The sequence below is a fragment of the Pseudomonas sp. MWU13-3659 genome (genome assembly GCF_023757525.1).
GTDB classification, from domain to species: domain Bacteria; phylum Pseudomonadota; class Gammaproteobacteria; order Pseudomonadales; family Pseudomonadaceae; genus Aquipseudomonas; species Aquipseudomonas entomophila_E.
The window spans coordinates 114,204-170,993 of sequence record NZ_JAMSHW010000011.1 but is presented as its reverse complement, the minus strand read 5'-3'; the positions used below and the strand labels follow the sequence as shown (position 1 = coordinate 170,993).

50 protein-coding genes (2 of these 50 running past the window's edge) are annotated in these 56,790 nt (G+C 64.6%); 21 read left to right on the top strand and 29 right to left on the bottom strand.

Going from position 1 to position 56,790, the window contains the following annotated elements; translation table 11 throughout:
• Positions 1–759, bottom strand: partial view of a putative 2-dehydropantoate 2-reductase gene (locus NGM28_RS16135; RefSeq protein WP_252090754.1) — the 5' portion only. It extends 159 nt beyond the left edge of the window; 759 of the gene's 918 nt are visible here — the first part of the coding sequence; its start codon is at positions 757–759; its stop codon lies beyond the left edge, outside the window.
• A 99-nt stretch (positions 760–858) separates the two neighbouring features.
• Between NGM28_RS16135 and NGM28_RS16130 the strand changes: the two genes are divergently transcribed.
• The 3 genes from NGM28_RS16130 to NGM28_RS16120 all read left to right on the top strand — a co-directional run bounded on the left by NGM28_RS16130 (position 859) and on the right by NGM28_RS16120 (position 3,740).
• Positions 859–1,344 carry a YajQ family cyclic di-GMP-binding protein gene (locus tag NGM28_RS16130; protein WP_252090753.1) on the top strand — a complete coding sequence of 162 codons (486 nt, stop codon included), beginning with the start codon at positions 859–861 and terminating at the stop codon, positions 1,342–1,344.
• A 164-nt stretch (positions 1,345–1,508) separates the two neighbouring features.
• Positions 1,509–2,297 (top strand): mechanosensitive ion channel family protein, encoded by a 789-nt coding sequence (locus NGM28_RS16125; protein ID WP_252090758.1) that lies wholly within the window; start codon positions 1,509–1,511, stop codon positions 2,295–2,297.
• A gap of 198 nt (positions 2,298–2,495) precedes the next feature.
• Positions 2,496–3,740, top strand: coding sequence for an MFS transporter (locus NGM28_RS16120; RefSeq protein ID WP_252090752.1), 1,245 nt, complete (start codon positions 2,496–2,498; stop codon positions 3,738–3,740).
• Positions 3,741–3,837: 97 nt separating this feature from the next.
• Here the strand turns inward: NGM28_RS16120 and NGM28_RS16115 are convergent, their stop codons facing one another.
• Together NGM28_RS16115 and NGM28_RS16110 are read right to left on the bottom strand one after the other, a co-directional pair.
• Complete coding sequence (locus NGM28_RS16115; RefSeq protein ID WP_240065491.1) at positions 3,838–5,385, bottom strand: AmpG family muropeptide MFS transporter; 1,548 nt, start codon at positions 5,383–5,385, stop codon at positions 3,838–3,840.
• A 43-nt stretch (positions 5,386–5,428) separates the two neighbouring features.
• Positions 5,429–5,782, bottom strand: a complete 354-nt coding sequence (locus NGM28_RS16110) for an MGMT family protein (RefSeq protein WP_252090751.1) — start codon at positions 5,780–5,782, stop codon at positions 5,429–5,431.
• A gap of 152 nt (positions 5,783–5,934) precedes the next feature.
• Here NGM28_RS16110 and NGM28_RS16105 point away from each other — a divergent pair, with 152 nt between their 5' ends.
• The 5 genes from NGM28_RS16105 to groL all read left to right on the top strand — a co-directional run bounded on the left by NGM28_RS16105 (position 5,935) and on the right by groL (position 10,563).
• On the top strand, positions 5,935–6,942 hold the full coding sequence (locus NGM28_RS16105; protein WP_240065493.1) for a DUF481 domain-containing protein: 1,008 nt from the start codon (positions 5,935–5,937) through the stop codon (positions 6,940–6,942).
• A 164-nt stretch (positions 6,943–7,106) separates the two neighbouring features.
• Entirely contained in the window at positions 7,107–7,838 is a 732-nt protein-coding gene (locus NGM28_RS16100; RefSeq protein ID WP_240065494.1) for a HugZ family pyridoxamine 5'-phosphate oxidase, read from the top strand.
• Positions 7,839–7,903: 65 nt separating this feature from the next.
• Positions 7,904–8,365, top strand: a complete 462-nt coding sequence (locus NGM28_RS16095) for an FxsA family protein (RefSeq protein WP_011535515.1) — start codon at positions 7,904–7,906, stop codon at positions 8,363–8,365.
• A 213-nt stretch (positions 8,366–8,578) separates the two neighbouring features.
• Positions 8,579–8,872 (top strand): co-chaperone GroES, encoded by a 294-nt coding sequence (locus NGM28_RS16090; protein WP_003260750.1) that lies wholly within the window; start codon positions 8,579–8,581, stop codon positions 8,870–8,872.
• 50 nt (positions 8,873–8,922) lie between these two features.
• Complete coding sequence (gene groL, locus NGM28_RS16085; protein WP_011535514.1) at positions 8,923–10,563, top strand: chaperonin GroEL; 1,641 nt, start codon at positions 8,923–8,925, stop codon at positions 10,561–10,563.
• Between the two features lie 109 nt (positions 10,564–10,672).
• On the opposite strand, the gene NGM28_RS16080 is transcribed toward groL, so the two are convergent.
• Positions 10,673–11,401: a phosphatase PAP2 family protein gene (locus tag NGM28_RS16080; RefSeq protein WP_252090750.1), complete on the bottom strand. Its 729-nt coding sequence runs from the start codon at positions 11,399–11,401 to the stop codon at positions 10,673–10,675.
• 181 nt (positions 11,402–11,582) lie between these two features.
• On the opposite strand from NGM28_RS16080, the gene colR reads away from it, so the two are divergent.
• The 9 genes from colR (at position 11,583) to NGM28_RS16035 (ending at position 18,340) form a co-directional block, all read left to right on the top strand.
• Positions 11,583–12,266 carry a two-component system response regulator ColR gene (gene colR, locus NGM28_RS16075; RefSeq protein ID WP_213658201.1) on the top strand — a complete coding sequence of 228 codons (684 nt, stop codon included), beginning with the start codon at positions 11,583–11,585 and terminating at the stop codon, positions 12,264–12,266.
• Positions 12,256–13,584 (top strand): sensor histidine kinase, encoded by a 1,329-nt coding sequence (locus NGM28_RS16070; RefSeq protein WP_252090749.1) that lies wholly within the window; start codon positions 12,256–12,258, stop codon positions 13,582–13,584. The genes colR and NGM28_RS16070 overlap by 11 nt, the downstream gene beginning before the upstream one ends.
• Positions 13,585–13,691: 107 nt before the next feature.
• Complete coding sequence (locus tag NGM28_RS16065) at positions 13,692–14,372, top strand: class I SAM-dependent methyltransferase (RefSeq protein WP_213658199.1); 681 nt, start codon at positions 13,692–13,694, stop codon at positions 14,370–14,372.
• A gap of 6 nt (positions 14,373–14,378) precedes the next feature.
• A complete protein-coding gene (locus tag NGM28_RS16060; RefSeq protein ID WP_252090748.1) occupies positions 14,379–15,080 on the top strand; it encodes a lipopolysaccharide kinase InaA family protein in 702 nt (233 codons plus the stop codon).
• Entirely contained in the window at positions 15,077–15,310 is a 234-nt protein-coding gene (locus NGM28_RS16055; RefSeq protein WP_213658197.1) for a hypothetical protein, read from the top strand. Before NGM28_RS16060 ends, NGM28_RS16055 begins: the two co-directional genes overlap by 4 nt.
• 201 nt (positions 15,311–15,511) lie before the next feature.
• A complete protein-coding gene (locus NGM28_RS16050) occupies positions 15,512–16,159 on the top strand; it encodes a FadR/GntR family transcriptional regulator (RefSeq protein WP_240065498.1) in 648 nt (215 codons plus the stop codon).
• 13 nt (positions 16,160–16,172) lie between these two features.
• On the top strand, positions 16,173–17,447 hold the full coding sequence (locus NGM28_RS16045; protein ID WP_240065499.1) for a CynX/NimT family MFS transporter: 1,275 nt from the start codon (positions 16,173–16,175) through the stop codon (positions 17,445–17,447).
• 94 nt (positions 17,448–17,541) lie between these two features.
• On the top strand, positions 17,542–18,000 hold the full coding sequence (locus NGM28_RS16040) for a nuclear transport factor 2 family protein (RefSeq protein ID WP_252090747.1): 459 nt from the start codon (positions 17,542–17,544) through the stop codon (positions 17,998–18,000).
• A gap of 43 nt (positions 18,001–18,043) precedes the next feature.
• Positions 18,044–18,340 (top strand): GIY-YIG nuclease family protein, encoded by a 297-nt coding sequence (locus NGM28_RS16035; protein ID WP_240065501.1) that lies wholly within the window; start codon positions 18,044–18,046, stop codon positions 18,338–18,340.
• 151 nt (positions 18,341–18,491) lie between these two features.
• On the opposite strand, the gene yejK is transcribed toward NGM28_RS16035, so the two are convergent.
• Positions 18,492–19,499 (bottom strand): nucleoid-associated protein YejK, encoded by a 1,008-nt coding sequence (yejK, locus tag NGM28_RS16030; RefSeq protein WP_240065502.1) that lies wholly within the window; start codon positions 19,497–19,499, stop codon positions 18,492–18,494.
• Positions 19,500–19,891: 392 nt separating this feature from the next.
• On the opposite strand from yejK, the gene NGM28_RS16025 reads away from it, so the two are divergent.
• Positions 19,892–20,173 carry an HU family DNA-binding protein gene (locus NGM28_RS16025; RefSeq protein WP_134691715.1) on the top strand — a complete coding sequence of 94 codons (282 nt, stop codon included), beginning with the start codon at positions 19,892–19,894 and terminating at the stop codon, positions 20,171–20,173.
• 50 nt (positions 20,174–20,223) lie between these two features.
• Here NGM28_RS16025 and rlmF read toward each other — a convergent pair whose 3' ends face one another.
• The 5 genes from rlmF to NGM28_RS16000 all read right to left on the bottom strand — a co-directional run bounded on the left by rlmF (position 20,224) and on the right by NGM28_RS16000 (position 26,696).
• Positions 20,224–21,174: a 23S rRNA (adenine(1618)-N(6))-methyltransferase RlmF gene (gene rlmF / locus NGM28_RS16020; RefSeq protein WP_252090746.1), complete on the bottom strand. Its 951-nt coding sequence runs from the start codon at positions 21,172–21,174 to the stop codon at positions 20,224–20,226.
• Positions 21,175–21,345: 171 nt separating this feature from the next.
• A complete protein-coding gene (locus tag NGM28_RS16015) occupies positions 21,346–24,192 on the bottom strand; it encodes a valine--tRNA ligase (protein WP_252090745.1) in 2,847 nt (948 codons plus the stop codon).
• Between the two features lie 156 nt (positions 24,193–24,348).
• Positions 24,349–24,720 (bottom strand): DNA polymerase III subunit chi, encoded by a 372-nt coding sequence (locus tag NGM28_RS16010; RefSeq protein ID WP_252090744.1) that lies wholly within the window; start codon positions 24,718–24,720, stop codon positions 24,349–24,351.
• Positions 24,721–24,725: 5 nt separating this feature from the next.
• Positions 24,726–25,154, bottom strand: coding sequence for a DNA polymerase III subunit chi (locus tag NGM28_RS16005; protein WP_240065506.1), 429 nt, complete (start codon positions 25,152–25,154; stop codon positions 24,726–24,728).
• A 48-nt stretch (positions 25,155–25,202) separates the two neighbouring features.
• On the bottom strand, positions 25,203–26,696 hold the full coding sequence (locus tag NGM28_RS16000; RefSeq protein ID WP_252090743.1) for a leucyl aminopeptidase: 1,494 nt from the start codon (positions 26,694–26,696) through the stop codon (positions 25,203–25,205).
• A gap of 290 nt (positions 26,697–26,986) precedes the next feature.
• On the opposite strand from NGM28_RS16000, the gene lptF reads away from it, so the two are divergent.
• Positions 26,987–28,102 (top strand): LPS export ABC transporter permease LptF, encoded by a 1,116-nt coding sequence (lptF, locus tag NGM28_RS15995; RefSeq protein ID WP_240065508.1) that lies wholly within the window; start codon positions 26,987–26,989, stop codon positions 28,100–28,102.
• Positions 28,095–29,156, top strand: a complete 1,062-nt coding sequence (gene lptG, locus NGM28_RS15990; protein WP_240065509.1) for an LPS export ABC transporter permease LptG — start codon at positions 28,095–28,097, stop codon at positions 29,154–29,156. Before lptF ends, lptG begins: the two co-directional genes overlap by 8 nt.
• Positions 29,157–29,282: 126 nt before the next feature.
• Here lptG and NGM28_RS15985 read toward each other — a convergent pair whose 3' ends face one another.
• From NGM28_RS15985 to arcD (NGM28_RS15920), 14 genes are all read right to left on the bottom strand, one after another.
• Positions 29,283–29,771: an RDD family protein gene (locus tag NGM28_RS15985; RefSeq protein ID WP_252090742.1), complete on the bottom strand. Its 489-nt coding sequence runs from the start codon at positions 29,769–29,771 to the stop codon at positions 29,283–29,285.
• Positions 29,772–29,868: 97 nt separating this feature from the next.
• Complete coding sequence (locus NGM28_RS15980; protein ID WP_011535493.1) at positions 29,869–30,078, bottom strand: cold-shock protein; 210 nt, start codon at positions 30,076–30,078, stop codon at positions 29,869–29,871.
• A gap of 348 nt (positions 30,079–30,426) precedes the next feature.
• Positions 30,427–31,548 (bottom strand): glycine cleavage system aminomethyltransferase GcvT, encoded by a 1,122-nt coding sequence (gene gcvT, locus NGM28_RS15975; RefSeq protein ID WP_252090741.1) that lies wholly within the window; start codon positions 31,546–31,548, stop codon positions 30,427–30,429.
• Positions 31,549–31,574: 26 nt separating this feature from the next.
• Positions 31,575–32,951 (bottom strand): L-serine ammonia-lyase, encoded by a 1,377-nt coding sequence (locus tag NGM28_RS15970; RefSeq protein ID WP_252090740.1) that lies wholly within the window; start codon positions 32,949–32,951, stop codon positions 31,575–31,577.
• A gap of 156 nt (positions 32,952–33,107) precedes the next feature.
• Complete coding sequence (gene gcvP / locus NGM28_RS15965; RefSeq protein WP_252090739.1) at positions 33,108–35,963, bottom strand: aminomethyl-transferring glycine dehydrogenase; 2,856 nt, start codon at positions 35,961–35,963, stop codon at positions 33,108–33,110.
• An 11-nt stretch (positions 35,964–35,974) separates the two neighbouring features.
• The gene (gene gcvH / locus NGM28_RS15960) at positions 35,975–36,358 is read right to left on the bottom strand and encodes a glycine cleavage system protein GcvH (protein ID WP_240065513.1); all 384 of its coding nucleotides are present in this window, start codon (positions 36,356–36,358) and stop codon (positions 35,975–35,977) included.
• A gap of 266 nt (positions 36,359–36,624) precedes the next feature.
• Positions 36,625–38,124 (bottom strand): MBL fold metallo-hydrolase, encoded by a 1,500-nt coding sequence (locus NGM28_RS15955; protein ID WP_252090738.1) that lies wholly within the window; start codon positions 38,122–38,124, stop codon positions 36,625–36,627.
• Positions 38,114–41,740 carry a S8 family serine peptidase gene (locus tag NGM28_RS15950; protein WP_252090737.1) on the bottom strand — a complete coding sequence of 1,209 codons (3,627 nt, stop codon included), beginning with the start codon at positions 41,738–41,740 and terminating at the stop codon, positions 38,114–38,116. The genes NGM28_RS15955 and NGM28_RS15950 overlap by 11 nt, the downstream gene beginning before the upstream one ends.
• A 203-nt stretch (positions 41,741–41,943) precedes the next feature.
• Complete coding sequence (gene gcsR, locus NGM28_RS15945; RefSeq protein ID WP_252090736.1) at positions 41,944–43,452, bottom strand: transcriptional regulator GcsR; 1,509 nt, start codon at positions 43,450–43,452, stop codon at positions 41,944–41,946.
• A 164-nt stretch (positions 43,453–43,616) separates the two neighbouring features.
• Complete coding sequence (locus NGM28_RS15940) at positions 43,617–43,985, bottom strand: DUF5064 family protein (RefSeq protein WP_011535485.1); 369 nt, start codon at positions 43,983–43,985, stop codon at positions 43,617–43,619.
• Positions 43,986–44,041: 56 nt separating this feature from the next.
• Positions 44,042–44,971, bottom strand: coding sequence for a carbamate kinase (gene arcC / locus NGM28_RS15935; protein ID WP_240065517.1), 930 nt, complete (start codon positions 44,969–44,971; stop codon positions 44,042–44,044).
• A gap of 115 nt (positions 44,972–45,086) precedes the next feature.
• Complete coding sequence (locus tag NGM28_RS15930) at positions 45,087–46,097, bottom strand: ornithine carbamoyltransferase (RefSeq protein ID WP_110738301.1); 1,011 nt, start codon at positions 46,095–46,097, stop codon at positions 45,087–45,089.
• Between the two features lie 68 nt (positions 46,098–46,165).
• Positions 46,166–47,419, bottom strand: a complete 1,254-nt coding sequence (gene arcA / locus NGM28_RS15925) for an arginine deiminase (protein ID WP_252090735.1) — start codon at positions 47,417–47,419, stop codon at positions 46,166–46,168.
• A gap of 31 nt (positions 47,420–47,450) precedes the next feature.
• Positions 47,451–48,878, bottom strand: coding sequence for an arginine-ornithine antiporter (gene arcD / locus NGM28_RS15920; RefSeq protein ID WP_252090734.1), 1,428 nt, complete (start codon positions 48,876–48,878; stop codon positions 47,451–47,453).
• A gap of 425 nt (positions 48,879–49,303) precedes the next feature.
• Here arcD (NGM28_RS15920) and arcD (NGM28_RS15915) point away from each other — a divergent pair, with 425 nt between their 5' ends.
• Positions 49,304–50,731, top strand: coding sequence for an arginine-ornithine antiporter (gene arcD, locus NGM28_RS15915; protein WP_252090733.1), 1,428 nt, complete (start codon positions 49,304–49,306; stop codon positions 50,729–50,731).
• An 89-nt stretch (positions 50,732–50,820) separates the two neighbouring features.
• On the opposite strand, the gene NGM28_RS15910 is transcribed toward arcD (NGM28_RS15915), so the two are convergent.
• The 5 genes from NGM28_RS15910 to NGM28_RS15890 all read right to left on the bottom strand — a co-directional run.
• Positions 50,821–52,167 carry a CoA transferase gene (locus NGM28_RS15910; protein WP_252090732.1) on the bottom strand — a complete coding sequence of 449 codons (1,347 nt, stop codon included), beginning with the start codon at positions 52,165–52,167 and terminating at the stop codon, positions 50,821–50,823.
• A 57-nt stretch (positions 52,168–52,224) separates the two neighbouring features.
• Positions 52,225–52,638: a YbaN family protein gene (locus NGM28_RS15905; RefSeq protein ID WP_252090731.1), complete on the bottom strand. Its 414-nt coding sequence runs from the start codon at positions 52,636–52,638 to the stop codon at positions 52,225–52,227.
• A gap of 49 nt (positions 52,639–52,687) precedes the next feature.
• Positions 52,688–53,293, bottom strand: a complete 606-nt coding sequence (locus NGM28_RS15900) for a biliverdin-producing heme oxygenase (RefSeq protein WP_240065523.1) — start codon at positions 53,291–53,293, stop codon at positions 52,688–52,690.
• Positions 53,294–53,535: 242 nt separating this feature from the next.
• Entirely contained in the window at positions 53,536–56,124 is a 2,589-nt protein-coding gene (locus NGM28_RS15895; protein ID WP_240065524.1) for a TonB-dependent receptor, read from the bottom strand.
• Positions 56,125–56,249: 125 nt separating this feature from the next.
• Positions 56,250–56,790: the 3' portion of a FecR family protein gene (locus NGM28_RS15890; RefSeq protein WP_252090730.1), read on the bottom strand. Its footprint extends 422 nt past the window's final position; the window shows 541 of its 963 coding nt (coding positions 423–963); its start codon lies off the right edge, out of view; it ends in the stop codon at positions 56,250–56,252.

Sequence of the window (56,790 nt, the reverse complement as noted above, 5' to 3'; positions counted from 1 at the left end):
CATGGAAGAGTAGTTGGCCGCGGTGGCGAGGATGACCCGTTGCACTTCCTCGTGCAGGTCGTCGGCGGCCTTGGGCTGGCCGCAGCGACGCAACAGCTCGGCCAGTTCGTCGCACAGCCCGGTGACTTCGACCAGGTGCTCCAGCAGGCCGCCGTTGTGGCAGTCGTGCAACACGGTGAGTGGGTTGATCGCGCAGTTGAGCGCCAGTTTGCGCCATAGGCGGGGAAGGATGTCGACGGTCCATTCGGCAGGAATGCCAGCCTCGCGCATGTCATCGAACCATGTGGGCGTGGCGGGGTTGCCGGGGTCGCCCAGCCAGTTGAAGCCATGGCCGGCGAAACGCACCTGCCAGTCGGTTTCGCGGAACGCCCCTTCGGTGCTCGAGGCAAAGATGCAGCGGGCGTGGGGGACCTGCTCGGCCACTTCGTCCTGGCTGCCCAGGCCGTTCTGCAACAGCACAAGTTCCGCGCCATCGGCCAGGCGCGGGGCGAGATGGGCCACGGCGGGCGCGGCATCATAGGCTTTGCAAGCGACCAACAGGCGATGGATCGGGCCATTGGCGTCGCCGGTTTCGGCGGGTATCGCGTAATGGCTGGCGTGGTCCTGTTCGACCAGGGTCAGCCCACCTGCTGCTTGATAGGCGGCCAGGCGCTGCGGATCGCGCAGGATCAGGCGGACCGCCTTGCCGGCGCGGGCCAGGCGGCAGGCCCAGAGGCTGCCAAGGCTACCGGCGCCGAGAATGTGCCAGGTGCTGCTCATCTGCGTTTCGCAACCCGTTATAATGAGTCCGCATTTTAACCATCAATCCCGACGCGCTCCATCTTCAGACGAGCGCGCTTTCTTTTCTGGAGAACACCCATGCCTTCGTTCGACGTGGTATCGGAACTGGACAAGCACGAAGTGCAGAACGCTGTCGACAACGCCATCAAGGACCTCGATCGCCGCTACGACCTCAAAGGCAAAGGCAGCTTCGAGTTCAAGGACAAAGAGCAGACCGTGCTGCTGACCGCCGAAGAGGAGTTCCAGCTCGAAGCGATGCTGGAAATCCTGCGCCTGGCGCTGGTCAAGCGCAAGATCGACGTCAAATGCCTGGAAACCAAGGACCCCTACGCCTCGGGCAAGGAAAAGAAACAGGAAGCCACGTTCCGCGAAGGCATCGACAAGGACCTGGCCAAGAAGATCGTCGCCACCATCAAGGATGGCAAGCTCAAGGTCCAGGCCGCCATCCAGGGCGAGCAGGTGCGCGTGACCGGCAAGAAGCGTGACGACCTGCAGGAAGCCATCGCCCTGCTGCGTACCAAGGAATTCGACATGCCGCTGCAGTTCAACAACTTCCGCGACTGATCGTGCGCCGGCCCGGAACCTTGATGGCGTAGTGATGTCCATCGGGTCCCGGGCCGCTTTCGTTTCGCGGCCTGCTTCACTGTGTACGTGCCGCTCGGCATCAGGAGAAAAACATGGATTTGAACGCTGAAGTCGATCAGCTGGTTCGTCAATCGTAGACCTGGATCCCCTTGATCATGGAATACGGCAGCCGCCTTCTGCTGGCGCTGCTGACACTGGCCATCGGCTGGTGGATCATCAACAAGCTCAGCACCCGCCTGGGCAAGCTGGTCGGCCTGCGTGCCGATGCGGCGTTGCAGGGCTTCATCAGCTCCCTGGCCAATATCGTGCTGAAGGTGCTGCTGATGGTCAGCGTGGCTTCGATGATCGGTATCGAGACCACCTCGTTCGTCGCCGCCATCGGTGCCGCGGGCCTTGCCATCGGCCTGGCCTTGCAGGGCAGCCTGGCGAACTTCGCGGGTGGGGTGCTGATCCTGATGTTCCGTCCGTTCCGTATCGGCGACTGGATCGAAGCCCAGGGTGTCGCGGGCACCGTGGACAGCATCCAGATCTTCCATACCGTGGTGCGTACCGGTGACAACAAGACCGTGATCATGCCCAACGGCAGCCTGTCCAACGGCATCATCACCAACACCAACCGCCAGCCGACCCGCAAGGTCGTGTTCGACGTGGGTGTGGATTATGACGCCGACCTGCAGAAGGCGCGCAACGTGCTGCTGGAATTGGCCCAGGACCCGCGGGTCCTGCAGGACCCGGCACCGCAGGCGGTGGTATCCACGCTGGGTGACAGCTCCATCACCGTGTCGCTGCGTATCTGGGTCAAGACCCCGGATTACTGGGACGTGCTGTTCATGCTCAACGAGCATGCGCGTGACCGGCTCAAGGCCGAAGGGATCGACATTCCGTTCCCACAGCGGGTGATTCGCGTGGTGCAGGAAGCAGCCGTGCAGTAACGGCATGGCATCGTCGGGGGCCGCCACGCGCCCCTTCGCCGGCAAGCCGGCTCCTACCGGTCTGTGTAGGAGCCGGCTTGCCGGCGAAGGGGCGCGTGGCGGCCTCGTTGTTTTCCATCCCATTACACTTGTTCACAGCCAACCGCCCGGCACATCTGGCATATACCCTGACTCCACTGTCCACACCCGATAGCCATCATGAAACCTCTGCTGTACATCACCCCCCTGCGCGCCTTGCTGTTCGGCCTGACCCTGGCGCTGTTCGAGTTGCTGACCTACCTGGCCAGCGACGCGGTCATGCCGGCCATGCCGGTGGTGGTCGACGACCTCAAGGCCAGCCCTCAATACATTCCCCATGCCCTGAACCTGTACCTGTTGGGCGGCGTGGTCCTGCAATGGCTGATCGGCCCGCTGTCCGACCGCTTCGGCCGGCGGCCCTTGCTGTTGTCGGGGTGCGTGCTCTTCGGCGTGGCCTGCCTGGCGACCTTCTGGGCGAACGATATTGGTTTGTTCAACGTGTTGCGCCTGCTGCAGGGCATCGGCCTGGGCTTCGTGGTCACGGTCAGCTACCCGGCGTTGAACGAAGCGTTCAGCGAGGCCGACGCGGTGCGCATGATGGCCCTGCTGGCCAACATCGCCCTGCTATCGCCACTGCTGGGGCCGTTGGTCGGTACCTTGCTGCTGGAGTGGCTGGACTGGCGCTGGCTGTTCGTCGCATTTGCCGCAGGCGCGGTGTTGTGTTGGGTGCTGCTGTACCGGCTGATGCCCGAAACCCTGGGGGTGGAGCGCCGCGACGGCTCGCGCCTGCCGTTCACGCCGATCCACCTGCTGCCCTTGCTCGCCGGTTACGGCCAACTGCTGAGCAACCGCCGCTTCGTCGCCGGCAGTGCGGCACTGGGGCTGGTGGGCCTGCCGCTGATCGGCTGGATCGGCCTGTCGCCAGTGCTGTTGATCACCGACGAGGGCCTGAGCAGGATGGAATACGCCTTGTGGCAGCTGCCGGTGTTTGGCGGGCTGATCCTGGGCAACCTGATCATCAACCGCATTGCCGATCGCTATCCGCTGCCTGCACTGGTGCGTGGGGCGCTCCTGCCTTACCTGGCGGGCCTCGGCCTGATGCTCCTGGCGACCTGGCTCTGGCCGACGGTGCCCAGCGTGGTGGCCGGGATGTCGCTGTATGCGCTTGGCCTGGGCGTGGCCAACGCGGTGCTGTACCGCATGACGCTGTTCTCCAGCGAGCAGAGCAAGGGGCTGGTGTCGGCGATGCTGGGGATGATCACCATCGCCTTGCTGGGGTTGGGCGGCGCGGTGCTGGCGATGCTGGGTGCGGGAGCGAGCTTGATGCACTTTGCCCTGGGCGCAAGCGTGGCGGGCGCCCTGGCGCTGTGGCCGCTGTGGTTCGTGGTGGGCCGGCGGGCAGGGGAAGAGGCTGTCGCACAATAAGCGAGTTGGCCTGGTTCGCCGGCAAGCCGGCTCCTACCGATAGGCGATACCTGCAGGAGCCGGCTTGCCGGCGAAAAGGGGGCATGGCCCCCTTCGGTCAGCTTTGTTCAGCCGCGGGGCTCTGGACCGGTGCCTGCTTTCCCCGCCCGATCTCCTGGCGCCAGTGCAAGGCGATCAGCACCAGCGTTGGTACGCCCAGCAGGGCGGTGATCAGGAAGAAATCGTGATAGCCGAACTTTTCCACCATCACCCCTGAATAGCCGCCGATCAGGCGCGGCAACAGCAGCATGATCGAGCTGAGCAGGGCGTATTGCGTGGCCGAGAACTTCAAGTTGGTCAGGCTCGACAGGTAGGCGACGAACGCCGAGGTGGCCAGCCCGGAACTGAAGTTGTCCAGCGAGATGGTCACCACCAGCATTTCCAGGTTCGGACCCATGTCGGCCAGCATCAGGAACAGGATGTTGGTGGCCGCCGAGGCTGCGCCGCCGATGAACAGGATTGGCAGGATGCCGAAGCGCACGATCAGCAGGCCACCGGCACCAGCGCCGACCAGGGTCATGATCAGGCCGAAGATCTTGCTGACGCTGGCGATCTGGTCCTTGGTGAAGCCCATGTCGATGTAGAACACATTGGCCATTACGCCCATCACCGTGTCCGACATGCGGTACGTGGCGATCAGCCCGAGCAGCAGCAGGGCCTGCCAGCGGTAGCGGGTGATGAAGTCGTTGACTGGCGTGAGCACCGGTGCCAGGCCGCGACGACCCATGGACGACAGGCACAGCCAAGTCAGCAGTGCATAGAGGATCAGGCGCAGGAAGGCACGGTCCTCGAGCAGCAGGTCGAGCAGGGTCGAGTCGCCGAACACCACGCTGGCCCAGTCGGTGTTGTACATCTGGGTGAAGCTGGCGGGCACCGAGACCAGCAGGATGATCAGCACGAACACCGAAGCCAACTGGTGCATCAGCCCGTAGCGCGCCGCCGACAGCTGGGTGCGCAGGGGAACCGGAGGTTCACGCATCACCAGGGTGGTGAACAACGCCGGCAGCATCAGTACGCCGAACAGCACGTAGGTGCCGGTCCAGGCCTGGTGAAGGTAGCTGAAGCCTGTGGAGCCGAACCATTCGGCGAAGAACAGCGCGCCAGCGGTGGCCAGCAGCGCGGCAACCCGGTAGCCGGCCATGTAGCTGGCGGCAAGGGCGGCCTGACGTTGGTCGTCGGCGATCTCCAGGCGGTAGGCGTCGACGGCGATGTCCTGGGTGGCCGAGGCGAAAGCCACCAGTACGGCGAGAGCGATCAGCCACGACAGGTGCTTTTGCGGGTCGCAGAAGCCCATGCCGATCAAGCCCACCACCACCAGCCCCTGCGACAGCAGCAGCCAGGAGCGACGACGGCCCATGCCGCCGAGCAGTGGCAGGCGCCACTGGTCGAGCAGGGGCGACCACACCCACTTGAACGCATAGGCCAGGCCGATCAGGCTGGCGTAGCCGATGGTCTCGCGGGCCACGCCCGCCTCGCGCAACCACACCGACAGCGTCGAGAACACCAGCATGTAAGGCAGGCCGGCGGCGAATCCGAGCAGCAAAAGCACCAAGGTTGACGGGCTGGCATAGGCAGCGAGCGCAGCGCGCCAGGTTTTACGGGGCATGGGCCAACATCTGCCTCAAGTTAGCGAAAACAAAGCGCGCACTCTAACCGCTGTGCTCCATCGGGCGCCAGCCATGGCGCGCCATATCCACACGATTATTGGTCAGGTTGACGCCTTCTGCGCGCAATCGGGCGCGTTGTTCGTCGCCCGATGGCGTGCCCAGGGCCAGGCTCAACCGCCCGCCAGCGCCAAGCACCCGATGCCAGGGCAGGCGGGTGTCGGCGGGCAGTTGTCCGAGGGTGCGGCCTACCCAGCGTGCCGCGCGGCCGAGCCCCGCCAGTTCGGCGAGTTGGCCATAGCTGACCACCTTGCCCGGTGGGACTTGCCCCAGCACCGAATACAGGGCCGTTCGTCGGGCCTTGGCATTTTCGTGGCTGAGGGATGTGTCGCTGGACATCAGACGACTCCTGACCTGTGGATGAAAACGGATGAACGGTGGTGGGTAATGAGAATTGAACTCGTCGGCATGACCTCGGTCTGTCCTTGCTCAAGCCGTGTCGATCCGGATAATGCCCGGCTTTTTCGCCAAATCGAACCAGTAGTCCGCTTATGCATTCTAGAACCCTGCTGTGCCTCATCGCTGCCTCACTCTGCGCCCCGGCGCTCGCCGACACCGTATGGATGAAGAACGGAGACCGGCTCAGCGGCAAGATCAAGGTCTTCGACGGCGGCAAGCTGTTGCTGGAGACGCCTTATGGCGGCTCGATCGCGCTGGACTGGAAGCAGGTCAAGACGCTGGAGAGCGACCAGGAACTGCTGGTCAAGCAGGACGCCTACAGCGGCGAGAAAGCCAAGTCGCTCAAGGCCGCGGAGCCTGGCAAGGTGACGCTGGCCAACGGTGAGGCGCCCAAGACCGTCGAGCTGGCCAGTATCGAGCAGATCATGAAACCCCGGCCACTGGTCGAGGATTTCCTGTGGAAAGGCAATGTCGACGTGGCGATGGACTACAAGCGCGCCGAAACCAACAGCGACGACTACGACGTCAGCTTCAAGACCACTGCCCGCCATGGCCGCTGGCGACACAATGCTGAAGGCGAGTACAACCGCGAGACGAAGGACGAGGTCACCACCACCAACAACTGGAGCGCCGAGTACGCCCTGGACCGCTTCATCACCGACAAGTGGTTCTGGCAGGGCCGCCTGGAGTACAAGCGTGACCAGATCGAGGACCTGGCCCGCCAGCGCACCGTCGGTACCGGCCCGGGCTACCAGTTCTGGGACGATGAACTGGGCGCGTTCTCCCTGGGGTCGCTGATCAACCGCACCGATTTCGAATACCGCGACGGTGGCAAGGACAACTTCTATTCCGCCGCCGTGAAGTGGGATTACAACCGCTACCTGATCGGCAAGCGGGTGGAATTCTTCACCAATGGCGAGTTCGGCAAGCCGCTGGGGGGCGTTGCCGACTTCTCGCTGGATGCCGAGATGGGCCTGCGCTACAAGGTTACCGAATGGGCCTCGCTCAACCTCAAGGCCGAGAAGGACCTGATCAAGGGCACGCGGGACAGTGACCTGGACAAGACGCGCTATACCGCTGGGTTTGGCGTTACCTGGTAGGTTGCCGGGGGCGCGGTGCGCCCCATCGCCGGCAAGCCGGCTCCTACAGGTCCAAGGTAGGAGCCGGCTTGCCGGCGAACCGCGACCTCTGCAGATCCTGTGGCAGGGGAGGGTGATAATGCTTATCTTGTCATCCATCGAATCGCTGCCAGGAGCCCACGCCAGTGAGTACCAACGCCCTCCGCCCCGCCCGGGAACTGCTGCTCAAGGAATACCGCGGCGTGCTCTCGACCCACTCCAAGTCCATGCCCGGCTACCCCTTCGGTTCGGTGGTCCCGTACTGCCTGGATGCCGAGGGGCATCCGCTGATCCTCATCAGCCGTATCGCCCAGCACACCCACAACCTGCAGAAAGACCCCAAGTGTTCGCTGCTGGTGGGGGAGCGTGACGCCGAGGATGTCCAGGCGGTCGGCCGGCTGACGGTCATGGCCGAAGCGCACAAGCTGACCGACGAGGCGGCCATCGAAGCGGCGGCGGCACGCTACTACCGGTACTTTCCCGAGTCGGCGAACTACCACAAGGCCCACGATTTCGATTTCTGGGTACTTGAGCCGGTACGCCACCGCTACATCGGCGGCTTCGGTGCGATCCACTGGCTCGACCAGGTCACCCTGGCCAACCCCTTCGTTGGCAAGGTCGAAGCCAGCATGATCGAGCACATGAACAGCGATCATGCCAATGCCATCGCTCATTACATCGAGCTGACCGGCTTGCCGCGTACTGCATCGGCGGAAATGGTCGGAATCGACAGCGAGGGCATGCACCTGCGCATTGGCCAGGGGGTTCACTGGCTGGCGTTTCCGAACATTTGCAACACGCCGACACAAGTCCGCGAAGCCTTGGTGCTGCTGGCTCGCGCCGACCAATGGCCGGTTGCGACAGAGGTCGAGGGTTGAAAATTCGAGCCGGCGCATCCATTTGAGGTCTTACGGGAAGATTCTCTTCCGTCGAGGAATTCTGGATGCGTGCTTTTCTGTTGCTGTTTTTGATTTTTCCGGTGCTGGAGCTGTTCGTCTTCGTCAAGGTCAGCGCCGCCATCGGTTTCTTCCCGGCGTTGCTGCTGATCATCGCCGGTTCCGCCCTGGGTGTGCTGGTGATGCGCGTGGCCGGCCTGGCCACCGCCCTGCGTGCCCGTGAAAGCCTGCAGCGCGGCGAACTGCCCGCCGAGGACATGTTCCAGGGCCTGATGCTGGCCGTCGGTGGTGGCCTGCTGCTGCTGCCGGGCTTCATCAGCGACGTGCTGGGTGTGCTGTGCTTGTTGCCTTTCACCCGCCGCCTGGTGGCCGGCAAGCTGCGCCGCCGTGCCGAAGAGCAAACCTTGCGCCAGCGCGCGTTCCAGGATGACCCGTTCCAGGCCCAGCCGCGCGATGGCGGCCATCGCCCGAATGTGATCGAGGGCGAGTACGAGCGTCGCGACAAGTAACCCGCTACCGCGCCTTCAAAAATTTTTCCATTCAAAGCCTTGTAATTGATTTCACTGGCCTCATGTAGTGGTCACCGCAAGGTTTCCGGTGAGTTCACCGGGCATGACACACAGGGTTCGCCGAAGGCGGGCCCTGACCGGCAACGCCGGACCGAATCAACCCGCCGGTGCTGACACCGGCCGATGAAAACCACAATTTGGGAGAGATCGACAATGAAGCTTCGTCCTCTGCATGACCGCGTCGTCATCCGTCGCAGCGAAGAAGAATCGAAAACCGCTGGCGGTATCGTCCTGCCGGGTTCGGCCGCTGAAAAACCAAACCGCGGCGAAGTCGTCGCCGTCGGCACCGGTCGCATCCTGGACAACGGCGAAGTACGCGCGCTGGCCGTGAAAGTGGGTGACAAAGTGGTTTTCGGCCCTTACTCGGGCAGCAACACCGTGAAAGTCGACGGCGAAGACCTGCTGGTCATGGCCGAGAACGAAATCCTGGCCGTCATCGAAGGCTGATTTCCCCCCGACTTCCCGTTATTCCAAAGAATTCCAAGGATTAAACGATCATGGCTGCTAAAGACGTAAAATTCGGCGATTCCGCCCGTAAGAAAATGCTGGTTGGTGTCAACGTTCTGGCTGACGCGGTAAAAGCGACCCTGGGCCCGAAAGGCCGTAACGTGGTCCTGGCCAAGAGCTTCGGCGCGCCGACCATCACCAAGGACGGCGTTTCCGTCGCCAAAGAAATCGAGCTGAAAGACGCCTTCGAGAACATGGGCGCCCAGCTGGTCAAGGAAGTTGCATCCAAGGCCAACGACGCTGCCGGCGACGGCACCACCACCGCTACCGTCCTGGCCCAGGCCATCGTCAACGAAGGCCTGAAAGCCGTCGCTGCCGGCATGAACCCGATGGACCTGAAGCGCGGCATCGACAAGGCCACCGCCGCCATCGTCGCCGAGCTGAAAAACCTGTCCAAGCCATGCGCCGACTCCAAGGCCATCGCCCAGGTAGGCACCATCTCCGCCAACTCCGACAACTCCATCGGTGAAATCATCGCCGAAGCCATGGAAAAAGTCGGTAAAGAAGGCGTGATCACCGTTGAAGAAGGCTCGGGCCTGGAAAACGAACTGTCCGTCGTAGAGGGCATGCAGTTCGATCGCGGCTACCTGTCGCCCTACTTCGTCAACAAGCCGGACACCATGGTTGCCGAGCTGGAAGGCCCGCTGCTGCTGCTGGTCGACAAGAAGATCTCCAACATCCGCGAACTGCTGCCAGTGCTGGAAGCCGTTGCCAAGGCCGGCCGTCCGCTGCTGATCGTTGCCGAAGACGTCGAAGGCGAAGCCCTGGCGACCCTGGTCGTCAACAACATGCGCGGCATCGTCAAGGTTGCAGCGGTCAAGGCACCTGGCTTCGGCGACCGCCGCAAGGCCATGCTGCAGGACATCGCCACCCTGACCGGCGGCCAGGTCATCTCCGAGGAAATCGGCCTGTCCCTGGAAACCGCCACCCTGGAGCACCTGGGTAACGCCAAGCGCGTCATCCTGTCCAAGGAAAACACCACCATCATCGACGGCGCTGGCGCCGACGGCGACATCGAAGCACGCGTCAAGCAGATCCGTGCCCAGATCGAAGAAACCTCTTCGGACTACGACCGTGAGAAGCTGCAAGAGCGCCTGGCCAAACTGGCTGGCGGTGTTGCCGTGATCAAGGTCGGTGCCGGCACCGAAGTCGAGATGAAAGAGAAGAAAGCCCGCGTTGAAGACGCCCTGCACGCTACCCGCGCAGCCGTCGAAGAAGGCGTGGTGCCTGGCGGTGGCGTGGCCCTGGTTCGCGCCCTGGCTGCCATTGCCGACCTCAAAGGCGACAACGAAGAGCAGAACGTCGGTATCGCCCTGCTGCGTCGCGCCGTCGAAGCGCCGCTGCGCCAGATCACTGCCAACGCCGGCGACGAGCCAAGCGTTGTTGCTGACAAGGTCAAGCAAGGTTCGGGCAACTTCGGTTACAACGCCGCTACCGGCGAGTACGGCGACATGATCGAGATGGGCATCCTGGACCCAGCCAAGGTCACTCGTTCGGCCCTGCAAGCCGCAGCTTCGATCGGCGGTCTGATGATCACCACCGAAGCCATGGTTGCCGACCTGCCGGAAGACAAGCCAGCTGCTGGCATGCCTGACATGGGCGGCATGGGTGGCATGGGCGGCATGATGTAAGCCAGCCTTACCCCCTGCTACAAAAAAGCCCCGCCTAGTGCGGGGCTTTTTGTTGGCGTCCAACCCCTCGCGGATGAATCCGCCCCTGTAGGAGCGGATTCATCCGCGATCAGGCGACGCTATTCTGCGGCGCTGCCGCAACCGCCACACCCCGGCGATACAACACCAGGTAATACGACCCCAACCCGATCAACCAGCAGAACACCGCCGTCCACACGTTGTGCGACAAGAAGTGCGCCCCCTGCATCATCCGCCCGACCGACAACACCGAGCCAGCCACGAACGCCAGCGCCAGGGCCGCCCGTGCCAGGCGCGGGCGCCGGTCACGCAGCATGAAGAACAGGCCGAACAGGCAGAACCCGGTTGCCGCATGGCCACCCGGCCAGCACAGCCCGGGTTTGTCGGTGGGCGGGCGCGGTTCCAGCAACTTGCTGTAGGTTTCCTTGCCACCATACTGGGTCAGGCTCCAGGGGCACTGTACCTGGGTCACCTTCTTCAAGGGCGTGACAAAGGCCGTCGACAGTCCCAGCGCCAGTACCAGGCAGCCCAGTTCGCGGCGCCAGCCGAACAGCCGCTTCCAGAAGAAGCTCGCGGCGAACCCGGCCACGGCGATCAGCCCAAAGGCAATCACCCCTTGCTTGACGCGGTCGTGCAGTACGGTCTCCAGCAGGTAGCTGTGACGGCCGATGAATTCACCGGCGGCCTGGTCGAAGAACAGGTCGGCCACGTCCAGGTCCAGCGAGGTCCATTCGAGCAGGATCAGGGCCACGGCCGTGATGAAAGGAATGCCCAGGTACAGCCACGGGTTGATCGGGCGAGGGCGGAGGGTTTCCGGCATGACAGCTCCAGAGGACTGAAAAAGACCGGGCATTGTCGGGCGCCCGCTATCCTGTGTCCGTGAAGGATCAGTGAAAAATCTGTCAAGTTCGGCGATTTCTCCGCAGGGCTGGTACGACGCGGGCGATGGCCTTAAGCTGCGCCTGCCGCGCCGCGAGCGAAGCGCCGCACAGGAGAACCCGATGCGCATTCTTTTGGTTGAAGACAACCGCGATATCCTGGCCAACCTGGCCGACTACCTCGGTATGAAGGGCTATACCGTCGACTGCGCCCAGGACGGTCTTTCCGGCCTGCACCTGGCCGCCACCGAACACTACGACCTGATCGTGCTCGACATCATGCTCCCCGGCATCGATGGCTACACGCTGTGCAAGCGCCTGCGCGAAGATGCGCGCCGCGATACCCCGGTGATCATGCTCACCGCCCGCGATCAGCTGGACGACCGCCTGCAAGGGTTCCGCTCCGGCGCCGACGACTACCTGCTCAAGCCGTTCGCCCTGTCCGAACTGGCCGCGCGCATCGAAGCGGTTTTGCGCCGCGCCCAGGGGGGCGGCCGTCGCACGCTGCAGGTCGCCGACCTGAGCTATGACCTCGACACGTTGGAAGTCACCCGCCAGGGCCGCCTGCTCAAGCTCAACCCGGTCGGTCTGAAGCTGTTGGCCGTGTTGATGCAGAAGAGCCCCCACGTGCTGCGCCGTGAAGTGCTGGAGGAAGCCCTGTGGGGCGATGACTGCCCGGACAGCGACAGCCTGCGCAGCCATGTCCACCAGTTGCGCCAAGTAATCGACAAACCGTTCGAGAAAGCCCTGCTGCATACCGTCCATGGCGTCGGCTATCGCCTCGCCGAGGGCCGCGATGGAGTTTAAGCAGAGCCTTGCCCAGCGCATCATCATCGCCTTTGCCTTGATGAGCGCGTTGGTGGCCGGGGCGTTCGCTTTCGGCATCGTCGCCACTGTCCATCTGGTCGAGGAGCGTTTGATCTCGTCGGTGCTCGGCGGTGACCTGCAGCGCCTGTTGCGAATGGACAGCGTCAGCGACTGGAGCCATCGCCCGCGCCCGGACCAGTTGTTCTACTTCAGTGGCGGGCGCGATGACTTCGAGCTGCCCAAGGACCTGCGTCACCTTGATGCGGGCTTCCACGAAGTGTTTCGCGACCAGCTGTCGTACCACGCCATGGTCGAAATCGTCGATGGTCGCCGTTATGTACTGCTGCAGGACCAGAGCGATTTCGAGGAACGCGAGCGGGTCCTGTTCGCGGTGGTGGTGGTCGGCTTCGTGCTCAGCCTGGCGCTGGCGGTGATCCTCGGTTGGCTGCTGGCCCGCCGGGTGATGGCACCGGTGATCCGCTTGGCCCGCCAGGTGCGCCATCGTGACCAGTTGCTCGGGTTGGCGCCACCCTTGGCGCCGGACTACGCCGCAGACGAGGTCGGCCAACTGGCGGTGGCGTTCGACGACACCCTGGGGCGCCTGCGCGATGCGTTGACCCGCGAACGACTGTTCACCAGTGATGTCAGCCACGAACTGCGTACACCGTTGATGGTGCTGGCCACCTCCTGTGAACTGTTGATGGAGAACCCGAACCTGGACAGCCGTTCGCGTAGCCAGGTCGAGCGAATCGCCCGGGCCACGGAAGAGATGCGCGAATTGGTTAAGACCTTCCTCATGCTTGCCCGTGCCCAGCGTGATGAAGGTGCGGTGGCGTCCCGTGCAACCCTGCGTGAAGTCGCCGATGACCTGACCGGCGTATGGCGCGACACCATCGAGCAGAAGGGCCTGGCACTGCACTACGATGGCCGCGCCGGTGCCAGCCAGGTGTTGTACAACGCCACGTTCCTGCAATCGGTGATGGGTAACCTGTTGCGCAATGCGGCCCACTACACCGACAGTGGCTACATTCGCTTGAGCCTCGAGCCTGCAGGTTTCAGCGTCGAGGATAGCGGCGTGGGGATCCCCGAGGAACAGCGCGAAGCGATGTTCCGGCCGTTCGTGCGTGGCGACGAGCGTCGTGGAGAGGGGCTGGGCTTGGGCCTGTCGCTGGTTCAACGTATCTGCGATGACCAGGGGTGGCGGGTCACCCTGACGACGACGCTGCCCCATGGCTGCCGTTTCCATGTGGACCTGAGCCAAGGAAAAACGGCGAATCTGGATGCAGATGGCAGCGAACAGGCATCGATCGCTGATTAACTTCTTGTAACATCTGTGTTTTGCACTGACAGATTTTTCACATCTGCATGACCTGACGCCAACGCTTGTCTACCTAAGGTGGGCGCATTGGAGTCAGGAGATGCCTTATGCGAAGCCCTATCAAACTCGAATTTTCCGACAAGTACGATCGGGATCATGCCCAGGAGTATTTCCGCAAGCACCAGGATGGCCTGGCCCGTCGCTTGTCGCACCAGCGTGATGAACAACTGGCCCGTCGTGCCTTGACCCTTGCCGGAGAGCCTGGACTGGTCCTGGACCTGCCTTGTGGTGCCGGGCGCTTCTGGCCTTTGCTGGCGGAAAAACCCAACCGCGTGATCATTGGCGCCGACAATTCTGCGGCGATGATCGAGACAGCTTGTGCGGCGCAACCGCCAGAGGTGGTGGCGCGGGTACGGCCTTTGCAAACTTCGGCTTTCGCTATTGATCTGCCGGACAATTCGGTGGACAGCATCTTCTGCATGCGCTTGTTCCACCACATCGGCGATCCTGCTCATCGACAAACTATTCTTTCGGAATTTCAACGAGTTAGTCGCGATAGCGTAATCTTGTCGCTGTGGGTGGATGGGAATTTCAAGGCATGGCGGCGTAGAAAGCTGGAAGCACGGCGTAGCCAGCGGGCGGAGCAGGACAGCTACCAGAACCGTTTTGTGTTACCAGCGGCTACAGTAGAAGAAGAATTTGTTTCAGCCGGATTCAGAATTCAGGAACGACTCGACTTCCTGCCGTTCTATGCCATGTGGCGAGTGTACGTATTGCGCAAAGGGTAGGTATTGATGGCAGTGGCCCAGAGAGAGACCAGGCAGTTCGATTATTACTGGCAGCAGCAAGGGGAGTGGGTCGAAGAGCCCAACCAGCGGCGTGGCGGCGAGAGTGGAGTGCAGCGGTTGTCCACGGACACTGGACAGACGCTTTATGCCAAGCGCCAGGTTGGGCATATCTATCGCAGCCTGCTGCATCCGTTTGGTCGGCCGACGGTCTTGCGCGAGCTTGATGCGCTGAACAGCTTCGAGCAACTGGGGGTAAGGGTACCGAGAATTGTCTTCGCGGGTGCCGAGCGTGACGCCGATCAGCAGTGGCGGGCCTTGCTGGTCAGCGAGGCGTTGGACGGTTTTGTCGAGCTCGACGCCTGGCATGCCGACGGCGCCCGTGAGCGGTATCCGCAAGCGGTGCACGAGCGCATGCTCAAGGATCTGGCCGACAACCTGGCGCGCATGCACCTGGGGCATTGGCAGCATGGCTGCCTGTACGGCAAACACGTGTTCGTGAAGGTGATCGGCGAGGGTGAACAGGCCCGTGTCGAGGTTGCGCTGCTCGACCTTGAGAAGTGCCGGCGGCGTATCCGTTGCCAGCGTGCGGCGTACAACGACTTGCGTCAGCTACGTCGCCATTCGTCGTTGAACGAGGCGGAGTGGCGCAGCCTGCTCTATTTTTACCAGATGGCGTTTGGCAGCGTTGTCAAAGGGTTAGAGCAATGAAACTAGAAATCGCTCGAGCTTTGTTTTTCATCGGGGCGCTGGGGGTCACCACGGTGGCCGCGGCTGCCTGGGAGCAACCCAGGCCGATGGTGTTCAGCAAGGCCGAGGTAGGTGGGGCTTGTCCGTTGCCGCGGGTGGTGGTCAAACCCGGGCAGGCGCGGGTCGAGCCGGACCACGATTTGCTGTTGTTTCTGTTTGGGATGAGGCAGGGGCTGCGGCCTTTCGGCTGAGGTCCTGTTGGATAGGAGGTTTCAGGTTGTTCGACGCAAGCATTGCAGCGCCTGTGAGATCGAGCGCCGCGCTCGATCTCTTGGGCAGCGTGCAACCCGCAATCAATACTCCCCCCTGAAACCCGAATCCTTGCGCCAACGCCCCAAAACCCGCTATCGTCCACCGTCGCGACAAATTCATCCGATGATTGGACGTAATAGATGTCCCCCCTGATCAAACGCTCCCTGGTGGAGCAAGCCGTCGACCAGCTCCGCGATCGCATCGCCAAGGGCACCTGGTCGGTAGGCCAGCGCCTGCCCACCGAGCCCGAGCTGGCCAGCGACCTCGGCATCAGCCGCAATACCGTCCGTGAAGCCATGCGCGTGCTGGCCTTCAGCGGGCTGGTGGAGATCCGCCAGGGCGATGGCAGCTACCTGCGCACGGCCCAGGACCCGCTGCAGGCCGTCCAGGCCATGTCCAACTGCACCCTGGAGCATGCCCGCGAGACCCGCCACATCCTTGAAGCCGAAGCCATTGCCCTGGCCGCCCTGCGTCGCAGTGACCAAGACCTGCGCGACCTGCGCCAGGCCCTGCAGCACAGCGCGGGCCATTTCCACGGCGACCTGGACACCTATGTCACCTGCGACCTGGTGTTCCATCAACGCCTGGTCGACGCCGCCCACAACCCCGCACTCAGCGAGTTGTACCGCTATTTCTCCGGCGTGGTGGCCGCAACCCTGCAACACAACATGGGTGACATCCCCCGCAGCCAGGCCGTGCTTGACCTGCACTGGGACATTCTCGACGCCATCGAGCAACGCGATCCGCAGCGGGCCAAGCGCCTGAGCCGGACCCTTATCGAATCCTGACAGGGAGAAGGTCATGCAACAGCCCCGGAACACTCACCCCCGCGAAGCGGAACTTGACGAGCTGCTGATCGACGCCGAAGCCGATGACGAGCAGGTCCAGCAGCAGCCGCCAGCGGTACACCGCCCCTGGCTGCTGTTGCTCGGGCTGGTGCTGGTGGCGCTGAACCTGCGCCCGGCGCTGTCGAGCATGGCGCCGGTGCTTGGCCAGGTCGCCGAAGGGCTGGGGCTCAATGCCTCCCAGGCCGGCCTGCTGACCACGCTGCCGGTGCTGTGCCTGGGGCTGTTCGCGCCGCTGGCGCCGATCCTTGCGCGCCGATTCGGCAGCGAGCGGGTGATCTTCGGCATTCTCCTCACCCTGGCGCTGGGCATCCTCGTGCGCAGCACACTCGGGGTGACCGGCGTCTTCCTCGGCAGCCTGATGGCGGGGGCGAGCATCGGCATCATCGGCGTCTTGCTGCCGGGCATCGTCAAACGCGATTTCCCACGGCATGCGGGCACCCTGACGGGGGTCTACACCATGGCCTTGTGCCTGGGGGCGGCCATGGCTGCGGGGGCGACCGTGCCCCTGGCGCAGCACTTTGACGGCAGTTGGGCCATGGGGCTGGGCGTCTGGATGTTGCCCGCGCTGCTGGCGATGCTGATGTGGCTGCCCCAGGCCCGACAGGGTCATGGTCTGCACAAGGTGGCCTATCGCGTGCGCGGCCTGTGGCGCGATCCGCTGGCCTGGCAGGTGACCCTGTACATGGGGCTGCAATCGTCACTGGCCTATATCGTGTTCGGCTGGTTGCCGTCGATCCTGATCGGGCGCGGCTTGAGCCCTACCGAAGCCGGGCTGGTGCTGTCCGGCTCGGTGATCGTGCAACTGGCGAGCTCCTTGAGCGCACCCTGGTTGGCAACCCGTGGCAGGGACCAGCGCCTGGCCATCGTGGTAGTGATGTTGGTAACCCTCGCCGGGTTGTTTGGCTGCCTGTACGCGCCCGTCGAAGGGCTGTGGGGCTGGGCGGTGGTACTCGGGCTGGGGCAAGGCGGTACCTTCGCCCTGGCGCTGACCCTGATCGTGCTGCGGTCGAAGGATGCCCACGTGGCTGCCAACCTGTCGAGCATGGCCCAAGGGGTGGGGTATACGCTGGCGTCGATGGGGCCATTCGCCGTGGGCCTGGTGCATGACTTCACGGGAGGCTGGAGCGCGGTAGGGTGGATCTTCGCGGTGCTGGGCGCCGGCGCGATCCTGTTCGGGCTTGGCGCTGGGCGGGCGCTGCATGTCGGGGCCGTCAGCGAGAAACTCTGAAGCGGGCTTGCCCACCATTCATGGCGCAAATGGAGATGGCGCGATGGCTGGGCAGGGATTATCGTGCGGCTTTCGACCCAGCACGGACCGGCCCATGAGCGACGCCAACAGCGCCCTGATCACCCGTTTCTACCAGGCCTTCCAGCGCCTGGATGCCGAGGCCATGGTGGCCTGCTACAGCGACGATATCGTCTTCAGCGATCCGGTCTTTGGTACCTTGCGTGGTCGGGACGCCGGAGACATGTGGCGCATGCTCACCTCCCGGGCCAAGGACTTCACCCTCACCTTCGACAACGTCCGCAGCGACGGCGCGCATTGGGTCGCGACCTATCTGTTCAGCCAGACGGGCCGTGTGGTGGTCAACGATATCCAGGCACGTTTCGTGATTCGCGACGGGCTGATCTGCCAGCATGACGACAGTTTCGACCTGTGGCGCTGGTCGCGGCAGGCACTGGGCATGCCCGGCGTGCTGCTTGGCTGGACGCCGATGCTGCAGAACAAGGTGCGTCAGCAAGCGTTCAAGGGCTTGCGTGCATTCCAGCAGGCCCGTTGAGCGGGTAAGCTGGCGGCCATCTTCAGCTGTATCGAATGAAACCGTGAGCGAGACACCCATCCCCCCCGAGTGCAAGCCTTGGTACGTGTACCTGGTGCGGGCTGCCAATGGATCGCTGTACTGCGGTATCAGTGACGATCCGCAGCGGCGTTTCATCAAGCATCAGAAGGGCCAGGGGGCGCGGTACTTCAAGACCAGCCCGGCGCAGGCGCTGGTGTATGTGGAGCAGTGGCCGGACAAGGGCGAGGCCTTGCGCCAGGAGCGGCTGGTGAAGAAGCTGCGCAAATCGGCGAAGGAGGCCTTGGTTGCCTCGTTCGCGCGCACGCCGGACACCTTGTAGGCGCCAGCCTTGCTGGCGAACGAGGCCGGCACTGTTGGCAAGGCTGCGCCTGCATTCGCTGTAGGAGTGGCTTCAGCCACGATGCAGGCGACGCGGTGGATGGCACCGGCGTTGCCGGTGTTCGCGGCTAAAGCCGCTCCTACGGGTGTAATCAGTCTTTTCGTCGTTTCAGTTGGTCGATCAGCTGGGTTGGCAGGCCCTTGATCACCAGCGTGCCAGCCTCTTCGTCATACTCCACCTTCGAGCCCAGCAAATGCGCTTCGAAGCTGATCGACAGGCCCTCGGCGCGCCCAGTGAAACGGCGGAACTGGTTGAGGGTGCGTTTGTCTGCCGGGATCTCCGGCGACAGCCCGTAGTCGCTGTTGCGGATGTGGTCGTAGAACGCCTCCGGGCGGTCCTCGTCGATCAGGCTGGACAGCTCCTCGAGCGTCACCGGCTCGCCCAGTTTGGTCTGGGTGGTGGCGTAGTCGACCAGGGTCTGGGTCTTCTCCCGGGCAGACTCTTCCGGAAGGTCCTCTTTTTCGACGAAGTCGCTGAACGCCTTGAGCAGGGTGCGGGTTTCGCCGGGGCCATCGACCCCTTCCTGGCAGCCGATGAAGTCGCGGAAGTAATCCGAGACCTTCTTGCCATTCTTGCCCTTGATGAACGAGATGTACTGCTTCGAGTTCTGGTTGTTCTTCCACTCGGACAGGTTGACCCGCGCTGCCAGGTGCAGCTGGCCGAGGTCAAGGTGGCGCGACGGGGTGACGTCGAGTTCTGCGTTCACCGCCACGCCTTCACTGTGGTGCAGCAGGGCGATGGCCAGGTATTCGGTCATGCCTTGCTGGTAGTGGGCGAACAGCACGTGGCCGCCGGTGGAGAGGTTGGATTCCTCCATCAGCTTCTGCAGGTGCTCGATGGCGACGCGGCTGAAGGTGGCGAAGTCCTTTTCCTCGTCCAGATACTGCTTGAGCCAGCCACTGAACGGGTAGGCGCCGGATTCGCCGTGGAAGAAGCCCCAGGCTTTGCCTTGCTTGGCGTTGTAGCTGTCGTTGAGGTCGGCCAGGAGGTTTTCGATGGCGTCGGACGCTGCCAGTTCGCTGTCGCGCGCATGGAGCACGGCGGGGCTGCCATCGGGCTTCTTGTCGATCAGGTGAACGATGCAATGACGGATTGGCATGGAAATCTCGGTGGTGTGGGCGGGGGAAAGCCGCGCTGCAAAAGTCGCTCAGTTTACCTCAGGGCAGGGGTGATGCAGTGGCCAGATGTTGGCGGAAATGCCGGTTGTTCGTTTTTTGTTCATTTTTTTGCGATTTTTCCGAAAACCCCCGAAAAACCTGCACAAAATCAATGTCGACAGCGGATATTTATCGATTCCTGTGGTAGCTTTGCGCGGTCTTGCGCCCCTTGTGTGGCGCATTGCTGGCAGCACGTTTGCGGGGTGTCGAACCAAACGCCGATTTGCGCATCTACATACGCGATCGACGCGGCCTCTGGATTGTCCCGGGCTGGCCCGACCACCGACCAAGCACGCTGCACAACCACTGAATTTGATAGGGAAGGAACATCAACATGGCACTGACCAAAGACCAACTGATTGCCGATATCGCCGAATCCATCGACGCGCCGAAAACCACCGCGCGCGCTGCCCTGGAGCAACTGGGCCAGATCGTCGCCGACCAACTGGAAAACGGCGCTGAAATCACCCTGCCAGGCATCGGCAAGCTGAAAGTCACCGAGCGTCCTGCCCGTACCGGCCGCAACCCTTCGACTGGCGCCGCCATCGAAATCGCTGCCAAGAAAGTCGTCAAGTTCGTTCCAGCCAAAGTGCTGACCGACTCGATCAACAAGTAATTGTTGATGCGTTGACGAAACCGCGCCCGGCTTGCCCGGGCGCGGTTTTTTCATGCCCGTGATTTACGCCGGGCGTGCCATGCCTGGCGGGCCGCGTCGTCGTGGAAGCTCCAGGCGACCATCCGGCTCTGTTTCTGGCCCTGGCCCATCTCGACGATGCGCAGGGCTTTCACCCCGGCCTTCTTCAAGGCAGCCTCTATGCCCGGTAGGTTGCTGGCCTTCGATACCAGGCTGGTGAACCACAGCACCTGTTCGGCGTACTGCACGCTTTCGCCGACCAGTTGGCTGACGAAGCGGATTTCGCCACCTTCGCACCACAGTTCGTTGTTCTGCCCGCCAAAATTCAGCACCGGCAACTTGCGCTTGGGGTCCTGCTTGCCGAGGTTCTTCCATTTGCGCTGGCTGCCGCGGGTGGCTTCTTCGCGCGAGGCGTGGAAGGGTGGATTGCACAAGGTCAGGTCGAAGCGCTCGTCTGCCTGCAGGAGCCCGGCGAGGATATGCCTGGGCTGGGGTTGCTGACGCAGGCCGATGGCCTTGTCGAGTTTGTTGGCCTGGACGATGGCCTTGGCCGAGGCCAGGGCGGTGGTGTCGATGTCCGAGCCGAGGAAACGCCAGCGGTAGTCGCTGTGGCCCAGCAGGGGGTAGATGCAGTTGGCGCCGACACCGATGTCCAGAACCCGCACCTGGGCGCCGCGAGGCACCTCGGCGGCGTTGTCCTCGGCCAGCAGGTCGGCCAGCACGTGGATGTAGTCGGCGCGGCCGGGGATCGGCGGGCACAGGTAGTCTGCCGGGATGTCCCAGTGCTGGATGCCGTACTGGGCCTTGAGCAGGGCACGGTTGAACACCCGCACGGCTTCGGGGTTGGCAAAGTCGATGCTGGGCTTGCCGTAGGGGTTGGTGATGGTGAAGCGGGCCAGGTCCGGGTGCGCCTTGATCAGCGCGGGGAAGTCGTAGCGGCCCTGGTGGCGGTTGCGCGGGTGCAGGGTGGGTTTGTCGGTCATGGTCGATCCGGTGTTGCTTTGTTGGCCGGGGACCGCTTTGCGGCCCTTTCGCGGCACAAGGCCGCTCCTACAGGAAAGCGCAGGCATGTGAGCCATGCAATTCCCTGTAGGAGCGGCCTTGTGCCGCGAACGAGGGCGAAGCCCTCGCCGGTCAGTCAGCGATGTAAATGATTACAGCGCAGCGATCCGCGCATGCTGCTCGGTGAAGTTGGCCAGGGCCTGCTCCGACTCGGCCAGCTTGGCACGTTCCTTCTCGATCACTGCAGGCGGGGCCTTGTCGACGAAGGCGGCGTTCGACAGCTTGCCACCGACGCGCTGGACTTCACCCTGCAGACGCTGGATCTCCTTGCTCAGGCGCGCCAGTTCCGCGTCCTTGTCGATCAGGCCGGCCATCGGTACCAGCACTTGCAGATCACCCACCAGCGCGGTGGCCGACAGCGGCGCTTCGTCCTGCTCGCCGAGCACGGTGAACGACTCGACCTTGGCCAGTTTCTTCAGCAGGGCTTCGTTTTCCTGCAGGCGACGCTGGTCGTCGGCGTTGGCGTTTTTCAGGAACAGCGGCAGCGGCTTGCCCGGGCCGATGTTCATCTCGGCGCGGATGTTGCGCAGGCCGACCATCAGCTCCTTGAGCCACTCGATGTCGCCTTCGGCGGCGGCGTCGATGCGGCTTTCGTTCGCTTCAGGCCACGGCTGCAGCATGATGGTCTTGCCTTCGATGCCGGCCAGCGGCGCGATGCGCTGCCAGATCTCTTCAGTGATGAACGGCATGAACGGGTGGGCCAGGCGCAGGGCGACTTCCAGCACGCGCACCAGGGTGCGGCGGGTGCCGCGGGCGCGCTCGACCGGGGCGTTCTCGTCCCACAGCACCGGCTTGGAGAGCTCCAGGTACCAGTCGCAGTACTGGTTCCAGATGAACTCGTACAGCGCCTGGCTGGCCAGGTCGAAGCGGAACTGCTCGAGCTGGCGGGTCACCTCGGCTTCGGTACGCTGCAGCTGCGAGATGATCCAGCGGTCGGCCAGCGACAGCTCGTAGGCCTCGCCGTTCTGGCCGCAGTCCTCGCCCTTGTCCAGCACGTAGCGGGCGGCGTTCCAGATCTTGTTGCAGAAGTTGCGGTAGCCTTCGACGCGGCCCATGTCGAACTTGATGTCGCGGCCGGTGGAGGCCAGCGAGCAGAAGGTGAAGCGCAGGGCGTCGGTGCCGTAGCTGGCGATGCCTTCCGGGAACTCGGCCTTGGTCTGCTTGGCGATCTTCTCGGCCAGCTTCGGTTGCATCATGCCGCTGGTGCGTTTTTCCAGCAGGGCGTCGAGGGTGATGCCGTCGACGATGTCCAGCGGGTCGAGGACGTTGCCCTTCGACTTGGACATCTTCTGGCCCTGGCCGTCGCGCACCAGGCCGTGCACGTAGACGGTCTTGAACGGTACCTGCGGGGTGCCGTCCTCGTTCTTGATCAGGTGCATCGTCAGCATGATCATCCGGGCGACCCAGAAGAAGATGATGTCGAAGCCAGTGACCAGCACGTCGGTGGAGTGGAACTTCTTCAGGAACTCGGTCTGCTCCGGCCAGCCCAGGGTGGAGAAGGTCCACAGGCCCGAGCTGAACCAGGTGTCGAGCACGTCGTCGTCCTGGCGCAGTTTCACGTCGGCACCCAGGTTGTGCTTGGCGCGCACCTCGGCTTCGTCACGGCCGACGTAGACCTGGCCGGCCTCGTCGTACCAGGCCGGGATGCGGTGGCCCCACCACAGCTGGCGGCTGATGCACCAGTCCTGGATGTCGCGCATCCAGGAGAAGTACATGTTCTCGTACTGTTTCGGTACGAACTGGATGCGGCCGTCTTCCACGGCGGCGATGGCAGGTTCGGCCAGCGGCTTGGTGGAGACGTACCACTGGTCGGTCAGCCACGGCTCGATGACGGTGCCGGAACGGTCGCCTTTCGGGACTTTCAGGGCGTGGTCGTCGATGCTGACCAGCAAGCCCTGGGCGTCCAGGTCCGCGACCATCTGCTTGCGCGCGACGAAGCGGTCGAGGCCGGCGTATTGGGCCGGCAGCGAAGTGTCGATACCTTCGTTGACGCTGCCGTCGAGGTTGAACGCCTGCACGGCGGCCAGCACGGTGGCGTTCTTGTCGAAGATATTGAGCAGCGGCAGGTTGTGGCGCTTGCCGACTTCATAGTCGTTGAAGTCGTGGGCCGGGGTGATCTTCACGCAGCCGGTGCCGAACTCGGGGTCGCAGTAGTCATCGGCGACGATTGGGATGCGACGGCCGACCAGCGGCAGTTCGACGAACTTGCCGATCAGTGCCTGGTAGCGCTCGTCGGTCGGGTTGACCGCGACGGCGACGTCACCCAGCAGGGTTTCCGGACGGGTGGTGGCGACCACCAGGTGGTCCTTGCCTTCGGCGGTCTTGGCGCCGTCGGCCAGCGGGTAGCGCAGGTTCCACAGGTGGCCCTTCTCATCGTGGTTTTCCACTTCGAGGTCGGAAATCGCCGTGTGCAGTTTGGTGTCCCAGTTGACCAGGCGCTTGCCGCGGTAGATCAGGCCGTCTTCGTGCAGGCGCACGAAGGCTTCCTTGACCGCTTCGGACAGGCCGTCGTCCATGGTGAAGCGCTCGCGGCTCCAATCCACCGACGAGCCCAGGCGGCGGATCTGGCGGCTGATGTTGCCACCGGACTGATCCTTCCACTCCCAGACCTTTTCCAGGAACTTGTCGCGGCCCAGGTCATGGCGGTTCTGGCCTTTCGCCTCGAGCTGGCGCTCCACCAGCATCTGGGTGGCGATGCCGGCGTGGTCGGTGCCCGGCTGCCACAGGGTGTCGCGACCCTGCATGCGGCGGAAGCGGATCAGCGCGTCCATGATCGCGTTGTTGAAACCGTGACCCATGTGCAGGCTGCCGGTCACGTTCGGCGGCGGGATCATGATGGTGTACGAGTCGCCAGCACCCTGTGGGGCGAAATAGTTCTCGGACTCCCAGGTGTTGTACCAGGAAGTTTCGATGGCGTGCGGCTGGTAGGTCTTATCCATGCGCGGCGGGACCCTTAGGCATTAATTCGGGAAAGCCGGGAAGTATAACCAACGTGGAGGCCGCAGGCGACAGGGGAGGGGGATGAGTGATTTCGCCAGCAAGGCTGGCTCCTACGGGGGATCCTGTGTAGGAGCCAGCCTTGCTGGCGAACGGGATCACTCGGAACGCTTGAGCAAGCGCTCCAGCCGCGCATCGAGGCGGCGCTTGATCTCGGTTTCGATGTGCGGGGTGAAGTCGTTGATCACGTCCTGCATGATCAGTTGCGCGGCGGCGCGCAGTTCGGCGTCCAGGTGCAGCAGGGTGTCCTGGCGGCGCGCCTGGGCATCTTCCTCGGGCGCAGGCGCTGGCGCGGCCTTGACGACTGGCGGCGCGGTCGCGGCGGGCTCGTCGAGCAACAGGGGGATCTGCTCTACCGTCTCGGTCAAGAGCGGTGGTTGCAGGTTGGCGTCTCCCAGCAGCTCGCGGATCGATTCGAGATCGTCGAGCAAATGGGCGGAATGGGTGAGGCTGGTCAGCTGCTTGTCCATCGTCGTCAAAGTCGCTGTAAGCGGTGGTCTTGCAGAGCATAGCCCTGTTCGCGGTAGAAACGGAATCGCTCGCGTGCGGCCAGGCGGATGGCCGGTTCCTCGACGACGATCTCGGCGACCCGTTCGAACTGGCCGACGAACCCGGGGACGTCGCCGCCCAGGTTGATCAGCAGGTCGCGGTGTTCACCGGCGTCGTTGCCGAGCCCAAGGGCCACGCTGGCATCCCGGTGCGCTTCGGCGTGGTCGTGGGGGATGAAGGCCTCGCCCTTGAACCGCCACAGGCGCTCATCCAGTTCGAGGCGCTGGGCCTCGTCCTGGCAGTGCAGGTAGACCCGGTGCCCGAGGCGCCAGGCTTTCTCGCAGAGTTTGCAGGCGAAATCCAGCCGCGCCGACAGCGAGTCGGTGGGCAGGATGTAGAAATCGACTTGGCTCATGGTTCGGTCTGCCGGCCGGTGGCGCCAGGGCGCCACCGGCGTGGGGCATCAGGCGCCAGCGCGGTCCAGCAGGTATTGAGTCAGCAGCGGGACCGGGCGGCCCGAGGCGCCCTTGTCCTTGCCGCCGCTGATCCAGGCGGTGCCGGCGATGTCCAGGTGGGCCCAGTTGTAGGCCTTGGCGAAGCGCGACAGGAAGCAGCCAGCGGTGATGGTGCCGGCCTTCGGGCCGCCGATGTTGGCGATATCGGCGAACGGGCTGTCCAGTTGCTCCTGGTATTCGTCGAACAGTGGCAGCTGCCAGGCGCGGTCGTCGGCGCGCTTGCCGGCGTCCAGCAGTTGGCCGACCAGCTCATCGTTGTTGCCCATCAGGCCGGAGGTGTGGCTGCCCAGGGCGACGATGCAGGCACCGGTCAGGGTGGCGATGTCGATCACCGCCTGTGGCTTGAAGCGCTCGGCGTAGGTGAGGGTGTCGCACAGCACCAGGCGGCCTTCGGCGTCGGTGTTGAGGATCTCGACGGTCTGCCCGCTCATGGTGGTGACGATATCGCCCGGGCGGGTGGCGCCGCCACTCGGCATGTTCTCGGCGCAGGCCAGCAGGCACACCAGGTTGATCGGCAGCTGCAGCTCGAGCACGGCGCGCAGGGTGCCGAACACGCTGGCGGCACCGCACATGTCGTACTTCATTTCGTCCATGCCGGCGCCGGGCTTGAGGCTGATGCCGCCGGTGTCGAAGGTGATGCCCTTGCCCACCAGCACGAACGGCTTCTCGCTCTTCTTGCCGCCCTGGTAGTTGAGCACGATCAGGCGTGGCGGCTGGTCACTGCCCTGGCCCACGGCATAGAACGCGCCCATGCCCAGTTCCTTGATCTTCTTCTCGTCCAGCACGTCGACCTTGAGGCCTTTGTGCGCCTTGCCCAGGCCCTTGGCCTGTTCAGCCAGGAAGCTCGGGTGGCAGACGTTCGGCGGCAGGTTGCCCAGGTCGCGGGTGAAGGCCATGCCGGTGGCGATGGCGCTGGCGTGCTTCACGGCGCGTTCGGCTTCGGCCAGGCCAGCCTTGTCAGCCAGCAGGGTGATCTTCTTCAGGGCGCGCGGTTCGGCTTTCTGGCTCTTGTAGCGGTCGAACACATAGTCGCTGTCGAGCAGGGTTTCGGCCAGCAGGCGGAACTTGCCGTAGTGGCCGTCACGGCCGGTCACGGCGATGTCGTCCAGGGCCAGCACCGCGTCGCTGCCGCCCAGGCCCTTGAGCACGCCGGCGACGCTGGCGGCCAGCTTGCGCCAGGCGCGGTCACCGAGTGCCTCGTCCTTGCCGCTGCCCACCAGCAGCACGCGCTCGGCTTTCAGGCCCGGCACGCTGTGCAGCAGCAGGGTCTGGCCCGGCTTGCCGGCCAGGTCGCCGCGCTTGAGCACGGCGCTGATGGCGCCCTCGCTGGCCAGGTCGACGGCCTTTGCAGTGGCGCCGAGCTTGCGCCCTTCACCGACCGGTACAACCAGTGTCGCGGTCTTGACGGATACAGCGGCTACGCTTTTTACAACCAATTCCATGTCTGGGGTCCCCGAATGATCTGTCAGTGGGCGCTGTCTTTCGCAGGCGCTCGGAAAACGCGGCCGGCGGCTAAAGCCCGCCAGCGGAAAAGCTGCCAGTTTGAGCCTGCCGCGACCTCGATGACAATCCCGTCATGCGGCGTCATGCGCGGCCAAGTGACAGGCGCCGTCAATCACAGGATAATGCGCGCACTTTACATGGAGGTTCGCCCCTGGCGAACCGGCATGGGTCTTGGCTGTCCGAATCGTTCGTTTGGCTTTCCGCCCCTGACAACCCAGGAGTGTCTGGTTTGATCGTCTTTCGTTATCTGTCCCGCGAGGTCCTGGTGACCTTGAGCGCCGTCAGCGCCGTGCTGCTGGTGATCATCATGAGCGGGCGCTTCATCAAATACCTGGCCCAGGCGGCTCAGGGCGTGCTCGATCCGGGCGTGCTGTTCATGATCATGGGCTTCCGCCTGCCGGGTTTCCTGCAGCTGATCCTGCCCCTGGGCCTGTTCCTCGGCATCTTGCTCGCCTATGGTCGGTTGTATCTCGAAAGCGAGATGACCGTGCTGTCGGCCACCGGCATGAGCCAGCAGCGCTTGCTGGCGATGACCCTGGCGCCAGCGGCGCTGGTCGCCCTGCTGGTAGCCTGGCTGAGCCTGAGCCTGGCGCCCCTGGGCGTTGCCCAGGTGCAGAAGATCATTGCCCAGCAGGACGCGCTCACCGAGTTCGACACCCTGGTGCCGGGCCGCTTCCAGACCCTGCGTGACGGCTCTCGGGTTACTTACACCGAGCAGCTGTCCGACGATCGCATCAACCTGGCGGGGGTGTTCATCTCCGAAAAGCGCTTCAACCAGGACAAGACAAAGGACCGTGCACCGTCGGTGCTGGTCGCCGAGAAAGGTCACCAGGAAGTGCAGGCCGACGGCAACCGCTACCTGGTGCTGCAGAACGGCTACCGCTATGACGGCAACCCGGGCCAGGCCGACTACCGGGCGATCAAGTACGACACCTACGGCGTGCTGCTGCCCAAGCCGGAGGTCGCCGAAGAGGTGACCGAGCGCGAGGCGATCCCGACCTCCGACCTGTTCGGCAACCCGGGCGTGCGCGAGCGCGCCGAGCTGCAGTGGCGTCTGTCGCTGCCGCTGCTGGTGTTCGTCGTGACGCTCCTGGCGGTGCCGCTGTCCCGCGTCAACCCGCGCCAGGGCCGCTTCCTCAAGCTGCTGCCGGCGATTCTCCTGTACATGGCCTATCTGACGATGCTGATTTCCGTGCGTGGCGCCCTGGAGAAGGGCAAGCTGCCTATCTCGCTGGGTATCTGGTGGGTCCATGGCCTGTTCCTGCTCATCGGCCTGGGGCTGATGTACTGGGAGCCGCTGCGCCTCAAGCGCGCCGCTCGCCGTGCGGAGGTGGCCCGTGGTTAAACTGGACCGCTACATCGGCCAGAGCGTGCTGCTGGCCATTCTCGCCGTGCTGGGCATCATCCTCGGCCTGGCCTCGCTGTTCGCCTTCATCGACGAGATGAGCGACCTGAGCGACACCTACACGGTGATGGATGCCGGCAGCTACGTGTTGCTGACCGCGCCGCGCCGGCTCTACGACATGCTGCCGATGGCCGCGCTGATCGGCTGCCTGATCGGCCTGGGCAGCCTGGCCAGCAGCAGCGAGCTGACCATCATGCGCGCCGCCGGCGTATCGATCGGTCGTATCGTCTGGGCGGTGATGAAACCGATGCTGGTGCTGATGCTGGTGGGTGTGCTGATCGGCGAGTACGTCGCCCCGGTGACCGAGAACAAGGCCCAGGCCGACCGTTCGCTGGCCCAGGGCGGTGGCGAGGCGCAGAGCTCCAAGCGCGGTATGTGGCACCGCCAGGGCGAGGAGTTCGTGCACATCAACTCGGTGCAGCCCAATGGTCTGCTGCTGGGCGTGACCCGCTATCGCTTCGACGAGCAGCGCAAGATCCAGACCTCGAGCTTTGCTCGCCGGGCGCAGTACCAGGACGGCAAGTGGGTGCTGAACGATGTGGCCACCACCTACTTCCGTGGCGACCACACCGAAGTGGTCAATGCGCCCGAAGAAGTCTGGGACGTGTCGGTGACCCCGGAACTGCTCAATACCGTGGTGCTGGCACCGGAGTCGCTGTCGATCACCGGGCTGTGGGACTACATCCACTACCTGTCCGACCAGGGCCTGAACAACTCCCGCTACTGGCTGGCGTTCTGGACCAAGGTCCTGCAGCCGGCGGTGACCGCGGCGCTGGTGCTGATGGCGATTTCCTTCATCTTCGGGCCGCTGCGTTCGGTGACCCTGGGCCAGCGGGTGTTCACCGGTGTGCTGGTGGGCTTCGTGTTCCGCATCGCCGGCGACCTGCTGGGGCCGTCGAGCCAGGTGTTCGGCTTCCCGCCGTTGCTGGCGGTGGTGATACCGGCGGGTATCTGTGCGTTGGCCGGTTTGTGGTTGATGCGCCGGGCGGGGTGATCCGCCAAACGAAGAAGCCGACCCTTGGGTCGGCTTTTTTGTGCCTGTAGGAGCCAGCCTTGCTGGCGAACCGGGGTGGCCAGGGTTCGCCAGCAAGGCTGGCTCCTACAGGGGGGGCTGTGGCGGCTACTTCTTGCGCTTGGGCAGGCGCACCAGCTGTGTTTCGGAATAGATGTCATGCCAGCTGCGCTGGCGCTTGTCGATCAACGACCAGAAGAACCCCAGCCCCAGGCACAGCCACGAGGCGATCGACACCACGAAGCGCAGCAGCGCCTGCCACAGGCTGATGGCGCTGCCGTCGGCATTCTGCACGCGCACGCCCCACACCTGCATGCCCAGGGTCTGGCCGCCGTGGGTCCAGAACTTGGCGAAGAAGCCGAACAGGGCGAACAGCAGGATCGTCGACAGCAGTGGGTCGCCATCCAACGCGCCCGCTTCGGTGAGTTCGCGCATGCGCGCTTCGCCGATGATCGTCATCTGGATCATCTTGTAAGCCCCGGCGGTGACGATCAGCAGGGCGGTGCACAGCAGGAAGTCATAGAACATGGCGGCCAGGCGCCGGCCCAGGCCGACCGGTGGGAAGTCACCCTGAGGGTTGAGCAGAGGCTTGGACATGCAGGACGGCTCCAGATGGCAAAGGCCCATTCTATGGAATTGCGCGCACAAAAAAGCCCCTGTGGGTCAACACAGGGGCTTTTTTGTGGAAGTCAGATCACTGAGGAATGACTTCGTCGGCTTGCATGCCCTTCTGGCCTTGCACAGCAACGAAGGTCACTTTCTGGCCTTCTTTCAGGCTCTTGAAGCCGTTGCCTTGGATAGCGCGGAAGTGGACGAACAGATCCGGACCGCTCTCTGGGGTGATGAAGCCGTAACCTTTCTCGTCATTGAACCACTTGACGGTACCGTTCTGACGCTCAGCCATTGTCTTATTTCCTATGAAACTTGAATTTTGATGACAGTTTCTTTCACGCTTTTTGTAAGTGAAAGATTACTGGGCTGGGTTGCAGGAAAGTAAGAGACGTCGAACGGGTTGTAGCGGATTGCGGCTACTGGCCCAGGTCACGAACTGTTGCGACCCATGCAAACACAGTGCAGTGACTCTACGCCAACTCCTGAGCGAAAAACAAGCCCTTCCGGCGGGTGAAAATCAGGCTTTTCCCGATAACCGAACGATTTGTCGGAAACGGCGTGGCGCCTGGCCTGGCGCTATGTTCAGAAGTTATTGGACAGGTTCGAAAACGAATATGTCGGACCTGTCCAAACCACTCATTCAGCCACGGTAGTAACGCTGTGCCACGAAAGGCATTTTGCTGACTTTAAGGGCAACTTGCTTGCCACGGACGACGGCAAACAATGCCGTGTCGAGGGCTGCATGTTCGGTATCGACATAGCCCATCGCGACAGGGGCGCCGAGCGTCGGGCCGAAGCCGCCGCTGCACACTTCGCCGACCACCTTGCCCGCCTGGTCGACGATTTGCGCGCCCTCACGCACAGGCGTGCGTTCCTGGGGCAGCAGGCCGACCCGCTTGCGTGCCACGCCAGCCTGTTGTTGAGTGAATACGGTGTCGGCGCCAGGGAAGCCGCCAGCGCGCGTGCCATCGGCGCGACGAACCTTGGAGATGGCCCACAACAGGCTGGCTTCGATCGGGGTGGTGGTGGTGTCCATGTCGTGGCCGTACAGGCACAGCCCGGCTTCCAGGCGCAGCGAGTCGCGGGCACCGAGGCCAATCGGCTGCACTTCAGGCTCGGCCAGCAGGCGACGGGCCAGGGCTTCGGCAGCGGCGGCCGGCACCGAGATTTCGTAGCCATCCTCGCCGGTGTAGCCCGAGCGGCTGACGAAGCAGTCGTTGCCCAGCAGGCTGACCGGGCGGAACTGCATGAAGGTCATGCCGGCCACTTCCGGCGCCAGGCGTTCCAGCACCTTGACCGCCGCCGGGCCTTGCAGGGCGAGCAGGGCGCGCGCTTCGAACAGCGGCTGGATTTCGCAGCGATCACCGATATGCTTGCGCAGGTGCGCCAGGTCCTGGTCCTTGCAGGCGGCGTTGACCACCAGGAACAGGGTGTCGTCACCGAGGTTGGCGACCATCAGGTCGTCGAGGATGCCACCCTCGGCATTGGTGAACATGGCGTAGCGCTGCATGCCCACCTGCAGGTCGATGATGTCCACCGGCACCAGGGTTTCCAGTGCCCGGGCGGCATCGCGGCCGCGCAGGAGGATCTGGCCCATGTGCGAGACATCGAACAGGCCGGCCTGTTCGCGGGTGTGCAGGTGCTCCTTGAGCACGCCCAGGGGGTACTGCACGGGCATGTCGTAGCCGGCGAACGGCACCATGCGCGCGCCCAGTTCCAGGTGCAGGGCGTGCAGCGGGGTCTTGTGCAGTGTTTCGGACATCGGTGACTCCTCGTTATTTATTCGGGTCAACATTCGATGATGTTGACGGCCAGACCGCCGCGGGCGGTCTCCTTGTATTTGCTTTTCATGTCGGCGCCGGTCTGGCGCATGGTGCGGATGACCTTGTCGAGGGAGACGTAGTGCTGCCCGTCGCCGCGCAGGGCCATGCGCACCGCGTTGATCGCTTTCACCGAGCCCATGGCGTTGCGTTCGATGCAAGGCACCTGGACCAGCCCGCCGATGGGGTCGCAGGTCAGGCCCAGGTTGTGCTCCATGCCGATCTCGGCAGCGTTCTCCACTTGCTGCGGGGTGCCACCCATGACTTCGCACAGGGCGCCGGCAGCCATCGAGCAGGCCACACCCACTTCACCCTGGCAGCCGACCTCGGCGCCGGAGATCGAGGCGTTTTCCTTGTAGAGGATGCCGATGGCCGCCGCCGTGAGCAGGAAGCGCACCACGCCGTCCTCGTTGGCGCCGGGGACGAAGCGCATGTAGTAGTGCAGCACCGCCGGGACGATGCCGGCCGCGCCGTTGGTCGGCGCGGTGACCACGCGGCCGCCGTTGGCGTTTTCCTCGTTCACCGCCAGGGCGTAGAGGTTGACCCAGTCGAGCACCGACAGCGCATCGCGCAGGCTCGCCTCCGGATGACGGCTGAGCTGGCGATACAACGCCGGGGCCCGGCGCTTGACCTTGAGCCCGCCGGGCAGGATGCCCTCGTGACGGCACCCGGCCTCGACGCAGTCCTGCATCACCTGCCAGATGCGCAGCAGGCCGGCGCGGGTCTCGGCCTCCGCGCGCCAGGCGGCTTCGTTGGCCAGCATCACCTGGCTGAACGACAGGTGCTGCGCGGTGCAGTGGCCGAGCAGTTCCTTGCCGGTCTTGAACGGGTAGGGCAGCACGGTGCTGTCCTCGACGATGCGGTCATGGCCCGCCGCGTCCTCGTCGACCACGAAGCCGCCGCCCACCGAGTAGTATTCGCGGCTGCGGATCTGCAGCCCGGCCTGGTCGAAGGCGCGGAAGATCATGCCGTTGGGGTGGTAGTCCAGTGGCTTGCGGATCATCACCAGGTGCTGCTTCTCGACGAAGACGATGTCGTGCTCGCCGAGCAGGCGCAGGTGGCCGCTGTCGCGGATCGCCTGCAGGCGGGCGGGGATGGATTCGGTATCGACGGTGTCGGGGTGTTCGCCTTCGAGGCCCAGCAACACGGCCTTGTCGCTGCCGTGGCCCTTGCCGGTGGCGCCCAGCGAGCCGTACAGCTCGGCCTTGACGCTGACCGTGCTGGCCAGCAGGCCGTCACGGCGCAGCCCTTCGGCGAAGCGCGCGGCGGCGCGCATCGGGCCGACCGTGTGCGAGCTGGAGGGGCCGATGCCGATCTTGAACAGGTCGAAGACGCTCAGGGACATGGTACTTCTCCTGAAGAATCCGGGGCCGCTTTGCGGCCCTTTCGCGGCACAAGGCCGCTCCTACAGAGGCCAGCGCCGTCCTGTAGGAGCGGCCTTGCCGAGGCGTCGGACCGGCCGGAAAGGGGCGCAAAGCGCCCCTGATGACGACACTCGCTATCAGACGTCCTGATAGCTCTCGATCGACGGGCAGGCGCACACCAGGTTGCGGTCGCCGTACACGTTGTCGACCCGGCCTACCGGTGGCCAGTACTTGCCTTCCACCAGGCTTGGCAGCGGATAGACCGCCTGCTCGCGGCTGTAGCCATGGGTCCACTCGCCAGCCAGCTCCGCCGCGGTGTGCGGGGCGTTTTTCAGCGGGTTGTCGTCCTTGTCCAGGCTGCCATTCTCGACGGCGCGAATCTCTTCGCGGATCTGGATCATGGCGTCGCAGAAGCGGTCCAGTTCTTCTTTGGACTCGCTTTCGGTCGGTTCGATCATCAGCGTGCCGGCCACCGGGAAGGACATGGTCGGGGCGTGGAAACCGAAATCGATCAGGCGCTTGGCCACGTCGTCGACGCTGATGCCGCTGGTGTCCTTGAGCGGGCGCAGGTCGAGGATGCACTCATGCGCCACCAGGCCGTTGCCACCGGTGTACAGCACAGGATAGTGCTCTTCCAGGCGGCGGGCGATGTAGTTGGCGTTGAGGATTGCCATCTGCGAGGCGCGTTTCAAGCCAGCACCCCCCATCATGCGAATGTACATCCAGGTGATCGGCAGGATGCTGGCGCTGCCGAACGGTGCGGCACAGACCGCGCCCTGAGTGTTTTCCAGCGTGGCGTGGCCGGGCAGGAACGGCGCCAGGTGCGATTTGACGCCGATCGGGCCGACGCCCGGGCCGCCACCGCCGTGGGGAATGCAGAAGGTCTTGTGCAGGTTCAGGTGCGAGACGTCGCCGCCGAATTTGCCCGGGGCGCACAGGCCGACCATGGCGTTCATGTTGGCGCCGTCGATGTACACCTGGCCGCCGTTGTCGTGGATGATCGTGCAGATCTCGCCGATGGCTTCCTCGAACACGCCATGGGTCGACGGGTAGGTGATCATGATCGCCGCCAGGCGCTCACGGTGTTCGATGGCCTTGGCGCGCAGGTCGTCGATGTCGACGTTGCCGCGGGCGTCGCAGGCGGTGACCACCACGCGCATGCCGGCCATGTGCGCGGTGGCGGGGTTGGTGCCGTGGGCCGAGGACGGGATCAGGCAGATGTCGCGGTGGCTGTCGCCGCGGCTGCGGTGGTAGGCGCGGATCGCCAAGAGGCCTGCGTACTCGCCCTGGGAACCGGCGTTCGGTTGCAGCGACACGGCGTCATAGCCGGTGGCGGCGCAGAGCATGGCTTCCAGCTCGGTGGTCATCTGCAGGTAGCCCTGGCTCTGCTCGGCCGGGGCGAACGGGTGCAGGTTGCCGAACTCGGCCCAGGTCACCGGGATCATCTCGCTGGCGGCGTTGAGCTTCATGGTGCACGAGCCCAGCGGGATCATGGTGCGGTCCAGCGCCAGGTCCTTGTCGGCGAGGCGGCGCAGGTAGCGCATCAGCTCGGTTTCGCTGTGGTAGCGGTTGAACACCGGGTGTTCGAGGATGGCCGACTGGCGCAGCAGGGCGGCCGGCAGGCGCGCGGCGACGGTCGCGGCCAGGGCGTCGAAGTCCGGGGTGGCCTGGCCGTCGGCGAACAGCTGCCACAGGGCCTCGACATCGGCCTGGCTGCTGGTCTCGTCCAGCGACAGGCCCAGGTGGGCGGCGTCGACCTGGCGCAGGTTGATGCCTTGGGTACGGGCCTTGTCGTGCAAGGTGCTGGTAGCGTTGCCGGTGGCCAGGGTCAGGGTGTCGAAGAAGTCACCTGTGACCACTTTCATGCCCAGCTTGGTCAGGCCGGTGGCCAGGATCGCGGTCAGCGCGTGGGTGCGTTCGGCGATGCGCTTGAGGCCGGCCGGGCCGTGGTACACGGCGTACATGCTGGCGATGTTGGCCAGCAGCACCTGGGCGGTGCAGATGTTGCTGGTGGCCTTCTCGCGGCGGATGTGCTGCTCACGGGTCTGCATGGCCAGGCGCAGGGCGCTCTTGCCGAAGCGGTCGATCGACACACCGACCAGGCGGCCCGGCATGTCGCGCTTGAACGCGTCGCGGGTGGCGAAGTAGGCCGCGTGCGGGCCACCGAAGCCCAGCGGCACACCAAAGCGCTGGGCGCTGCCGATGGCCACGTCGGCGTCGAATTCGCCCGGCGGGGTGAGCAGGGTCAGGGCCAGCAGGTCGGCGGCCACGGCCACCAGGGCGCCGGCGGCGTGCAAGCGCTGCACCACCTCGCGGTAGTCGAACACGTCGCCGTTGCTGGCCGGGTATTGCAGCAGGGCGCCGAAGTAGGCGCTGACATCGCCCAGTTCACGCTCGTCGCCCACCACCACCTCGATGCCCAGCGGTTCGGCGCGGGTGCGCAGCACATCGAGGGTCTGCGGGTGGCAGTGCACGGAGGCGAAGAAGGCGTGGCTGGCCTTGTTCTTCGACAGGCGCTTGCAGAAGGTCATGGCTTCTGCGGCAGCGGTGGCTTCGTCGAGCAGCGAGGCGTTGGCGATCGGCAGGCCGGTGAGGTCGCTGATCAGGGTCTGGAAGTTCAGCAGTGCTTCCAGGCGGCCTTGGGAGATCTCGGGCTGGTACGGGGTGTAGGCGGTGTACCAGGCCGGGTTTTCCAAGAGGTTGCGCAGGATCGGCGCCGGGGTGTGGGTGTTGTAGTAACCCTGGCCGATGTAGCTCTTGAACAGCTGGTTCTTGCCGGCGATTGCTTTCAGCGCGGCGAGGGCGTCGGCCTCGCTCTGGCCGTCTTCGCTGCCGAGCACGCTGGTGCCCTTGATGCTGTCGGGGATGACGGCGGCGGTCATCGCTTCCAGCGAGTCGAAGCCCAGCGCGTTGAGCATGGCCTGCTCGTCAGCGGCGCGCGGGCCGATGTGACGGGCGATGAATTCGTTGGCGGTGCCGAGGTTGATGGTCATGGTGCGGTACCTCAGGCGTCGTCGTTGGCTTTGATCAGGCGGTCGTAGGCGTCCTGGTCGAGCAGGGCGCTTACTTCGTTCATGTCGGCGGGGATGAAACGGAAGAACCAGCCTTCGCCCAGCGGGTCTTCGTTGACCAGCTCGGGGCTGTCGTTCAAGCCATCGTTGACGGCGACCACTTCACCGGTCAGTGGCATGTACACGCCGCTTGCGGCTTTTACCGATTCCACGGTCGAGGCTTCGGCGCCCTTTTCGTACTGCTGCAGTTCCGGCAGTTGCACATAGACCACGTCGCCGAGGGCGTTCTGGGCGTAGGCGGTGATGCCTACGGTGACGCTGCCGTCGGCTTCGACGCGCAGCCATTCGTGATCTTCGGTGAAACGCAACTCGCTCATGGGAATTCCTCGGGAAGCAGGGGGCGTTGGGCGTGGTTGGGCCACGCTCTTAAGGTTGGAATTCCCTTAGCAATAATGCGGCCAGACTATAAATACCTTTATAAATCAAATAGTTAAGTTGATCGTTCGAAATGTGGCCTATCTGTGTGGAACGAAATCGATACGCATGGATAACGATTCGAAAGCGCTGGAGGATCAAACCCTTGCGTAGACGCACCGGAATCCTTGTGGAATGTTTTTATTACACTGGATTGAAAACAATACAGCTAGGCCACGTCGAACTCGATCCAGGTGCGACGCTGGTCGTTGCCCTGCCCGACGCTGCCCACCCGCAGTGCCTGGATTGAACCGGACGGCGCCTGGAAAGGCGCTGTTCCATTCAGGAGTTGCGCGTCGTCGGCACGCACGACCCGCTGGTGGCACTGGGTATCGAGGGCCGCCAGCAAGGAAGGGAACGGCATCCGGCCCCAGCGCACCGTGCCCGCATCCTGCGCGTTGGTGGGGATGAAGGCCGCCAGGTCCTCGCTGGTCATCAGTTCGAGCCCCTTGGCCTTGGCGGTCGCGTTCTCGCTGCCGTGGTGGCCCACTTTGTAGTAGACCGTACGCTTAAGCAGGTCGGGGCCGGTCACGGTCGTCCCGTCGGGCATCTTCCAGGCCGCATCCTGCCAGCTCAGCCAGTTGCCGATCTGCGCGTCGGCGGCGAACAGCACCACGCGCCCGGTCGCCACGATCTCGAAGGCGAGGACCAGGCTGGTGTTGTTGATCTTGTTGTCGAGTTGCATCGCCAGCGTGCCCGCGCCGCCCAGCCAGTCGAGGTCGATCCGGCGCCAGGCCTGGTCGGTCGCGCTCGCATCGACGGTCTTCGCGGATTTGCCCGTGTCCAGCAGGTCGGAGCGGTCGCTCGGGCCGTAGTAGTGCGCATAGGCGAAACGGCCGATGGGGTCTGCCGCGAACGTCTTGCCTGGGCGCGTCAGTTCGCTCAGCGGGGTGCCCTGGCTGGCGTCGAAGGGCGCCGTCGGGTCGGTGAAGGCGCTGCCCGATGCCGCCGCGCGGAACGCATTCGAGAGCGATTCGGCGGTGCGCAAGCCTTGCAGGCTGTTGGCCATCGGGTAGCGCTCGCCGACACGGTCGATGATGTCGAGGTAATCGGCGTTTCGCGAGGGGGCCAGGACATACACCCGGACCGCCGGTACGCCGGTGATGTCGAGGGGAGCGAGCGCGGGCTCCAGGTACTTGACGCCGGCCTTGCCCAGCCTGGCGGCGGTATCGCGCATGGCGCGCACCGTCTCGCCCTGGGCGCCGAAGCTGAAGGCCAGGAGCTGGTCGAGGCCGTCGCGGAACGCGCTGGTGCCTGCCGCGTTCGCGCCATGCAACTGCCGGCTGGCGCCGGACAGCGCGCTCAGGGCCTGCTGCTTGAACCTGTCCAGTTGCCGGGCCTGGGGATCGGTGGGGGATTCGGTCCAGGCCATCCACACCTCGCCGACGCTGAAGCGCGAAAACCGGTTCGAGGACTCGCGGAAGGCGCTGATGTGATCGGTGTGCTCGTGGGTCAGCACCAGGATGTCGAGCTTGCCGCCGGTTTGCTGGTAGATGTCGTCGACGATGTCGTCGATGATCTGCGAGCCCCCCTTGATGGCCGTGTGGATCCCGCAATCGATGAGCATCCAGCAGGTGCCGCCATCTGTTTTGCCGAAGCGCAGCAGGTGGCAGTCGCCAATGCCCTGGCAGTAGTGGCGGATGGTGAAGCCTGGCTGGTCAGTGGGCATGGCCGAACTCCCCGTTGTGGGTGTGCAGGAGCGCGAACGGTTCGCTCGGGGTGTTCGCGAAATAGAGGGCTTGCAGCGCACCGAAACCGCCGCCTGAGGCGCTCTGCCGCTGTCGGGTGAGGCGGCTCTCGCTGCCGCAGTTCTTGACGATGGCGTAGCGGATTTCGCAGTGGTTGCGGCGTGGGTCGATGATCAGCGTGACACCGCCGCGGAACCAGATCTGTGGCCCCTGCGGGTTCTTCGGGTCTAGCGGAACACGCCGGCGCTGCATGACCGTCGCCACCACCTCGGTGAAAAAGCTGCCATCAGGGGCGACACGACGCGCCGGACGCACGCTGGCAACCGAGAAGTTGGTCCGGCCGGGGCTCGCCGGCTCCGCGATCTCTCCGTCCTCCGTGTACTTGGGTATATCAGGCAGCAGGCCGAATGCCGGGTACAGGTCAGGGTGGCGTTCGAGGAGCCTGGAGAGACGATCCCACAGGGTCTTGCGGTTGGTTTCATTGAGCGTGTGGATCGCTTGCCGATCGAGCTTGAGGTCCCAGCCGAAGTCGAGGTCCTTGACCAGCGCGTTCAACCACTTCGGCTGCGTATCGGCCAGCGTGCCCCAGGCCAGGGATTCTTCCGAGACCGTGCGCACATCCGCTGGCAGCAGGTTGCGCTTGCGGAACGCGTCCATGAAGGCGACGCGGTAGTGGAACCGGTCGACGGCCACCAGGTCGATATCGGCGGTGATCAGCGCGCGCAGGTACTCGCCGAAAGTGATGTCGACGGCGGGGCAGTAGTCCAGCGCGCGGATGCAGATGCGCAGCACATGCCGGGCGGTCTTGCAGGTTTCTTCGGTCAGGCGCTCGACCAAGTCGGGGAGCAGGGCGCCCCTGGGCAGCAGCCCGCTGCCGTTGGTGGCGATGCGGACCAGGTCCGCCGTGCGCCGGTCGACGATGCTGAGGAACGCTTCATAGACCGCCGAGACGAGGATCGAGCCCCGTGCGTGCACCTCCAGCTCATCGGGGTAGCTGGGCTTGTCGCCCTTGGCGAGATAGTCGCGCAGTGGCCCGCCACGGTTGGTCCCTTCGCCGAACTGCTGGGCCAGGGAGCCGAGCAGTTTCGCCGCATCCAGTCGGCCCCGGGCCTGGCGCACCTGGAAGCGCACCAGCTCGGGGATCGAGAAGTGCTGGAACAGCGCGACGATATCGGCGAAGGCCTCGTGAAATGCCGGAACGTCTGGGTTCGAGGCGTCCTGGAAGCTGCGATGCAGGCCGTCGAGCAGAGCGTGGGACATCTCATGGGCGATGATGTCGCTGGACAGGCAGGCAAACACCATGCTGCCGCCAGGGGTGGCGGCGGTCGCCGTCGAGGTGGACTGGAAGTAGCCGAACAGCAGCGCCACCTTGTCGGGGCTGTAGTAGGCGTTCTCGGTGCGCAGTGCGTGGGGGTAGATCCGCAGCCTGCGCACGCTGTGGTACTCGTAGTGCGGCTGGCCTTGCCCGCCGGTGCCCGTGACCTTGCGCGAGGCCCAGAGCACGCGCCGGCCCAGGGCTTCCTCGAAGTTCCTGATGGTCTTCATCGCCACCGCGTAGACCATTTGCTGGTGGAAGGCCGGGTTGCCTTCCGAGGGTGGCCAGCCATCCTGGGCCAGCAGCTTCGGCTCGTTCAGGTCCACCGGGTCGTAGAGGCGGTCGGAGGCGGGGTCGATGTCGACGATCTCGAGGTACTCGCCCACCGGTCCGGGTTCGAGTTTTTCCCAGGGGACGTTGATGACGGTCTCGTTGATCTCGACGGAGTCCAGCTGCTTGGCGATGGACGGGTCAAGCGCATAGACGCGCAGGCGCCGTGGCGGGGTGGGGAGTTGCTTGGTCTTGCGCGCGATGCGTGGACCCTCGGCTACCGTGATGGGGCCCGTGGCTGGGGCGCCTTGGGCCCGGCCAAGGTGCTTTTCAAGGAAGGCTTTCAGAGGCGCTGAAGGACTGCCGGAATCGAGTGCTGCCTCGAGGTAGCGATTGAGCAAGGCCGCTGGCACATCAGCGCCGCTTTCGCTATCGGGTAGCGCCTCGTCCACTGCGCGATGGCGCTGCGCCATTTGCGTCAATTCGAGCGCAAGCATCTGCTCGACCGCCGACGCCTGGTCCGGGGCAAGCGAGACGCCGCCCGCGCCGGTGATCAGGTTGAGCCAGCTCCAGCTGGGCTCTGCCGGTGAGGTCTTCACGAGCACGTCCATAGCCGGTGGAGCAATGCCAAGTGCCGCGTTCGCCTGCAGCACGCCCCGTCCGATCTTCTCGAGGGTTTCCTCCGCGTCCATGGCGCCGGTGGTGGTCATGGCCGATCCGAACAGGGCTGCGCGAGTCGCTTCGACGCGCATCCAGGGCTCTGGGTACCTGGCAAGTTCCGTTTGGTGGCTGGCCATCCACAACGCGGCGGCGGCTGCCAGCTGCGGCGTGGCCGAGGAGGTGCCCGCGCCATCCATGCTGACCAGGTTGCCGCAACCGAACTCGGCCCAGGGTACGTTGGGGGTGAAGGCGCCCATTGCCGTCTGCATCTTTGACGCGGGCCCATAGTTGCCTTGCATGGTGCGTGGGCTGAGGCCGGCGTAGGCGCGCCCGTTGGCCATCACCCCGCAGGCCGCGAGCACGCGCTTGAAGCGGGCGGGGAACACGATCGAGCCGGGCGTCGGTGTCCAGGCATAGTTGTTGCCCGCCGCGGTGACCATGAACACACCGTGCTCGTAGGCCAGGTTGACCGCATCGGCGAGGGCGCGGGAGGACAGGCCGCCCATGCTCATCGACAGGATGTGCACCTTCTGTTGCACCGCGTACTGGAAGCCCTGGACCATGCTGCCGGTCGAGAAGCGCACGACCCAGTCGGCGATGCGGATGGGAATGACGGTGGCGTATGGTGCGCCGCCGACGAAACCGGAAAAGCCCTGCGCGATGGCGGGGTTGTTGATTTCGTTGCCGGCCAGGAGGCTCAGCGTGGCATGGCCATGGCCCTGGTTGCGCACGGCCGTCCAGCCGTCCGGTGTGCGATCGGTGGCGTCGTTGGGGTGATCACTATCGCGGAAATTCCGTTGGTTCTGTTTGTCGAGGTGCAGGGGCAGGGAGGCGTGGTTCGGGTCGTAGCCGGTGTCCAGGTGGGCGATCCTGATGGCCTGCTGCTGGTCCCTGGCGACCTTGCTCCGTGCAGTGCCCAGCTGCGAGAAGCGGTCTTCGAGGTGCCACTGGTTGTCATCCTTTACCACGGCCTTCTGGCCTGACTTGTCCTGAGGGTGAAAGGTGCAGGCCGTTGCGGCCAGTGCGGTCGCTGGCGCTGGCGACTCGGTGAACCAGGCTTGCTCGATGTCTGGTTCGACGAACTCGATCTGCGTGCTGCCGGTGGCGGCAAAACCCGCCCCGTGGGCCAGCATGGCATGGGCGGCGTTCCAGGGGTTGGTCGTGGGCGGCAAGGGGGCACGGTACCAGGTCGAGCCCTGTGCGCCCGCCACGCCTGCCGCGCCGGTGATCCCGGGTTGGGCGGGAAGCGTCAGGATCGCTTCCATGTCCGGCGCGCCGACCGCAGCGGCCAGCCCCTGCCTGTGTCCGTCGCTCAAGCTCCCGCGAATCTTGACCAGCAGCGCCTGTGCCATGGTGTCCCTCCCTGTCCGTGCCGAGTCCCCCTGCGCAGGTTGATGGCAGGGTGCCTTCAGCGTAGCCGGTCCTGGCCATAGCGCCCTTTGTAGGAGCGGTTTCAGCCGCGATGCAGGCACCACGGTGTGTGGCACCCGCTTCGCGGGTGATCGCGGCTGAAGCCGCTCCTACAGAGGTCGCGTCAAGTCGGGAAGTTCCAGTGTCAGGCCTTGCCGGGGATGCCGTACTTGCGCAGGCGCTGGGCAATCGCCGTATGTGAGGTCTGCAATCGCCCGGCCAACTGCCGCGTCGAGGGGTAGCTGGCATACAAGCGCTGCAGCAACTCCCGCTCGAAATCCCCCACCGCCTGCTCCAGGCTCGCCACTTCGCCATCCTGCCCACGGGCCACCGAGGTGCCGGCGATGTCCAGGTCGCCGATGTCCACCACGTTGCTTTCGCAGATGGCCGCCGCGCGAAAGATCACGTTCTGCAACTGGCGCACGTTGCCCGGCCAGGGGTTGCCCAGCAGCGCCGGGTGGGTGGCGGGGGCCAGGCGGCAGGGCGGGCGCTGGATCTGGGTGCAGGCCTGCTGCATGAAGTACTGCGCCAGGGACAGGATGTCCTGGCCGCGATCGCGCAGCGGCGGCACTTGCAGGTTGAGCACGTTGAGGCGGTAGAACAGGTCTTCGCGGAACGTGCCCTCGGCAACCATGCGCTCCAGGTCGCGGTGGGTGGCGCTGATGATGCGCACGTCCACCTTCACCTCGCGGTCGCCACCCACGCGGCGGAAGCTGCCGTCGCTGAGAAAGCGCAGGAGCTTGGCTTGCAGGTAGGGCGACATCTCGCCGATCTCGTCGAGGAACACCGTGCCCTGGTTGGCCAGCTCCATCAGCCCGGGCTTGCCGCCGCGTTGCGCGCCGGTGAACGCACCGGGGGCATAGCCGAACAGCTCGCTCTCGGCCAGGCTCTCGGGCAGCGCCGCGCAGTTGAGCGCCAGGAACGGCGCGGCGTGGCGGCTGCTGATGGCGTGGCAGGCGCGGGCCACCAGCTCCTTGCCGGTGCCGGTCTCGCCGTGCACCAAGAGCGGTGCGTCGAGGGTGGCCACGCGCAGGGCGCGGGCCTTGAGGGTGCGGATGGCCGGGGAGTCGCCGAGCATGGCGTCGAAACCTTCGGCGTGGTCGTGGTGCAGGGCCGACAGCCGTTCGCCCATGCGGTTGGGCGGGTACAGCGTCAGCAGGCCGCCGGCGTGGGTGATCGGCGAGGCATCGAGCAGCAGGCTCTGGCCGTTGAGCTGCATCTCGCGCATGGGCAGGTGGAAGTTGTTGTCCAGCAATGCTTGCAGCAGGTCGGGGTCGCCGAACAGCTCGCCCACCGAGCGCCCGGCCGATTCGCGGCCGCACAGGGCGATCAGCGCGGGGTTGGCCAGCAGCACCTTGCCGGCGCTGTCCACGGCCAGCACCGGGTCGCTCATGGCGGCGAGCAGGGCGTCGAGCTGCAGGTGGCGGCGTTGGCCGGGGAGGATGTCGACCACTTCCACCGACTGCACGCCGCGCACCTCGAACAGGGCATCGTGCAGTTCCTCCAGCACGGCGGGGCTGAGGGTGGGGGCGTCGATATAGACGTTCGGCGGGACCATCTCCACGGCATCGAGGTTCAGGTTGCGGGCGCCGAGCAGGGCCAGGACTTCCTGGGTGATGCCGACGCGGTCGATGAAGCTGACGTGGATGCGCATGATGAGCGAGGCTTTGGCCGGAATAGGCGTCAGTATGCCTTGCGATGTCGTTCTAGCCCACTATTGCCGGGGCTGCTGCGCAGCCCTTTCGCGGCACAAGGCCGCTCCTACAGGGATCGCACGTACCTGTAGGAGCGGCCTTGTGCCGCGAAGGGGCCCGAGGATCACTCCAGGTGTTCAGGCTTGATCGGGTCGCCCGATTTCACATCCAACTTGGTGCGAATGTCTTCGAACATATAGTCATACAGCTTGTGCGGCGAGCCGAGGTTCTCGAACTTCTTCGGTGGCGGCAGGTACGACTGGGCCTTGCGGCTCAACTGCATCAGAAAGCTCGGCAGCACCTGGTCCTTGGCCAGGAAGAATTTCTCATCGACGGTCTTGCCCTCGATGTGGCCGTGCATGCGGAACTGGATACCTCTGCCTTCCTTGGGGTCGGTCGCCGCCTCGTATTCGATATTGAGGTCGTAGCTGTGGTCGTTCGTGTTCAGCGCCGTGCGCTCGATATGCACGTGACCGGGTTGATACTGGGCCATGGCGGAATCCTCCGGAAGGTTGAAAACGGCGGGCGCCAGGCACCCGCCAACTGCATTCAACGGTAGCTGATACCGGGCTTCTGCGTGGAAACCCGGGTGCCGGCGGTGCCCTTGACGATGTCCTCGATATTCTCCAGCGAGCTGATCACCGCCACCTTGCCGGTGTGGCGGGCGAAATCGCAGGCCGCCTGGACCTTCGGCCCCATGGAGCCGGCGGCGAAGCCCAGCCGTTCAAGCTCGTCAGGGTGCGCCTGGGCAATGGCTTTCTGGGTCGGCTTACCCCAGTCGATGTACGCCGCGTCGACGTCGGTGGCGATGATCAGCAGGTCGGCGTCCAGCTGTTCGGCCAGCAGCGCCGAGCACAGGTCCTTGTCGATCACCGCCTCGATGCCCTTGAGCTTGCGATTCTCGTCATACATGGTGGGGATGCCGCCGCCGCCGGCGCAGATCACGATGCTGCTTTTTTCCAGCAGCCACTTGATCGGGCGGATCTCGAAGATGCGCTTGGGTTTCGGGCTGGCCACCACGCGGCGGTACTTGTCGCCGTCGGGCTTGACCACCCAGCCTTTCTCCTTGGCCAGGCGCTCGGCTTCGTCCTTGGCGTAGACGGGGCCGATGAACTTGGTCGGGTCCTTGAACGCCGGGTCGTTGGCGTCCACTTCGACTTGCGTGAGCAGGGTGGCGAAGGGCACCTCGAAGGCCAGCAGGTTGCCCAGTTCCTGTTCGATCATGTAGCCGATCATGCCTTCGGTCTCGGCACCGAGCACGTCCAGCGGATAGGCTTCGTCCGGCTTGTACGACAGCCCCTGCAATGACAGCAGGCCGACCTGCGGGCCGTTGCCGTGGGCGATGACCAGCTCGTTGCCGGGGTGGATCTTGGCGATCTGCTCGGTGGCGGTGCGGATATTGGCGCGCTGGTTGTCGGCGGTCATCGGCTCGCCGCGGCGCAGCAGGGCGTTGCCGCCCAATGCAACAACGATACGCATGGGGAATGTCCTTCTGATGGGTGACGCGGTCCTTTGTAGGAGCCGGCTTGCCGGCGAATGCGGTGGCCCGTTCGCCGGCAAGCCGGCTCCTACGCGGGGGTGCGTTGCGACCGGGTTACAGGTCGGCCAGTGTCGACACCAGGATCGCCTTGATCGTGTGCATGCGGTTTTCCGCCTGCTCGAAGGCGATGCAGGCTGGCGACTCGAACACGTCATCGGTCACTTCGATGCCGTTGGCCAGGTCCGGGTACTGCTCGGCGATCTGCTTGCCGACCTTGGTCTCGGAGTTGTGGAACGCCGGCAGGCAGTGCATGAACTTGGTGCGCGGGTTGCCGGTGGCCTTCATCAGTTCCTTGTTCACCTGGTAGGGCTTGAGCTGTTTGATGCGCTCGCCCCAGGCTTCGATCGGCTCGCCCATCGACACCCAGACGTCGGTGTGGACGAAGTCCACGCCTTTGACCGCGGCTTTCGGGTCTTCGGTCAGGGTGATGCGCGCGCCGCTTTCCTCGGCATATTTATGGCAGCGCTCGACCAGGTCGTCGTGGGGCCACAGGGCCTTGGGCGCGGCGATTCGCACATCCATGCCGAGCTTGGCGCCGATCAGCAGCAGCGAGTTGCCCATGTTGTTGCGGGCGTCGCCCAGGTAGGCGTAGCTGATGTCGTGCAGCGGCTTGTCGCTATGCTCGCGCATGGTCAGCACGTCGGCGATCATCTGGGTCGGGTGGTATTCGTCGGTCAGGCCGTTGAACACCGGCACGCCGGCGAACTTGGCCAGCTCCTCGACGATTTCCTGCTTGAAGCCGCGGTACTCGATGGCGTCGTACATGCGCCCGAGCACGCGGGCGGTGTCCTTCATGCTCTCCTTGTGGCCGATCTGCGAGGAGTTGGGGTCGATGTAGGTGACGTTGGCGCCCTGGTCATAGGCGGCGACTTCGAAGGCGCAGCGGGTGCGGGTGGAGGTCTTCTCGAAGATCAGGGCGATGTTGTTGCCCTTCAGGTGCTGCTGTTCGGTACCGGTGTACTTGGCGCGCTTGAGATCGCGGGACAGGTCCAGCAGGTAGCGCAGCTCGCGGGTGCTGTGGTGTTCGAGGCTGAGCAGGTTGCGGTTGTGGATGTTGAACGCCATGACGGTTCTCCTTGGATTCGGTGATCAGCCCGGCCGGCACCGGGTAGGTGCGGCCGGGGGATGGGCGTTTAGTAATCGATGGGGTCGCGGATGATCGGGCAGGTCATGCAGTGGCCGCCGCCGCGGCCCCGGCCCAGTTCGCCGGCGCTGATGGTGATGACCTCGACCCCGGCCTTGCGCAGCAGGGTGTTGGTGTAGGTGTTACGGTCGTAGCCGATGACCACGCCGGGCTCGACGGCCACCACGTTGTTGCCGTCATCCCATTGTTCGCGCTCGGCGGCGAAGCTGTTGCCGCCAGTCTCGACCACACGCAGCTTGACCCCCAACTGTTCGCCGACCACCTCGATGAACGACTTGTTCTCGCGGCGCACGTCCATGCCGTAAGGCTTGCTTTCGTCCGGGCGGATGATGAACGGCACGATCTCTCTCACCACTTCCGGGAAGACCGTGACCAGGTCGCGGTCGCAGAAGCTGAATACGGTGTCCAGGTGCATCGCGGCGCGGGATTTCGGCAGGCCGGCGACGATGACTTTCTCCACCGCGCCCTTGGCGAACAGGTTCTGTGCCAACTGGCCGATGGCCTGGCGCGAGGTGCGCTCGCCCATGCCGATCAGCACGATGCCATTGCCGATCGGCATCACGTCGCCGCCTTCGAGGGTGGCCTTGCCATGGTCCTTGTCGGGGTCGCCGTACCAGACCTGGAAGTCGGCGCCGGTGAATTCCTTGTGGAATTTGTAGATGGCGGTGGTCAGCAGGGTTTCCTGGCGTCGCGCCGGCCAGTACATCGGGTTGAGCGTGACGCCGCCGTAGATCCAGCAGGTGGTGTCGCGGGTGAACTGGGTGTTGGGCAGCGGGTCGAGCAGGAAGCTGGAGTGGCCCAGGTAGTCGCGGTACATCTTGATCACGCTGGCGCCTTCGCTGTCGGGCAGGTCTTCACCGGCCACGCCGCCGATCAGGAACTCGGCCAGTTTGCGTGGCTCCAGGCTTTCGAGCCAGCTGCGCACTTCGTTGGTGAGGCCGACGCCGACGGAGTCGGAGGTAATCTTGCGGTCGAGAATCCACTTCAGCGCTTCAGGTTGCTGGACGATGTCGGTCAGCAGGTTGTGCATTTCCAGCACGTCGACGCCGCGCTCGCGCATCTTGGTGACGAAGTCGAAGTGGTCGCGTTTGGCCTGGTCGACCCAGATCACGTCGTCGAACAGCAGTTCGTCGCAGTTGCTCGGGGTCAGGCGCTTGTGCGCCAGGCCCGGGCTGCAGACCATCACTTTGCGCAGTTTGCCGGCTTCGGAATGAACGCCGTATTTCTGTTTCTCAGTGGACATGGTGAATCCTCCTGTAAAGCGAAGTCGTGGTTCAGAGCGTCAGGAAGCCGTCGTACAGGCCGTAGGCCGCCACCAGGGCGCCCGCGACCACGGCGGCGAAGATCAGTTTTTCCACGTTGGTGAAGATCGGTTGGCCGACCTCGCGCTTGGCCTTGGCGAACAGGATCGCGCCAGGGGCATAGAGCAGGGCCGAGAGCAGCAGGTATTTCACGCCGCCGGCGTACAGCAGCCAGATGGCATACACCAGGGCGATGCCGCCGATGATCAGGTCTTTCTGGCGTTCGGCCAGGGCCTGTTCGTAGGTCTCGCTGCGCCAGGCCAGCAGGAAGGCGTAGGCCGCCGACCACAGGTAGGGCACCAGGATCATCGAGGTGGCGAGGTAGATCAGCGACAGGTAGGTGCTGTTGGAGAACAGGGTGATGACCAGGAAGATCTGCACCATGGCGTTGGTCAGCCACAGGGCGTTGGCCGGCACATGGTTCTGGTTCTCGCGGCGCAGGAACTCCGGCATGGTGTGGTCCTTGGCGGCGGCGAACATGATCTCGGCGCACAGCAGCACCCACGACAGCAGCGCCCCCAGCAGCGAGATGATCAAACCGACGCTGATCAGCACCGCGCCCCAGTGGCCGACCACGTGCTCGAGCACGGCCGCCATCGACGGGTTCTGCAGCTTGGCCAGTTCCGGCTGGGTCATCACGCCCAGCGACAGCACGTTGACCAGTACCAGGAACAGCAGCACGGTGACGAAGCCGATGACTGTGGCCTTGCCCACATCGGAGCGTTTTTCCGCACGGGAGGAGAAGATGCTCGCGCCCTCGATGCCGATGAACACCCACACGGTGACCAGCATCATGTTGCGCACCTGGTTCATCACACTGCCCAGTTCAGGTGTGCCCAGGGCCCAGATGTCGGCGGTGAACACATCGAGCTTGAAGGCGAACAGGCAGATCAGGGCGAACAGCGCCAGCGGCACGACCTTGGCCACGGTGGTGACCAGGTTGATGAACGCCGCTTCCTTGATGCCGCGCAGCACCAGGAAGTGCACCGCCCACAGCAGGATCGACGCGCCGATCACCGCTGCCGGGGTGTTGCCCTCGCCGAACACCGGGAAGAAGTACCCCAGGGTGCTGAACAGCAGCACGAAGTAGCCGACGTTGCCCAGCCAGGCACTGATCCAGTAGCCCCAGGCGGAAGAGAAGCCCATGTAGTCGCCGAAGCCGGCCTTGGCGTAGGCGTACACCCCGCCGTCGAGGTCAGGCTTGCGGTTGGCGAGGGTCTGGAAGACGAAGGCGAGGGTGAGCATGCCCACCGCAGTGATGGCCCAACCGATCAGCACGGCCCCAACGCCTGCGCTGGCGGCCATGTTCTGCGGCAACGAGAAGATCCCGCCGCCAATCATCGAGCCGACGACAAGTGCAACAAGCGCACCCAGTTTTAGTTTTCCGGGAGATTCAGACATTTAACGACTCCGTACCAGGAGAAAGTTGACCTCAGAATAAATCTGACGCCGGGGCCATTCGCTGATGTAGATCAGTTCATGCCAACATGAAGATCAGAAAAATCCCTCATGCGCCTCCTGGAGGATGCCGACAGCTTTGCTGCAGGCCTTGCGCACCGGCACCTCCATGTCATGCCTGGAGCAAACGCTCCGTGTTGCCTGCGAACTGTGAAGTTAGACCGTTTTAGGGTTTTCGCAAATTTTTCACAGTAAATAGCGACAGGTTTAGACCGAGCGTGAAGTATTCGACAACTGCGATTTTTATGAGGGGGATGCCATAGACATTCCGGTTATGAGTGCTATAGGTTTAATGGCTCGATTCGATAAAAAACTTGTAACAATAATGTTGGTAAATACGTTTACGCGCGCCCGCGCACGAGGACCCCATGAGCGAACCAGGACAGAAACTGCGCCTTGGCGCGCTCATCGCGCTGGTGGTCGGCTCGATGATCGGTGGCGGCATCTTCTCGTTGCCGCAGAACATGGCCGCGCGTGCCGACGTGGGGGCCGTGCTGATCGGCTGGAGCATCACCGCGGTGGGCATGCTGGCCCTGGCGTTCGTGTTCCAGACCCTGGCCAACCGCAAGCCGGAGCTGGATTCCGGGGTGTATGCCTACGCCAAGGCCGGCTTCGGCGACTACATGGGCTTCTCTTCCGCCTGGGGCTACTGGATCAGCGCCTGGCTGGGCAACGTCGGTTATTTCGTGCTGCTGTTCAGCACCCTCGGCTTCTATTTCCCGGTGTTCGGCGAAGGCAACACGCCGGTGGCCATCGGCTGTGCCTCGCTGCTGCTGTGGGCCGTGCATTTCCTGGTACTGCGCGGCATCAAGGAAGCGGCGTTCATCAACCAGGTGACCACCGTGGCCAAGGTGGTGCCGTTGCTGATGTTCATCGTCATCGCCGCCTTCGCCTTTCGCGCCGACATCTTCACCCGTGACATCTGGGGGCTGAGCAACCCGAAGTTCGGCAGCGTGCTGGAGCAAGTGCGCAACATGATGCTGGTGACGGTGTTCGTGTTCATCGGTATCGAAGGTGCCAGTGTCTATTCCGGGCGGGCGTTGCACCGCTCGGACGTGGGCAAGGCGACAGTGGTGGGTTTTCTCGGTGTGCTGGCGTTGCTGGTGTTGGTCAATGTGCTGTCGCTGGGGGTGATGACCCAGCCTGAGCTGGCGGGGCTGCAGAACCCTTCGCTGGCCTCGGTGCTGGAGCATATCGTCGGGCCCTGGGGCGCGCTGCTGATCAGCATCGGGTTGGCGGTTTCGCTACTGGGGGCGCTGCTGTCGTGGGCGCTGCTGTGCGCCGAGATCCTCTTCGCCACCGCACGCGACAAGACCATGCCGCGCTTCCTGGCGCGGGAGAACAAGAACCATGTGCCGGCCAATGCCCTGTGGCTGACCAACGTGATGATCCAGGGCTTCCTGCTGATCACCCTGTTCTCGGCGGGCACCTACACCAGCCTGATCTACCTGGCCTCGTCGATGATCCTGGTGCCGTACTTCTGGTCGGCGGCCTATGCGGTGCTGCTGGCGTTGCGTGGGGAGAGCTACGACGGGCAGGCCGGGCTGCGGCGCAAGGACCTGCTGGTGGCGGCGGTCGCGTTGTTGTATGCGGTGTGGCTGCTGTATGCCGGCGGGCTCAAGTACGTGCTGCTGTCGGCATTGTTGTATGCGCCGGGGGTGATCCTGTTTGCCCATGCCAAGCGCGAGCAGGGGCAGGTGTTGTTCACCGCCTGGGAGAAGCTGATATTCGCGGCGGTGCTGGTCGGTGCGGGATTGGCCGCGTACGCACTCTATTCCGGGCTGCTGACCCTGTAGGAGCCAGCTTGCTGGCGAAGGGCGCACCTCGGTGTACCGGGCAAGGCTGCGCCTTGCATTCGCCAGCAAGCTGGCTCCTACAGGGCGCGTTACCAGTTGGCCTTGGAAGAGCCAAGTTCACAGGCGCCCAAGGCCCAGCTCAGCCGTGCGCCCCCCACTTTCAGCGGCCCTTTGATCCGTCGCGCGTCACCCCAGGGTGTATGCTCGACATGCGGGTCATGATCGTCGGTCGACTCCGGCGCCAGGGGCAGGTCCTCGTCCATCGTCCCGTGTTCCACCAGCAGCTTGGCCGTACGCGCCAGCGACAGCCGCGAGCGGCAGCCCTGGCCGTTACGCAGCCGCTCGCCCAAGGCTCGAATCGCTTCGGCGGCCATCAGGTACCCCGTCCCGTGGTCCAGTGCCTGCACCGGCAGCGGCACCGGTCGGTCCGCCTGCTGCCAGCGCATGCCGGCGCGGGCGATGCCGCTGCTCATCTGTACCAGGCTGTCGAAACCGCGGCGGTCCTTCCAGGGGCCGCTCCAGCCATAGGCATTCAGGCTCACGTCGATCAACCCGGGGTTCAACTGGCGGCGCCGCTCAGCGCCCAGGCCGAGACGCTCCAGCGCGTCGGCACGATAACCGTGGACCAGCACATCGGCCTCGGCCAGTAACTGCTCGAATATTCGACGGCCTTCGCAGGTGTGCAGGTCAAGGTGTGCACAACGTTTGCCGAGGGTCACTTCGGCGGCGACAGCCGGCTCTTTCCAGCCTGGCGGGTCGATACGCAGCACGTCGGCACCAAAACCCGCCAGCAGCCGGGTGGCAATGGGGCCGGCGAGGATGCGGGTAAGGTCCAGCACCTTGATGCCGGCCAGCGGCCTGGCTTCGCTGCCGTGCCAGGGCTGGCGCGGTCCGGCGAAGGTTTCGCGCAGGATCAGCGGCTCTGCGTTCACGGCCCTGCCCTGGGGGTGTTCAGACCATTCCAGCCAGCCGCGCATCCGCGCCGCGCAACCACCGGCCTCGACCACGGCGGCTTCCAGCGTGTCAGCGTCCCACTGCGCCACGCGTTTGGTTACGCTGGCGCGGTCGCTCACCGAGCCGAGCACGCTCAAGGCGGCGGCGCGGTGATGCGCGGCATTGGTGTGCAGGCGAATCCAGCCGTCACGGGCCGGGTAGTCGCCGGCGATGGCATCCCACAGGGGCGGTGGCTCCCAGCCCTGGGGGCGCAGGCTGGTGGCGAACCAGAAGGAGGCCAGGCGCCGGTCGACGCGGACCAGCGGACAGCTGTCCCGCTGGCCTTGCAGCAGGTTGGCCAGGGCCAGGCCGGCGGCGGCGATGCTGGCCGAGGCCAGGCCGGTCACGGCGAACACCGAGGGTAGGGTACCGATACCTTGCCAGCGCACGGCGGCAGGATCGAGGGTCAGGGAATGGGCGATGGTCTCGAGCAAAGGCTGCATGCAGGATCCTCCTTCGTGGATCCAATTGCAGTACATCCTGCGCCGGGGCGCAAATGCTCAGCGTTGCAGTTCGGCGGCAGCGGGTGTGATGGGGCGCTCGGGGCGCGACCAGATCCACAGGTTGCCGAGGGTCATGCCGCCGATGGCGAGGAACACCGGCCAGCGGTGGTCGAGGAAGGTCAGCATCAGCCCTGCGCACAGCAGCATGCTGATCGTGGCGCTGACTTTCGCCCGGCGTTGGATCACCTTGCCGTTGCGCCAGTTGTACAGGATCGGGCCAAACAGGCGGTGGTTTTCCAGCCATGCTGAAAGTCGCGGCGAACTGCGGGTGGCGGCCCAGGCGGCGAGGAGGATGAACTCGGTGGTGGGCAGGCCGGGGATGACGATGGCAATAAGGCCGACCCCCAGGCTGACATAGGCCAGGATCGCGTACAGCAGGCGGGACAGTTTCGAGCGGGCGATTCGGGTCATGGTCTCACGGCAACGGTGTGGCCGCCCGAGGGCGGCCGGGTAAAGCGTGTCAGGCCAGTGCGGCATCGGCGGCGTAGGCGTGCTTGAGCAGTTCGGTGAAGCGCTCGAAGGCGGCGACCGCGCCACGTTCGGCGGCGGCTTCCTCTTCAGCCGACAGCGCCAGGCCGTCGAGGATGCGGGTGAACTGCTTCCAGCCTTCGGCGCGGCCACCGGCCGGTTCGCCCAGGTGACGGGCACCGAAGCTGTCGGACAGCTCGAGGGCAACGGCACGCTTGATCAGGAACGCGGCGCCCAGTTTGGAGCCTTCGGAGACGAAGATCCAGCCCATGGCCTCACCCAGGCTTGGCGACTGCAGGGCACCGGCGACCGGGGCGGGGACTTCGGTGTCGAGGTCGGCCAGGTCCAGGCGCGCTTGCTCGGCGCGGCAACGCTCGGCCAGGTCGGGGACGATGGCGATCAGTTGCGGGTCGTTGTACAGCGCCTGCAGTTCGGACTGGAACAGGTACTGGGCGACCACGAAGCGGGCGAAGCTCTCGCGGGTGTCGAACGGCTTGTGCGACTTGACCAGGGCATCCAGCTCGGTGTGTGGGGCGTGGGTGATCTGGTTGAGGCGCTGGGAGCGCAGGGCGGCGCGCTCGGAGGAAGGGGCGTTCATGGGGCATCCTTGGAAAATGGGGCGTCTAGTGACAAGACGAAACAGAAGACGCGGGACAGTAAAAAAACCTCACCTGCGAAGTGAAATCATTCTCATGAATCGGTGTCAGGGTCGTCGCGCATTGATTTGGCGTGGCCTGTGTAGGAGTGGCTTCAGCCGCGATCACCCGCGAAGCGGGTGCCACGCAATGTGGTGCCTGCATCGCGGCTGAAGCCGCTCCTACAACCGCTGACTTCAGCCGATCAGATATCCCACACCAGGTTGATGGCGAAGTTACGCCCCGGCATGGTCAGGCGATCGAGGTTGGCCGGTTGGGTCACGCCCGCTTCGCCCAGCGCGTCGTAGCCACGCACGTCATCCCACTGCCAGTACTTCTTGTCGGTCAGGTTGTACAGGCCGGCGTTGACGGTGATGTCGTCGGTCACCTTGTAGTAGCCGGTCAGGTCCAGCACGCCGTAGCCCGGGGTGCGGAACTGCTTGCTGGCGCCATCGGGAGCGAAGAAGGTGGTGTCGTCGACGCGGTCCTTGCGCTTGACCAGGGTCCAGCTGACCAACCCGCCGTAGTTCTGCTGCTCATAGCCCAGGCCCAGCACCGCGGTCAGCGGGTTGACGCTGTTCAACGGCTGGCCGGTGTCGTCGTTGCGGCCACGGGCGTAGGCCAGCGAGCCCTGGGTGTACAGGCCTTGCGCGGCACCGAAGTGATCGAGGTTCAGGCGGCCCTTGAACTCGGCGCCCTTGATGGTGGCGTGCTTGATGTTGTTGGCCTGGAAGGTCGAACCGAGGTTGGCCGACTGCACGGCGTCCTCGTTGATGAAGTCGCGGTACTTGTTGTAGAACACCGCCACGTCGAAGTTGCCAGCCTCGAAGTTGCCGCGCAGGCCGGTCTCGTAGCTCTTGCTCTTCTCCGGTTCCAGGTTCGGGTTGGGCTCGACGCTGTAGCCGAGGGTCGGGTTGTCGAAGCGCCCGTACATGGCCTTGGCGGTCGGGGTGCGGAAGCCTTCGGCGTACTGGCCGTACCAGGTGTAGTTGTCGTTGAAGGCATAGGTGACGCCGAACTTGGGCGACACGCGGTGCCATTTCTTGTCCGAATCGTCGATGCTGCCTGGCGCCGCGCCGGTGCCCTGGATACCGCGCAGGAATTCGGCGGTCATCTTCGGCTCCATGCGGGTGTAGTCGTAGCGCGCGCCTGGCAGGAAGGTCCAGTTGTTCCAGCGGATTTCGTCCTGGGCAAACAGGCTGTAGGTGTTCACGGTCGGGTCCGGGAAGTCGCTGACCAGCACCTGGCCGTCGCTCGGGCTGTTCTGGCCGATGCCACGGCAGCTGCCACCCACGTTCAGGCAGGTGCCGGTGCCGCTGCGCGAACCGGTGACCTTCTCATGCTTGAGGGTGGTACCGTAGGTCAGCAGGTGCTCGGTGGCGCCGATGCTGAAGGCCTTGTCGAACTGGCCATCGAACACCCACTGACGGTCCTTGTAGGTGGTCTGGCGGTCGCGGAACACCTGGCGGCCGCTGGCGAAGTACAGTTCGTCGGTGCGCTGGTCGGTCTTGGCGATCTGGTAGTTCAGGCTCCACTTCACATGGTCGGCGACCAGGCTGTCGAGGCCGAATTCGTGGTTGATGCCGAAGCGCTCGCGGGTGACGGTGTCGTTGCCCTGGCGCATGCGGTACATGTTCGAGGCGCCACGGCCCGGAATGAACGGGCCGCCCACGGCGCTGAGGATGTTCTGGTCACGGTCATCCTTGTAGTGCTCGTAGGTGAAGCCCAGGCGCGCGTCGTCGGCGTAGTTCCAGCCGAGCTTGGCCAGCACGTTGGTGGTGCGCACGTCTTCGGGGTTGGCTTCGCTGCGGTCCAGGCCGGTGCCGCCATGTTCGCCGTACGATTCGGTCTCGTGGCCATTGCGCTGGCTCAGGTGCAGCAACCCGTCGAAATCGCCCTGGCGGCCGGCAACGGTGGCGGAGGTCAGCCAGCTTTCGTCGGCGGAGCTGTAGCCGGTCTTCAGGCGCGCACCGACATCCTTGCCAGGTTTGATGATGTCGTCGGGGTCGAGGGTGAAGTAGCTCACCGCGCCACCGATGGCGTTGCTGCCGTACAGCACCGAGGCCGGGCCACGGAGGATCTCCACGCGCTTGACGATTTCCGGGTCGACGTAGTTGCGCTGGGTCTGGGCGTAGGGGCCGTAGAAGAAACTGTCGGGGATCGACACGCCATCGACCTGGGTAAGGATGCGCTCGCCGTCGATGCCGCGGATGTTGTAGCCGTTCAGGCCGCTGCGTTGGCCGACGCCGCCGACCGAGACGCCCGGTTCGTAGCGCACCAGTTCCTTGATGTCGTTGACGTTCTGCCGGTCCAGCTGTTCACGGGTCTGCACGCTGACGGTGCTCGGCACCTGGCTGACGTCCTGGGCGCTGCGGGTGGCGCTGACGGTCACCTGTTGCAAGGCGATGGCATTGCCGGCGGCCTGGCGTTCGAGCACCACATTGCCGTTGCCGATCTTGCGGTAGCTCAAGCCGGTGCCGCGCAACAGGCGTTGCAGCGCCGCCTCTGGTGCCAGCGCGCCTTGCACGCCGGGCGACGCCACGCCCTCGGCCAGCTCCGCGCTGAACCCGACCTGCCAGCCGGTTACCTGGCTGAAGGCGTTGACGGCCGACACCAGTGGTTGCTGGGCGATGGCGAAACGGTAGTCGCCCATGCGCGGGCTGCTCGCCTGGGCCGGCTCGGCGGCCAGTGTCGGCAGGCTGATGGCGCCGCAGGCAAGCAGGGCCAGGGTCAGCAGCGACAGTTGCCCCCGACGGCGGGAAATGAAGGACGGGCGGGTTTGACCAGTGGACATCGAAAGCGCTCCCTGTCGCGCGAAGGGTTATAGGCAGTGGCTGTTCTCGTTTTCGAACGAGAATCAATCGTATTGGCTATAACGAGACGGGCGAGGGAAGGTGATCGCGTAAAAAAACTTTCAGGTCAGTTGAGAATCACCAGCGCGGGGTATTCGTGCAGCTGCGCCGAGGTGATATGGGCGAGGGCGCGCAGGGTTTCCAGGGGTTGGTCGAGGCGGTAGTTGCCGGTGACGGCGACCTGTTCGAGGCGTTCGTTGTGGTTGATGATCCAGCCGGGGTAGTAACGGCGCACCTCGGCGAGCACCTGGCTCAAGGGGCAGTTCTCGAACACCAGGCGGCCCTCGATCCAGGCCAGCTCCTTGCGCAGGTCCGGGCGCTGGCGCTGGCCGAAGCCGTCGGGGCCGACGCTAATGCTGTCGCCGGCGCTGAGGCGGATGCGCTGGTCGCTGGCCGCCTGCAAGTCGACATCGCCGCGTTGCACGCGCACCTGGGCCTGGCCATCGAGGTAGCGCACGGCGAAGTCGGTGTCGCGCACACTGGCGCGCAGCGGGCCGGCCTGCACTTCCAGTGCGGGTTGGCCGCCATCGGACACCTGGAAGTACGCCTCGCCCTGCAGCAGGCGGGCTACCTGGCGCCCGTCGCGCACATCGCTGGCGAAGGCCGAA

Bases quoted from the DNA above. Each gene is read 5' to 3' on its own strand.
- NGM28_RS16115 (WP_240065491.1), bottom strand. From the start codon at position 5,385: ATGCCCCGTAAAACCTGGCGCGCTGCGCTCGCTGCCTATGCCAGCCCG.
- colR (WP_213658201.1), top strand. From the start codon at position 11,583: ATGCGCATTCTTTTGGTTGAAGACAACCGCGATATCCTGGCCAACCTG.
- NGM28_RS15900 (WP_240065523.1), bottom strand. From the start codon at position 53,293: ATGAACGCCCCTTCCTCCGAGCGCGCCGCCCTGCGCTCCCAGCGCCTC.
- NGM28_RS15955 (WP_252090738.1), bottom strand. From the start codon at position 38,124: ATGCCCACTGACCAGCCAGGCTTCACCATCCGCCACTACTGCCAGGGC.
- gcvP (WP_252090739.1), bottom strand. From the start codon at position 35,963: ATGACCATCAACCTCGGCACCGCCAACGAATTCATCGCCCGTCACATC.
- NGM28_RS16060 (WP_252090748.1), top strand. From the start codon at position 14,379: ATGGCAGTGGCCCAGAGAGAGACCAGGCAGTTCGATTATTACTGGCAG.
- gcsR (WP_252090736.1), bottom strand. From the start codon at position 43,452: ATGCGCATCCACGTCAGCTTCATCGACCGCGTCGGCATCACCCAGGAA.
- NGM28_RS15985 (WP_252090742.1), bottom strand. From the start codon at position 29,771: ATGTCCAAGCCTCTGCTCAACCCTCAGGGTGACTTCCCACCGGTCGGC.
- NGM28_RS15940 (WP_011535485.1), bottom strand. From the start codon at position 43,985: ATGGCCCAGTATCAACCCGGTCACGTGCATATCGAGCGCACGGCGCTG.
- NGM28_RS16045 (WP_240065499.1), top strand. From the start codon at position 16,173: ATGCAACAGCCCCGGAACACTCACCCCCGCGAAGCGGAACTTGACGAG.
- NGM28_RS15970 (WP_252090740.1), bottom strand. From the start codon at position 32,951: ATGTCCCTGAGCGTCTTCGACCTGTTCAAGATCGGCATCGGCCCCTCC.
- NGM28_RS15980 (WP_011535493.1), bottom strand. From the start codon at position 30,078: ATGGCTGAGCGTCAGAACGGTACCGTCAAGTGGTTCAATGACGAGAAA.
- NGM28_RS16010 (WP_252090744.1), bottom strand. From the start codon at position 24,720: ATGGACAAGCAGCTGACCAGCCTCACCCATTCCGCCCATTTGCTCGAC.
- NGM28_RS16015 (WP_252090745.1), bottom strand. From the start codon at position 24,192: ATGGATAAGACCTACCAGCCGCACGCCATCGAAACTTCCTGGTACAAC.
- NGM28_RS16050 (WP_240065498.1), top strand. From the start codon at position 15,512: ATGTCCCCCCTGATCAAACGCTCCCTGGTGGAGCAAGCCGTCGACCAG.
- arcD (WP_252090733.1), top strand. From the start codon at position 49,304: ATGAGCGAACCAGGACAGAAACTGCGCCTTGGCGCGCTCATCGCGCTG.
- NGM28_RS15950 (WP_252090737.1), bottom strand. From the start codon at position 41,740: ATGGCACAGGCGCTGCTGGTCAAGATTCGCGGGAGCTTGAGCGACGGA.
- NGM28_RS16130 (WP_252090753.1), top strand. From the start codon at position 859: ATGCCTTCGTTCGACGTGGTATCGGAACTGGACAAGCACGAAGTGCAG.
- NGM28_RS15895 (WP_240065524.1), bottom strand. From the start codon at position 56,124: ATGTCCACTGGTCAAACCCGCCCGTCCTTCATTTCCCGCCGTCGGGGG.
- NGM28_RS15910 (WP_252090732.1), bottom strand. From the start codon at position 52,167: ATGCAGCCTTTGCTCGAGACCATCGCCCATTCCCTGACCCTCGATCCT.
- yejK (WP_240065502.1), bottom strand. From the start codon at position 19,499: ATGCCAATCCGTCATTGCATCGTTCACCTGATCGACAAGAAGCCCGAT.
- NGM28_RS16105 (WP_240065493.1), top strand. From the start codon at position 5,935: ATGCATTCTAGAACCCTGCTGTGCCTCATCGCTGCCTCACTCTGCGCC.
- arcC (WP_240065517.1), bottom strand. From the start codon at position 44,971: ATGCGTATCGTTGTTGCATTGGGCGGCAACGCCCTGCTGCGCCGCGGC.
- gcvT (WP_252090741.1), bottom strand. From the start codon at position 31,548: ATGTCCGAAACACTGCACAAGACCCCGCTGCACGCCCTGCACCTGGAA.
- NGM28_RS16070 (WP_252090749.1), top strand. From the start codon at position 12,256: ATGGAGTTTAAGCAGAGCCTTGCCCAGCGCATCATCATCGCCTTTGCC.
- NGM28_RS16040 (WP_252090747.1), top strand. From the start codon at position 17,542: ATGAGCGACGCCAACAGCGCCCTGATCACCCGTTTCTACCAGGCCTTC.
- NGM28_RS16065 (WP_213658199.1), top strand. From the start codon at position 13,692: ATGCGAAGCCCTATCAAACTCGAATTTTCCGACAAGTACGATCGGGAT.
- NGM28_RS15905 (WP_252090731.1), bottom strand. From the start codon at position 52,638: ATGACCCGAATCGCCCGCTCGAAACTGTCCCGCCTGCTGTACGCGATC.
- groL (WP_011535514.1), top strand. From the start codon at position 8,923: ATGGCTGCTAAAGACGTAAAATTCGGCGATTCCGCCCGTAAGAAAATG.
- arcD (WP_252090734.1), bottom strand. From the start codon at position 48,878: ATGTCTGAATCTCCCGGAAAACTAAAACTGGGTGCGCTTGTTGCACTT.
- rlmF (WP_252090746.1), bottom strand. From the start codon at position 21,174: ATGACCGACAAACCCACCCTGCACCCGCGCAACCGCCACCAGGGCCGC.
- NGM28_RS16000 (WP_252090743.1), bottom strand. From the start codon at position 26,696: ATGGAATTGGTTGTAAAAAGCGTAGCCGCTGTATCCGTCAAGACCGCG.
- NGM28_RS16055 (WP_213658197.1), top strand. From the start codon at position 15,077: ATGAAACTAGAAATCGCTCGAGCTTTGTTTTTCATCGGGGCGCTGGGG.
- NGM28_RS16110 (WP_252090751.1), bottom strand. From the start codon at position 5,782: ATGTCCAGCGACACATCCCTCAGCCACGAAAATGCCAAGGCCCGACGA.
- NGM28_RS16095 (WP_011535515.1), top strand. From the start codon at position 7,904: ATGCGTGCTTTTCTGTTGCTGTTTTTGATTTTTCCGGTGCTGGAGCTG.
- arcA (WP_252090735.1), bottom strand. From the start codon at position 47,419: ATGTCCACTGAGAAACAGAAATACGGCGTTCATTCCGAAGCCGGCAAA.
- NGM28_RS16005 (WP_240065506.1), bottom strand. From the start codon at position 25,154: ATGAGCCAAGTCGATTTCTACATCCTGCCCACCGACTCGCTGTCGGCG.
- NGM28_RS16025 (WP_134691715.1), top strand. From the start codon at position 19,892: ATGGCACTGACCAAAGACCAACTGATTGCCGATATCGCCGAATCCATC.
- NGM28_RS15930 (WP_110738301.1), bottom strand. From the start codon at position 46,097: ATGGCGTTCAACATCCACAACCGCAACCTGCTCAGCCTCGAACACCAC.
- gcvH (WP_240065513.1), bottom strand. From the start codon at position 36,358: ATGAGCGAGTTGCGTTTCACCGAAGATCACGAATGGCTGCGCGTCGAA.
- NGM28_RS16080 (WP_252090750.1), bottom strand. From the start codon at position 11,401: ATGCCGGAAACCCTCCGCCCTCGCCCGATCAACCCGTGGCTGTACCTG.
- NGM28_RS16090 (WP_003260750.1), top strand. From the start codon at position 8,579: ATGAAGCTTCGTCCTCTGCATGACCGCGTCGTCATCCGTCGCAGCGAA.
- NGM28_RS16120 (WP_252090752.1), top strand. From the start codon at position 2,496: ATGAAACCTCTGCTGTACATCACCCCCCTGCGCGCCTTGCTGTTCGGC.